Origin of the sequence: Winogradskyella sp. SYSU M77433 (assembly GCF_029911945.1) — a bacterium.
Classification (GTDB): domain Bacteria; phylum Bacteroidota; class Bacteroidia; order Flavobacteriales; family Flavobacteriaceae; genus Winogradskyella.
This window is the reverse complement of record NZ_JARYTG010000004.1, coordinates 296,119-353,789: the sequence shown is the minus strand read 5'-3', so window position 1 is coordinate 353,789 and position 57,671 is coordinate 296,119. Positions and strand designations below refer to the sequence as shown.

Below are 57,671 nucleotides of genomic sequence, written 5' to 3'. Positions count from 1 at the left end.
GCATTAACATTGATTCTCAAAGGTTATATTCATTTAGGAAAACTGAAGAAAGGAGATAAGGTAATAGTACCTGCCAATACGTTTATTGCCACAATATTATCTGTTTTGCACGCCGATTTAGAACCTGTATTTGTTGAGCCCAATTCTAGAACCTATAACTTGTCAGCAGAAGATGTGGAGCTCAATATAGAAGGTGTGAAAGCTATAATAATGGTTCACTTGTATGGTCAATTAGCAGATGTTGAAAAATTAAAGTTTTTGGCAGAAAAGCATAAGTTGTTACTTATTGAAGATGCTGCGCAAGCTCATGGAGCCGAGTGTGGATTAGGTAAAGCAGGTGCTTTATCAGATGCAGCAGCATTTAGTTTTTATCCAAGTAAAAATCTAGGGGCTTTGGGAGACGGAGGTTGTGTTACAACTAATGATTCAGGGTTGTCTAGTGCTATAATCTTATTGCGTAATTATGGTAGTACCGAAAAGTATAAAAATGAAATAATTGGGTATAATAGTCGTTTGGATGATATGCAAGCGGCTTTCCTGAAAATTAAACTTAGACACTTAGATGTTGATAACGAAAGACGTAGAGCAATAGCAAATACCTATCTTGAAAACGTTAAGAATAAAAAGATAACACTACCATATTATGATGGATCTAAAAACCATGTTTTTTATGCTTTTGTAGTTGAGGTTGATAATCGTGAAGATTTCATTCAATTTTTAGACCATAATAATATTCAGTGGTTAATTCATTATCCAGTGGCGCCTCACAAACAGAAAGCATTTTCTGTATTTTCTCATTTAAAATTGCCTTTAACTGAGAAGATTCAAAAAAGAGTTATAAGTTTGCCAATAAGTCCTGTAATGACAAATAATGAAATTCGGACAGTAGTGAATGTCCTAAATGCGTATTGATTGAAAAGGTTTTTTCATTATATAAATAACGAAGTATTAATAGAAGCTGCAGGTTTAAATAGAGCTAACATTAGCTTAAAAATTGTAGCAGGAATTCTTATTTCTAAATTCATAGCTATTTATATAGGTCCTCAGGGAATGGCTCTTATAGGGAACCTTCGAAATTTTCTAAGTGCTATTCAATCCATGGCGATTTCTGGATTGTATAAAGGTTTTGTAAAGGCAATAGGACAATTTAAGTATGAAGCTAAGGAATTGTCAAAAACCTTATCTACTGTTTTTTATGCAGGTTTTTTTTCTTCCATATTTTTAGCCTTTTTATGTTATTACAATGCTGAATTTATCAATGATTTAATTTTCTCTGATAACTACAACTATATCTATGTTATAGAAATTCTAGCATTAGTATTGCCGTTTTATGCATTGAATATGTTTTCGTTTGCAATAATGAACGGTTTCTCAAAGTATAAAATATTACTGGTAATCAATATTTTGGGTCAAGTCTTAGGGTTGTTAGTGACATTACTCTTGATAAAACAAGAAAATATTGACGGAGCCTTAATGGCTGTAGTTATTACGCCAGCTTTAAATTTACTTATAACAATAGTTGGTATTGCATTTAGAAAAAGTTTAGTTGGTTCAATCAATATTACAGATATTAGTTTAGGTGTTTTGAAGAAACTAAGCCCTGATATGATTATGGCTTTGGTCTCTGCTGTGGCAGTACCTATTGTTATGATTATTATTAGGAATTATTTAATTTCTGAAGTTGGTATAAAATCCGCTGGCTATTGGACTGCAATGACGCGTGTATCCGACTATTATTTAATGTTCATTAATTCTTTGATGACGCTTTATATATTGCCGAGATTTAAGGAAATATCTACCAAAACGGAATTCAGAAAAGAAGTTTTTAGTTTTTACAAAAGCATTTTGCCAATCTTACTTTTAATATTGTTGATCATTTATTTTAGCAGATCGCTTCTTATTACGGTCCTATTTACAGAGGATTTCAGACCTGTCGAAGATTTGTTTGGTTATCAAATTTTAGGTGACATATTTCGTGTTTTGTCTATGGTGATTGCTTATCAGTTTTTAGCTAAAAAGATGTTTGCGCATTTTATAGTTTTGGAAGTTTTTTTGTTTGTTACCATGTATTTTTCAAGTGTTTATTTAGTAGATGCATTTGGTCTTGAAGGTGCGGTTATGGGACATTGCTTGAGTTACATTATGTATTTTGGAATAATCCTGCTCATTTTTGGTAGTTCTTTGTTTGGAGTTTTAACCGAGGAAGGTGAAACCGATTATTAAATTATAAAAACGTGAAGCTTCCAAAGTTCATTAGCGGTAATACTGTGTTAAAAATAACTTCGCTTAACGCAGTGGTTATTTCCATAAGGCTAGTTGTATCCGTAATAATACAAAGAATACTAGCGATAATGTTAGGTGAGGCTGGTATTGCAAGTATTGGTCAAATCCGAAACTTAATGGTAATGCTTACGAGCACATCTACATTAGGTGTTTTTAATGGTTTGGTTAAATATGTTTCTGAGTTTAAGGAAAATAAAACGGAACTTTCAAAAGTCTTTTCTACAGCTAGTATATTTATTCTTTCAGGATCCTTTATCACAGGATTCGCACTATTTTTCTGGGCTGACTTCTTATCTAAAGAGTTATTTAGCTCTATAGATTATGTGTATGTCTTTTGGATTTTAGCTGTCATTGTACCTTTTGTCGCTGTAAATCGAACCATAAATGCTGTTGTAAATGGATTGTCAGATTATAAAAGATATGCTAAAATAGAGCTGATAGGTTACCTTTTAGCATCGTTAGCATTAATCATAGGACTTTATACTTCAGCACTAAAAGGGGTGTTAATTGCTATAGCTATTTCACCTGTAATTCAGCTTTTGGTATTATTATTTGTTTTCGGAAAAACACTTCAAAATCATATAAAGTTAAGTGACCTTAAATTTAATATACCTTACAAAAAAGAGTTTTTGTCATTTACATTGATGTCTTTTGTATCTACCTTTTTGTTAAACTTTATTGAATTAGATATAAGAACACTGATTACGGACGAACTAAATATAAATGAAGCGGGTTACTGGACAGCTTTGACCTTTATATCCAAAAATTACATGGTCTTTGCGACAGGATTATTTACGTTATATGTTATTCCGAAATTTGCAAACATTCACACGGGTCATGAGTTTAAGGCAGAAGTTTTAAATATTTATAAGACTATCCTTCCTATTTTTGGATTAGGCATGTTGTTGGTTTATTTACTCAAAGGACTAATTGTGCAACTTGTATACCCTAATTTTGAAGGTATGCTTCCGTTATTTAAATGGCAGTTGTTAGGTGATTTTGTAAGACTAGCTTCATTAGTACTAGCACATCAGTTCTTAGCGAAACGTTTAGTGAAAAGCTTTATTATTACAGAAGTGATATCGCTAGTTTTGTTTTTTGTACTATCAAAATTATTTCTTCAGAGTTATGGTACGGAAGGTGTTGTAATTGCACACTTTGTACGCTACATCGTGTATTTCATCATCGTTATTTTTTCTATAAAAGTTTATTACAATAAGAAGAAACTTAAGTAATCATAAATCTATGATGGTTTTGTTTGGTCCCAGATTTCCAAATATTTCTTAGCGCAGTCAATATGATTGTGGTACTTCTCAACAAAAATTCTGGCATTTACAGAGATATCAGATATTTTGTCAGGGTTTGAAATTAACCATTCAAGTTTTGTCACGATATTTTCTACTTCAGGTAAGGCATTAATAGCAATTGTATCTTCTTTTATGCTGTAGTATTCTAGCCATTCTTTTTCTGCACCAGTAAAAACTACTTTTCCTTTTGCCATAGCTTCTAGAGCGTTAAAGCCTTGATCATAAGCATAAACTTGGTCTAGAAGAATATGAGCTTTGTCAAAGCTATTTATGTATTGTTTGTACGGTAGATTTTCAGCAACAATAATCTCAACTTTATCAGAAAATTTTTCCTCAATAATTTTTAGGGCAGCTTCAAAAATATCATTACCTTTTTTATAGTAATTATATCGATTGATACCATGGAAAATCACAACTTTGTCTGTCACTACTGACTTTTCAAATTTTAATTCATCAAGATTAATGGCATGAGGAATCATACCTAAATACTTTGGATGATTTAGAAGCGGAAGATGATAGTCTAAGTCATTACCTATAACACCTTCAATTTTAGAAAAAAGATACTTATGTAGTTTAATGTGTTCAGGACTTAAATAACTCAAGGCAGGAGAAAAATCTTTTTTAGAACCTTTGTTCTCAAAATAAGGAGTTAAAATATCGTATCTGAATTTTTTATCATAAGCATATTTTACACTTGGATAGTCTAATCCACAGGATAAGAGATAAAAAGAGCAATCGTTCCAATCGCATAACCAATTGAATATTTGTGTGTGACTTTTGCGTTCAAAAGGAAACGGAGCTTCATTGATGAATTGAACGATATCAAACCCAGAGAGTTCCTTTTTCTTTTCTTTAAATTGTTTTTTTACTGAAAGAGCTAAAAGGTCAATTTTAAAAACTAAATAAAGAAAAACCCTTATTTTCTTCAATAAAAAAGAAGTATAATGGTCTTTGATTTCAATATCAACATCGACTTTTTTAAAACCATCCCTATTAGCTACAACAACGGCTTCATGCCCTAATTCTTCAAGCCCTTTTTTAATGTTGAAATGAGCTTTGTTGTATTCGCCAACTAGTAATATCTTCATTAATATTATTACATTTGGGATAAATATAAGCGTTAATGCCAAAACATAATAATTTAAAAATATGTATCGTTGCAACTTCTTTAAGCAATGGTGGTACAGAGCGCTTTGCTTCTACATTATCTTTTATACTAGATAGCCTGGGCTATGATGTGTTTCTTTTGTCTACTAAAGACAGTATAGATTATCATTATGCAGGTCAGCTTTATAATTTAGAGAAGGAAGCTGGTTCTGTAAATAATGTTCAAAAACTTATTTGTCTATATAAGTTTTTCAGAAACGAAAATTTTGATATAATTATAGATAACAGAGCGAGAAGAGATTTTATAAAAGAGTTTTTGATTTATCGATTCGCTTATAAAAAATCAAGGATTATTTCAATGATTCATAATTATAATATTTATAATTATTTTCCAGGTTCTAAAAGTAGAGCTAGGTTGATTTATAAGTCTAATAATGAATTTGTAGGAGTCAGTAGAAGTATAAAGGATAGAGTGATTTCTGAATATGGATTTGAAAATATTAAGTATATATATAATCCAGTAAATCTTCAAGAGTTACAGAAAAAGGCAAATGAATTCATTGTAGAGCTTCCTTATCAATATATTTTGTACTATGGAAGGTTTGAGGAAGTGGCAAAGAACTTAACACTAATGATTAAAAGTTATGCCAAATCGCAATTAAATAAACAGTCCGTTAAACTTTTACTGATGGGAAAAGGTGATGATTATGATTATCTTAGAAAATTGGTGGAAAGACTTCAATTACAAGATATGGTGGTTTTTATGGATTACAACCCAAATCCGTTTCCTTATGTGAAACAAGCACTCTTCACAACGTTAAGTAGTAAGTATGAAGGTTTTCCAATGAGTATTATAGAATCTCTTGCTGTTGGAACTCCTGTAGTTTCTGTTGATTGTGATTCAGGACCGAGTGAAGTCATAAAAGATCGAGAAAATGGTTTGTTGGTAAAAAACTATGACGAAGAAGCATTGTCCTTAGCGTTTGATATGTTTTTAGAAGATGAACCGTTATATTTGAATTGTAAAAAAAAAGCGCCCAAAAGTGTTGCTCATCTCGATGTTAACGTTATAACTAATGCGTGGAAATCTATTCTAGAAAATGAAGCATAATTCAATAGAAGACTGTCGGTTAATTACCATCCCAAAAGTTCATGATGAACGAGGAAGTCTTGCCGTAATAGAAAAAACAGTTGTGCCGTTTTCTATAAAAAGAGTCTATTATTTATATGATGTGCCTAGTGATAGTTATAGAGGTGGTCATGCACACAAAAAGCAAGAATCAATAATTATAGCGCTAAGTGGAAGTTTTACTATCCTTATTGATGATGGCTCTCAGAAGAAAAAGATTATACTTAATAAACCTAATCAAGGCTTGTTTTTACCAACAGGGATTTGGCGAGAAATTGAAAATTTTTCTTCAGGTTCTGTTTGTTTAGTTTTAGCTTCAACTGAGTTTGAGGAAGTAGACTATATTAGAGATTATGAGTCCTTTGAATTATTTAAAAGCAGTTAGATAAATATTCCTTTTGATTAGCCAAGCCTGAAACCTCTTTAAAAAAACTAATAGTGACCTTGGTGACTTTAAAAGAGCCTTTTGTTTGTAATTAAGATTTTTATAATCAATGTTCTGCTTTGCAGAATTATAGATGAAATTTTCGTTTAGAATTTTACACCTTATAGCTAAGGCATATCTGTTCACGTCTAAAAATAGTTTTAGGGACTTATTCTCATTTTCTTCGGCTGTAAAACGATTTAAAAATTGAAGCCTTATTTGATTTGTTTCATTCTTGGTTAAACTATCCAGAATATACGATTTGTAAGACATGGTAACTTTTGGGTTAAATGAAACTGAGTAATTCAACCCAAACTTAATCCATAAGTCTAAGTCTTCATTGGTATCTAGAGTTTCATCAAAACAACCCAAGATCTCAAACTTTTCTTTGGTAAAAGCTACGGCAGAAGTCCATGCTACACAATTGATAATACTAGATTTGAAAAAATCCTTCACTAGTACTATGTCTTCTTCGAATTCAAAATTAAATTGTGCTGGTTTTACCGTATTCTCATTAAGAAAAACTTCATAATTATTACAATAGAGTTCAGCATCTGGAAATTTTGAGGTTTGATTCCTAAGTTCGGAAAGATGATTTCTATACCAAATATCATCAGCATCAATCAAGGCTATAAAAGCTCCTTTAGCAAATTTTATTCCATGGTTTCTAGCGTTGGAAGCACCTTTGTTTTCTTGATTAAATAATTTTATTCTGTTGTCTGAAAATTGTTCTAAAACTTCAAGACTATTATCTGTAGAACCGTCATTTATTATTAAAACCTCAAAATCAGTAAAATCTTGATTTAAAACACTTAGTAAGGTGCTTTTTATATAATCAGCCTTGTTGTATAATGGTATTATGACTGAAAAATAAGGCATTACAATTTAGATTTTAAGGTACAAAAATAGCCTAATCGGTATAAATCGAAAAGTAAGAGGGAAGGCTGAGAAGAACTAAAGTTTTTCAGCATTTGATTTTTTGATAATTTAAAAACAATCGTCGGTATCCAATTTAAACGCCAAAAGGATAAAGATTGGTAATAATTATATATTTTAGAATCTCTTCTAGAAATTTTTTTGTCAATTACCAATTCGTTTAAGGTGTTTAAACTTATCTCAACTTTCTTTATAAACTCCAGAGCACTTTCATTATCTAAATGAATAACAGGGTTTTTAATCGAATTAACGGTAATGTTGTTGTTTTCTAATGATTTAAAAAAAAGAACATCCTCGTATCCATATTTGTTTATGGATTCATCAAATAAATTTTGAAGTATTATACTTTTCTTTATAAAAAAATTAGAAGAACACTCAGCTTTTTGTTCACGTTTCTTAGTAAACAGCCATCTCAACCGAAAAGGTTTTGGTGGTTTATTGACGGTTTGAGAAATACCACCGTAAATTACATTTAAATCAAAATGTTCTATATATCTATTGATAAAATTATCATTTTTTGGTAATGTATCACAATCTAAGAATATGAGATTTTCAAATTTAGCTTCTTTAGCCAAAAGATTCCTAATTTTACTACGACCAATATTTTCTTTGAGTTCCCTAAAAGAGCAATTTTCTAATGAGTTGATAGCTCTATTTTGAATTTTGAAATTGGATTTAGAAGCATCATCAAAAACTAAGATTTCAAATTCAACAAGACTTGCTGAACACTGTTTGTGTATTTCTTGTACTAAGGGAACAATATTGTAATTATAGCAAGGGATTAAAACAGATAGCATGATTACCCCTTTCGTTGTACCACTTCAAAAACCTTGTTCTCGTCACACTTTAAAGTTTTACTTGGATATTTAAGAAGTAAAGCATAATCGTGTGTTGCCATAAGAATAGTATTGCCATTTTTGTTAAGTTCTTGAAGCACTTCCATAACATCAACACTAGTTTGAGGATCCAAGTTTCCTGTTGGCTCATCAGCTAAAATCAGTTCAGGATCATTAAGCAAAGCTCTGGCAATAGCAATACGCTGTTGCTCACCTCCGGAAAGCTCATGTGGATATTTAAACCCTTTAGTTTTCATGCCTACTTTATTCAAAACCGTTTCAATTCTATCAGCAATACGGTCTTTTTCTTTCCAGCCTGTCGCTTTGAGCACAAATTCCAGATTTCCATTTATAGTACGATCTGGTAATAGTTTAAAATCTTGAAAAACGATACCCAACTTTCGTCTTAAAAAAGGAATATCTTTTTCTTTCATGGTTCTTAGATCAAAATCCACGATAGAACCTTCACCTTCTGTCAATTCCAAATCGCCATAAAGCGTTTTCATAAAACTACTTTTACCACTTCCGGTTTTACCAATAAGGTATACAAAATCACCTTTTTGCATTTCAAAATTCACCTTAGAAAGCACCATGCTATCTCCTTGGTAAATCGTTGCGTTTCTAAGATGTAAAATAGTTTCTGGCATAGTTGTTTGTCAAATAAATTGAATTAGTGTAAAAGTATTATTAATAATGTCAATTATCAAATCCGTAAGTAAATGTTTAACGCTATTGTTTTGAGATTAATATGTCGCTAGCGTCAATTTTTTAATAAGTCCGTTTATAATTATACCTAATTTCTAGCGTTATAGATTTTGTATTGAATTATATTTGAATATACAAAACATTAAAATCAAAAAACGAAGCTAATGCTATTATTAAAAAGACCATTTTTTATCCTTTTTCTTTTAGTTTCTTCTATAAGTATTGCTCAAAAATCTGCGATTTACACTAGTGATTTGCAAGATTACCAAAAAGCTTTAACCTTATATAATAATCAACAATATAAGGCAGCACAATCCTTGTTTGACGACATAAAAGATACTACTGAAGATGTAACTATAGAATCTGATTGTGCCTATTATATTGCCAATTGTGCAGTGCGACTCAATCAACGAAATGCAGACCAGTTAGTTACGGATTTTGTTGAAGATTATCCAACAAGTACAAAACGAAATACAGCATTTTTAGACGTGGCAGATTATTACTTTAACAACGGTAAGTTTGCTTATGCCAGAAAATGGTACGAAAAAGTTGATGAAGGAAGTATTTCACGTTCAGAAAAAGACCGTTTTAACTTCAATTACGGTTATAGTTTGTATTCTACAAAGGACGAAAAAGAAGCTTCTAAATACCTAAACCGTGTTATAAATTCAAAAGAATATGGTTCTCAAGCTAAGTATTACATCGGTTACATGGCGTATGAAGGTGATGATTATGATACGGCCAATGAGTATTTCGATCAGGTTAGTGATAACGAGAGGTACAAAGAGAAGTTGTCTTATTACCAAGCCGATTTAAACTTCAAATTAGGAAAGTTTGAAAAAGCTATTGAACTAGCCGAAGAGCAGTTGCCAAGAGCACGTGGAGTAGAGGAATCGGAATTAAATAAAATCATTGGTGAGAGTTACTTTAACCTTGAAAAATATGCTGAAGCGCTTCCATACCTAAAAGCCTATGAAGGAAAAAAAGGTAAGTGGAATAATACGGATTATTACCAATTGGGTTATGCTTATTACAAGCAAAATGATTTCGAAGCTGCAATTTCAGAATTCAATAAAATTATTGGAGGTAATAACTCAGTGGCACAAAACGCCTATTATCATTTGGGTGAAAGTTATATTAACTTAGATAAAAAACAAGAAGCACTTAATGCTTTTAGAAATGCATCCCAAATGGATTTTGATGCTAAAATTCAGGAAGATGCTTGGTTAAATTATGCAAAGATTAGTTACGAAATAGGAAATCCGTACCAGTCGGTGCCTCAAGTGTTATCAGGTTATTTAGATCAATATCCTGAAACAGCTTACCGAGAAGAGGTAGAAACATTATTGATAGATTCTTATATCACTTCAAAAAACTACAAAGAAGCTTTAGAGCTTTTAAAAGGGAAAAACAGTTTTGAAAACAAGGTAGCTTATCAAAAAGTAGCCTTCTTTAGAGGTGTGGAGTTGTATAACGAAACAAAGTATAATGAAGCTTCAGAATTATTCAATAATTCTTTAAAAGAGCCTAGAGATCCTGTTTTTGTTGCTAAAGCTACATTCTGGAAAGCTGAAACAGAATACAATCTTACAAACTATAATGATGCTTTAATCGGTTTTAAGCAGTTTGCAGGTATGACAGAAGCTTTGGATTTGCCAGAAAATGATAATCTAGACTATAATTTGGGTTACACCTATTTCAAGTTAAAGGATTATGCTAATGCGTCTACCTATTTCGAAAAATTCATCAATACAAATTCAGAAGATAAGTTACGTCAAAATGATGCTTATCTAAGATTGGCTGATGGTTATTTTGTATCGAGTAAATATCAAAATGCAATTAATGCATACAAAAAAGCCATTCAATTAAATAAAATTGAAACGGATTATGCTGCATTTCAAATCGCCATGAGCGAAGGTTATTTAGGAAATGGTTCTGCAAAAATTGCAGCACTAAATGATTTTATAGGAACCTATCTAAAATCTGCTTTACGAGACGATGCTATGTATGAATTAGCAAACTCTTACGTAAAATCTAATCAGTCAGACAAAGCTATGCAAATGTATGACAGGCTGAATTCTGAATATAAACAAAGTGCTTTCACATCTAAATCATTATTACGTCAAGGTTTGGTGTATTACAATGCCAATGATAACGAGCGTGCATTGACGAAATTTAAAAAAGTAGCTACGGATTTTCCAAATTCAGGTGAAGCTGTTCAAGCTGTGGCAACAGCTCGTTTAATTTATATCGATTTAGGTCGTGTAGACGATTATGCAGCTTGGGTAAGAACTTTAGATTACGTAGAGGTGAGCGATGTGGATTTAGATAATACCACCTATTTAGCCGCAGAAAAACCATATTTAGATAATGATACGGATAAAGCCATCCGTCAGTTTAATAAATATCTTACGCAGTTTCCTAATGGAATTCACGCTTTAAAATCCCATTTCTATTTAGCGCAATTATATTACAAGAAAAACTTATTTGAAAATGCACAACCACATTACAATTATGTTGTTGATGCCTCAAAAAGTGAATATACAGAACAAGCAACGGTTAAACTTTGTGAAATCTACTTAAGCAATAATAACTGGGACAAAGCAATTCCTGTGCTACAGCGATTAGAGGCTGAGGCAGACTATCCTCAAAACGTTATTTACGCACAATCTAACCTAATGAATGCGTATTTTCAAACGGATGATTTCTCAAAAGCGGAAACGTATGCTGAGAAAGTTTTAGCACATTCCAATTTAGATAATAAAGTGAAAAGTGATGCTAAAATTATTATTGCACGCTCGGCAATCAAAACAGGCAATGAAGCTAAAGCAAAAACTGCTTATGCTGATTTAGAAAAAATAGCAACTGGTAGCGTCGCTGCTGAAGCTTTATATTACAAAGGTTATTTTCAAAATAAAGAAGGTAATTACGAAGCTTCAAATACCACAATTCAGAAATTAGCCAAGGATTATAGTAGTTACAAATACTATAGTGCAAAAGGTTTGGTAGTGATGGCTAAGAATTTCTATGCTTTGGGAGATGCGTTTCAAGCCACTTATATTTTGGATAGTGTAATTTCTAATTTCCCAGATTTTGAAGATGTTGTTGCAGAAGCAAAACAAGAATTAAATAAAATAAAAGCTGAAGAAGCGAAAACAAATTCATCAATTGAAACAGATGATAATTAAATCTGGACACTGAGGCTTTCGAAGTGCAAACAGGAATCTCAAATTCGAAATACCAAAACCAATATTCTAATAATGAAAAGTTTTAAGAATTATATACCATTTTTTATCATATTAATATCTGTAGGTGCTTTTATTTCATGTAGAGATGACGATAACAATAATCAAGAAGAGGAGGATGTATTTGCTGCATGTTGTTCTGGATTAACGGCATTTGGTGAAGATGTAGATAATTTAGATCAATCACAAGGAGAAATAGTAGTTGAAAATTTATTTACACCAAATGGTGATGGAACCAATGATTTGTTTGGGATTGAAAATATTGGATTATATGATAATCATACTGTAACCATTTATAATATGAATGATGATGTAATTTTTGAAAGTACAAATTATGGAAGTAATTTGAATGAGTATTTTCCTTAAGTGCCTTATGGCAATTCTGGAGTTGAAGGTATTCCTGATGGAACCTATAAATATATGATAGTTGTAGAAAATGAACAGACATTTAAAAAATCAGGATTCTTTTGCTTATACACAAATAACCCGCCTTTGGAGCAGCAAAACTTTGCTGACTGCAACCCTTTAGAGCCAGGAGAATTTGATCCATTAATTACAGGTAATTAATTCAAAAAGATTCAATCAAAACATTAAACATGAAACTAAAGTTTTTAATTTTTATAATCACTATATCAAGCAGTTTATCAATAGTTGCCCAAGAACGCACCAAAGACACTATTGATGACCAAGTGGTAAATGTCATTAAACCTTATACTCCAACAATTTCGGATGCCTTTAAAATTAAGGATGCACCAAAGTTGAACGATTCTAGTACGGTAAAGAAAAAGGAAGTGAAATACAATATCTTTTCAATTCCAGTGGCATCAACATTTACACCAGCAAAAGGCAAAGCAGCAACTGTGGAAAAGGCGCGCAAAGTAAAATTATACGATAATTATGCGTCTCTTGGTGCAGGAACTTATACAACGCTTATTGGTGAAGTGTATCTTAACCATGAGTTAAGTAGTGGTGAAAGTGTTGGTGGTTATTTTAGTCATCATTCATCAGGTGGAGGTATTGATGGAGTGCAACTAGACGATGATTTTCTTAAAACAAATCTTAATGCATACTATTCACAAAAGCTAAGAGATTTCTCTTGGAAAGTTAATGGTGGTTTCGAGATTCAAAGTTATAACTGGTATGGCGTTCCAGAGAATTTTTATACAAATGAGCAAATCGGTATGATAGATCCAGGACATACCTTTACAAGTTTTAATTTAGGTGGAAAATTGAATTTTGATGATGCTATTATCGATAACGGTAGTTTAAGATTTAGACGTTTTGGTGACAACCAAGGTTCGGGTGAAAATCGTTTTGTAGCCAATGCAGGTTTTGATATTCCTATTCAAGGAGAAATCATCTCTGCTGACATTTTTGTAGATTATGTAGGTGGTAGTTTTGATAATGATTTTGCTAATTCAGGAGAAGAATTAAAGTATGGTAATGTCATTTTTGGATTAGCACCTTCTTACCAATTAATTCAAGATGATTTAACAGTTGATTTAGGTGTGAAATTTGTCTACTCAAATGATTTGGAGTACAGTGATAGTAAGTTCTTTATTTATCCAAATATTGAAGCGTCTTACCGTGTAGTAGATGAAATTTTAATTGGTTATGCAGGAGTAAAAGGTGGTTTACAACAAAATTCATATTATGATTTTGCAAATGAAAATCCGTTTGTGTCTCCAAATCTATTAATTACTCCAACAGATCAAGCTTACAACGGATTTATAGGTTTAAAAGGGAAGTTGTCTAATAGCATTAGCTACAATGTTAGAGGAAACTATTACGCAGACAATAACAAAGCGTTGTTTAAAGCTAATAATACCTACGAATTGCCGGAAGAGGATTATCTATATGGAAACTCGTTTGGAGTGGTTTATGATGATTTAACCACATTTTCGATAGCAGGAGAATTGAATGTCGATGTGAATAGAAATTTCACTTTAGGTGTTAAAGGCGAGTATTTTAGTTACAATACAGATAACCAAGAAGAGGCTTGGAATTTACCAGATATTACAGGTTCAGTATTTTTAGATTATCAGATTTCTGAACAATGGTTTGCTGGAGCAAGTGCTTTCTTTGTGGGTGAACGAAAAGATCAAAGTTTACAGGTTGGTCCGTCAATTTTCCCAGATCTTACACCAGCAACTTTAGATAGCTATTTTGATGTTAATGCACATGTAGGTTATAAAATAAATGATCAACTTTCGGTATTTGCAAAGGGTAATAACTTGTTTAACCAAGATTACCAACGCTATTTAAATTTCCCTGTGCAAGGCATACAGATTTTAGCAGGTGCAACATATCAGTTTGATTTTTAATATCCTATGGTTAGTTTTTATCAAAAAGTATTATATTTCGCAAAATTCATACAAACTTTAAAATGATTTTGAAAAAAAAATTCATTAAAAATTACGTAATCAATCTATGCTTATTTTTTGTTCTTTTTTCTTGCCAAGAGGAATCGATAGATAAGTATAAAGACGTTGTACAGGGAAGGGTATTGCAACGTATTTCATTAACTGATCTTAATTCTAAAATAGGTAGAAGTAAGGACTACTCTAAATTAAGTAAATTATTTGATGTTAATAGAACGTTAAATGATTTACAAAAAAATGATACTTCAAGTGTACCATATTTGGTAACAGACGAGATTATAATGATAGCAACTAATGATATGCTATATTTTACTTTTGTAATTGAAAATGTTACAGAATCAAATGGATATTACAATTTGGTGGTAGCTGTAAATACATCAAATACTATAGAATCTACTAGGGTATTAGAATATATTCCTTCTGATTATTGGTTGCAAAATACCTCACAGCCTTTTGAAGGAGAGGTTGTTATTGGTAATAATGATATCTTTTCATCGAGTGATATTGCTACACTTTTTATGGCAAAAACTACAGGGTATTGTGTGTCTGATGTAGTTGCAGATTGGGAATGTACAAGTGAGGTAGAAGTACCTAACCCACCAGGTGTTGAGTGCGAAACTTGGGACTATTTTGTTACTGTATATTGGGAACCTTGTTCAACATACATAGATCAAGGAAATTCAGGTGGTGGAGGATCTAATGGTGGAAGTTTCTTTATTGGAGGTAGTAATGGGGGTACAGGTAATTCCTCAAGTAATGGAAATACAAATACTGATAATGATATTGTAACATCACCATTTATACAGACACAACTCGATAAGTTAACATCTCAAACCAAAGACACAAAAGTAAAAGCTAGGATTGTGCAGATGCAAGGAGATTTAGATACTGCTAATAAAGAGCAAGGTAGTGAGTTTAGAAGAATTGAAGGTGGTATAGTGGCCATAGGCGAAAGTAGGTACACAGAACATCCAGTGCCAGAAGCCGATCTAGCTTTTGGAGAAACTGTTTTTCCTGATGCGGTTGCTAATACTGAAGTAAGGGTGCATTTGCACCATAATAATTCCCGAACCAATGATAATGGGGAAGAAGAATTTTTAGCACCCGTATTTAGTTTGGATGATGTAACCTCTATGGCAAACTTTTATAAAGATAAGCAGAATGCAGATTCTGGTTTACTCAATGCCGATGCTGAAGATTTTAATATCTCCTCTATACTGGTTTCAGAGAGAGGGTTATACGCTATGCGTGTTGTGGATGTAGACAAAGCAGAGGCTTTTTATCAAAAGATTGTTTTTGGACCATTGGTTGATGGTAAAACATATAGAGAACGGTTACAGGATAGATACAAAAAAGAAGTAATAGGTAGGGTCAAAAAATATTGTGAGCAAAATAGCTGCGACGACGCTTTAAGAGAATTGGCTTTTGAGGTCTATTTTGCTAGATTTTTTGCAAGTTTAGATACGGGCTTTGCGCTCTTCCATTCTTTAGAGACGGACGGAAATGGCAATTTTATATGGGATTTTTTAACTAATTAAAATTTTTAAAGAAATATGAAAACGATTATAAATATACAGATGCTTTTTTTTAGCCTTTTTTTAACGGCACAAGAGACTGTTATACCTTTGGAAAATGATTGGCACATGGACAACCCTGTAGATAACGTGTATTATAAAGACGTTAATAATATATTGGACAAGTATATAGGGGACTGGGTCATTGACGATGGCACCCATTATCTAAAGTTACAGATAGAAAAACAGGAGCATATATTAATAGGAGGAGGTTCTTTTAAATACACCAATTATGAGGACAGGTTGATTGTAAAATTTGTGTACAAGCTAAATGGGGTAGAACAGTATAATACTTTAAGCGGTACACGCTTGTTTATATCAGGGTCATCAATAAATTCTAATAATATTGTAAATTTACAATATAGGGAGCCTTCCCTTATAAATTGCTTTAGGACTATAGATGGTAGTTTGTCCTTAGAGTTTATACCAGATGGTACGTTAACACCTATAGGTGAGGCTCCAAGTGGTATGTTACATTGGAATAGAACTAAAGATGTATTTGGCCACAGGCCTATAGATGGGAGTTGTGAGGATACTTCGGATTTTATTATTCCTTATGATTTAACATTGGAAAGAGAATAGAGTGTAAAGTTGATATTACACAGAACTAGTCTAAGAGTTGTTAAATTTTTAAAGAAACATGAAAACGATTATAAGTATACAGATGCTTTTTCTAAGCCTTTTTTTAACGGCACAAGAGACTGTTATTCCTTTGGAGAATTTTTGGCATATGGATAATCCTATAGATAACGTGTATTATAAAGACGTTAATAATATATTGGACAAGTATATAGGGGACTGGGTCATTGACGATGGCACCCATTATTTAAAGCTACAAATAGAAAAACAAGAACATATATTAATAGGGGGAGGTTCTTTTAAATACACCAATTATGAGGACAGGTTGATTGTAAAATTTGTGTACAAGCTAAATGGGGTAGAACAGTATAATACGTTAAATGGTGAACGTTTGTTTATTGTAGGGTCATTAATTAGTTCCGCTAATTCGAATATAGTTAAGTTTCACTATACGGAGCCTTCTCTTATAGATTGCTTCAGGACCATAGATGGCCGCTTGTCCTTAGAATTTATAACAGATGGTACATTAACACCGATAGGTGAGGCTCCAAGCGGGACGCTGAATTGGAAGAGGAAAAAAAATGCATTTGGCCACAGGCCTATAGATGGGAGTTGTGAGGATACTTCGGATTTTATTATTCCTCATGATTTAACATTGGAGCGGGAATAGAATTTGACACATGCGTATGTTTTACAAGCGTTCCCATTCGGAGCGCTTTTCTTATTTTTACAAAGCTTTTAAAAAATCAACTATGAGAAAATCACTTTTCCTATTAATCTTAATGACCGTCTTTTCTTGTCAAGATGAAAAAGAAATGGCAGATTTAATTGTTACCAATGCTAATATTTATACGGTAGATGCTAACTTTTCTAAAGCAGAAGCTTTTGCGGTTAAGGACGGTAAAATTATAGCTATTGGAAGTAGTTCTGATATTGAAGATAAATACCAAGGTAAAGAACAAATAAATGCCGAAGGAAAAACAATTTTACCAGGACTTATAGATGCGCACTGTCATTTTTTAGGTTTAGGATATAATCAACAAACTGTAGATTTATTCGGAACCACAAGTTTTGATGACATGATAAAACGTGTTTTGGATTTTCAGAATGAATACAATAAAGATTACATTTTAGGACGTGGTTGGGATCAGAATGATTGGGAGGATAAATTTTTTCCCAATAAAAATCTTTTAGATAAACTTTATCCTAATACACCAATTGCATTAACGCGTATAGATGGTCATGCTATTTTATGCAATCAAGCAGCGTTAGATTTAGGAAATGTAACGGTTAATACAAAGGTTGACGGAGGAGAAGTGGTTGTTGAAAATGGTCAACTCACAGGAGTTTTAATTGATAATGCTGAAAATTTAGTAATGGATCACTGGCCAAAACCAAGCAGAGCAGAAACTGTAGAAGCACTTTTAGCTGCTCAAAAAATCTGTTTTGATTATGGATTAACTACAGTTGACGATGCTGGTTTAAGTAAAGAATCCATCGAAATTGTAGATAGTTTGCAAAAAGCAGGAAAGTTGAAAATGCGCATGTATGCTATGGTATCCTATTCTGATAATAATTTGGATTACTATTTGAATAAAGGGATTATAAAAACCGATCGGTTAAATGTAAGGTCATTTAAGTTTTATGGTGATGGTGCTTTGGGTTCTAGAGGAGCAATGCTAAAAGAACCTTACAGTGATAAACCAGGACATTATGGATTGTTAGTAACCGATTTAGAAACACTTGAAAAATCAGCTGAACGCATTGCAAAATCAGATTACCAAATGAATACACACGCTATTGGTGATTCTACAAATCATGCTGTTTTAAACATTTATAATAACGTTTTAAAAGGTAAAAAAGATAGACGTTGGCGAGTAGAACATGCTCAAATTGTATCCCAAGAAGACTTTGATTTGTACGAAAACATTTTGCCGTCCATACAGCCAACACATGCTACAAGCGATATGTATTGGGCAGAAGATAGAGTTGGAGAAGAGCGCATCAAAGGTGCTTATGCTTACAAACAACTTTTAGAAGCTTATGGAAAAGTAGCTTTGGGTACAGATTTTCCAGTGGAGCGTGTTAGTCCATTTTTAACGTTCTATGCAGCGGTTGCGAGGCAAGATGTAGAGCAATATCCTGAAGGTGGTTTTCAAATGGAAAATGCTTTAACAAGAGAAGAAGCATTAAAAGGCATGACTATTTGGGCGGCATATTCAAACTTTGAAGAGCATGAAAAAGGAAGTATAGAGGTCGGGAAGTTTGCTGATTTTGTTATCTTGAACCAAGATATTATGACAATTGATAATAAAGACACACCTAATACAAAAGTTTTAAAAACAATTGTGGGTGGAGAAGTACAATAAGGGTTTTGTTCAAATATTATTGGGTGAGCTTAGCTAAATAGTCAAAATGTTCCCCATCCATAATCTTTTCACATTGTAAGCCTACAGATTGGCAGGCAGTTTTTAGTGTGTCAAAATCAAGGTAGAGCCATTTCATAGGTGCTTCTTGTTCTCCTTTATAGCTAAGAAAATAATCGAGTTCCCCTGGATAATGACTATTTATATCAATCCATAAGCCGCCATCGTCATCTTCATACATGTATGAAATATCCGAAGAATCTATCAGGATTTGACCATTAGTGTTAAGTAATGATTTAAGATGTTTCAAATATTTAGAAACTTGGATGATCTCTTGAAAAATCCCAGTACCGTTCATCAATAATAAAATAGTATCAAAAGTTTCGGTTTCGTCTAATAACGCTTTTAATTCAGCTTTTGAAACACCACGTTTTGTGCAGACTTCAATAGCACCTTTTGAACTGTCTATTGCTTTTATATTAAAGCCCTTGTCTTGCAACCATAAACTGTGAGATCCTGCACCGCAACCTACATCCAGAATTTTTCCTTTCGCAAGTTGTAAGGCTTTCTGTTCCAATTTTGGCATTTCGGCATAACTTCTAAATAAGTATGGAATAGGTAATTCATCTTCATCAGAGATGTTGGTCCAGGTAATAATGTCTTCAGAATAGTTGTTATCCTGATAATCTAAAAGGGCTTTTCCAAAAATATCCTTATTCATAGTTTTTCTCATACTGAACTTGATTCAGCATCTCATTCTGTTTATCTTTACATTATGCAAGACCAAATCAATAATCTTCCAGAGCTCGCCAAAGATAAGCATAAGGAAAATAAAACCTTTTTTACCAAGTTAAGAAAGAAGCCACCAAAACAATTGGATTATATCATGCAAGAATTGCATGAAGAAGAATTTGAACGTACAGATTGTTTGGAATGTGCTAATTGTTGCAAAACTACAGGACCTTTGTTTACAGATAAGGATATTCAACGTATTGCTAAATTCTTTAAGATGAAAGAACAGCAATTTATTGAGCAATATTTGCGCATAGATGAAGAGAATGATTATGTATTGCAGTCTGTGCCTTGTACATTTTTAGGTGCTGATAATTATTGCTCTATTTACGACGTTAGACCAAAGGCTTGCAGGGAATTTCCTCATACGGACAGAAAGAAGTTTCAGCAGATTTCAAATTTAACCCTAAAAAATGTGGCTATTTGTCCAGCAGCTTTTAATATCGTTGAAGAAATGAAAAAACGCATTCAATTGTAATATTCGGAATAATTTTTGATACTCAATACTGAAAATCAATAAACAACATTATTTATGAAGCAACTTTTTACCTCAATCGTTTTCCTATTGTTTTTTGGAAATATAACCCTTGCTCAACAATGGATGACTAATCTAGAGATTGCTCAAGACTTAGCTTTGATACAGAATAAAATGGTGTTGATGGTTTGGGAAGAAACAACACATTATCAGTACCCTGTTTTGGTTAAGGATGATTCGGGTAGAACTTTGTTGATTGAAAATTTATTCGAAGACGAAACGGTGAGTCCACTCATTTGGGAAAATTTTGTGCCTGTTATAGTAAACGAAAACAGATATGCGGATTTATATGAAAAAATAAAAGGGAAAAGAAAGCAAAGTTATATTGATAAGTTCAATGATGACTCCATTAAAATTATGGATGTTAATGGTAATATTCTCAATGTAGATGGTTACACCGAAAGTTATACAAATATTACAGAAATAATAAGTGAATATGCAGTAAATACAGAGTTTATAGCTTCTGAATTGGCAGATTATAGAAAAGAAAAAACGTTTTATTCGGCATTTTATTTAGCATCAAAATATTTGGACTTTTCATTGTATGCAAAGCCATCGTTACGACCAAAACTTATCGATTTATCCAATATCTATTTGGAAGATGCTAAACGCCTAGTGGAAAACAATAGCGAAGATAAAACTGTTTTGATGCAACGTGCAGAGTTATTAGAAACAGTACAATACCTCATAGACAAAAGACCCAAAAAAGTACTGCGAATGCTAAAACGAATGGATGCAGATACTATTGATAACGTTAATCAGAATTATGTAGCTTATTTGTATTACACAGCGTATATGTCTTCGGGTGATATTGAAGAAGCTGCGGTGTGGAAATCTAAAATTTCTTCAGTAAATTTGAAGAAAGCACAGATGATTATTAATCTAAACACTTAAGTTTTGGAACGTATAATTAATTATTTTGAAACCATTCCAACATTGCATAGAAGTTTACTTTTAGTAGGAGGTATTACTTTATTTTGGTTGTTAGAAGGTGGTTTACCCTTATTCAAATTCAAATACAAAAAATGGCAACATGCCATCCCTAATTTCTTTTTTACGTTAACGACAATAGTTGTCAATTTTGGATTGGCCTTTTTGCTTTTAGGTACTGCGGATTGGGTAAAAGCCAATGATTTCGGAATTATAAATTGGTTGCCAGAAATGCCTTTGTGGCTATATGCTATACTCGGAGTTTTGTTACTCGATTTTTTTGGAGCCTATTTAGCACATTACGTAGAGCATAAAGTAAAACCACTTTGGATGGTGCATTTGGTGCATCACACCGATCATAATGTAGATACAACTACAGGCAATAGACATCATCCTTTAGAAAGTGTGGTGCGTTTTACTTTTACCTTATTAGGTGTTTTTGTGGTTGGGACTCCAATTGCTTTGGTGTTTTTGTATCAATCACTTTCGGTAGTGTTTACGCAGCTTACGCATGCTAATATTAAATTGCCAAAACGTGTAGATAAAATTTTGAGCTATGTCATAGTATCTCCAGATATGCATAAGATTCATCATCATTATAGGTTGCCTTACACAGATTCTAACTATGGAAACATATTTAGTATTTGGGATCGTATTTTAGGAACTTATATGTATATGGAACGTGAAAACTTAGTGTATGGTGTAGATGTTTTTCCGGATGAAGAAAAAAATGGAAAAATTATGGAGTTATTAAAGCAACCTTTTCAGAAGTATGACAAACCAACGCTTACTGCTGATGTTGAAGAATAGTTTTGTAATCATATTGTTTGCTATTTTGCTTATGAGCTGTAGTTCTAAAAAACAAATCGACATACAAGGTCACAGAGGCTGTAGAGGTCTGCTTCCCGAGAATTCATTACCAGCTTTTGAAAAAGCAATTGACTTAGGAGTGCATACGCTTGAGTTGGATATAGCCATAACCAAAGACAACGAAGTTGTGGTGTCTCACGAACCTTTTATAAGTCGTTATATATGTTTTAATCCTAAGGGTGAAGAAATTCCAGATTCCATGGATATGAAACATAATCTATATAAAATGACGCACCAAGACATCAAGCAGTTTGATTGTGGTTCTAAGTTTCATCCAGATTATCCAAACCAAGAAAAATTAAAGACCTATAAACCACTATTAGCAGAAGTTTTTGAACTTGTAAAATCAAAAAGTTCTGATGTTAAGTTTAATATTGAAATAAAATCTAAGCCAAAGTATTACAGTATCTACACGCCAGAACCCGAAACTTATGTAAAATTGGTTTTAGATGCAATTGAAAAGCATAACATGTTCAATCGTGTTAATCTACAATCTTTTGATTTAGCTATTCTTGAAGAGGTAAAAAAGCAATCTCCAAAAATGAAAGTAGCTTTATTGGTTGATGATAACGAGACTATCAGTACAAAACTGAATAAGCTGTCCTACAAACCAGAAATCATAAGTCCTTACTTCAAGTTATTAACAGAAAAGGAAGTTGTTGATTATCAGGATCAAAACTTTCAAATTATTCCTTGGACGGTAAATGATACTGTCGATATGCAGCAAATGATAGACTGGCAGGTCGATGGCATTATAACCGATTATCCAGATCAGCTTATTAAATTACTTCAACAATAAGGTTGTTAACAAAGTTATTAACAAAAAGTGTTCTTCTTCGGATTTTTATGTAGTTCGTGGATGTTTTGTTGTAATTTAAGACAAACTAACTATGTTTAAAACGGATTGATTAATTTACTGTTGCACTAAGACATTAAAATAAATGTTTCATCTAATCGTGTGCCGTGTTTAAAAATTTAGTCCGTATCTGTCTCGTTGTTATCCTCATCTTTTTATTGAGTTTTACTTTAAATGCGCAAGAGCATTATGCCAAGCTTGAAAAAAATAGAAATGTTCAAGCACAAGGATTGGTTCATGAACTCAATAGTACCAAGGATACCTTAATTCTCAGAGGTGATAGAAAAATCAATTATCTCTATTCCATAAATAAAGAATACGGACGTGAACTGGATTTCACTATTAATGATACTATTTACAAACTTCCGCTAAATAAACTGACTAAAGGAAAACACGTTATGGTTGCTGTGCAATCACCGATGCGTATTGTTTTTGTGGTTAAGATTTTAAAGGAAATTCCTAAAGAGCAACCAGAAACACTTATTGCTGAAAAGATTGTGGCTGTTGAGCCTGCAAAAACTTTAGTTTCAGGAAGTAATTAATTGTATATCAAATACTTCTTACGAATCGTTTTGTAAGCTTCTATATCTTTTTTCCAAGTAGCTCTTATTTCAGTTTCGCTAAGTCCAGCTTCAATTTGCTGTTGCAATTTTGCTGTTCCTGCGTGTGTTGTGAAATTGTTAGTATTGAAAACTTTCGATTTGTTTGTAGCATGCTTGTAAGCATCTATCACATATTGTAAAGTGAATTGACGTTCAGCTTTAATATTTGATAAATCCATTCCGTAACAAACCTTACCTTCATGCTTAGGATATTTGGAACCAAAATTTGGTTCTGGAGTATAGTTGAATGTATAATAAGACTTATCTAAAAATGGTGCACCATAACGCTGAAACTGAAACTCGGTACCACGACCAGCATTAATATTAGTACCTTCAAACAAACCTAAACTAGGATATAAAGTGATGGATTGGTCATTCGGTAAATTAGGAGAAGGACGAATCGGTAAGCTATATGAGCTGTTATGATTATAATTCAAATTTTCAATGACAGTAATATCACATGAAATACCGTTCTTTAACCAACCTTCGCCATTAATCATTTTTGCATATTCGCCAATGGTCATACCATGGACTAGTGGAACGTTGTGCATTCCTAAAAAACTACTGTGCTGTGCTTCCAAAACAGGACCATCAACATAATTGCCGTTCGGATTAGGGCGATCCAAAATGAGTAAAGTCACATTGTTTTCAGCACAAGCTTCCATTACATAATGCAATGTAGAAATGTATGTGTAAAACCGAACACCCACGTCTTGAATATCAAATACCACAATATCCAAATCTTTCAATTGTTCTTTCGAAGGTTTTTTGTGTTTGCCATGTAAAGAGAAAATAGGCAGACCAGTTTTTTTGTCCTTACCATCCGACACCAATTCGCCAGCATCTGCAGTACCTCTAAAACCATGTTCTGGTGAAAACACCTTTTTGATGTTGACGTTTAAAGCTAATAAAGAATCTACAATATGAGTATAAGATCTTGTGTCTTGTTTCTTGTCTCCTGCGTCTAAAAAAACAACACTCGTCTGGTTCGCCACAATACCAACACGTTTTCCTTTTAATAATGGTAAATAAGCATCAGTTCTATTAGCTCCAACAATAATGGTTTTATCATCTTGATCTTTGGTGTTTATTAAAGCCAAAGTATCTTTTGAAACTGTATTATTTTCGGATACATCTTTTTTTGTTTTAGAAGCACAAGAAAGCGCTACCACGACAAATAATAAAACTGTATTTTTGAAAACCATAAAACGCATATATCGGTTTGAATTTTGAGTTGTTTATAGCTAAACGTATAATTAGCAATAAAACGTATAAAAGTAGTGTTTCGGCACCAATTATTAAAATTGGTATTGCAGCTATTGCTATTGGTATCGTGGTAATGCTTATTGCTATTGCTACAGGATTTGGACTTCAAGAAAAGATTAGAGACAAAGTAGCCGCCTTTAATGGTCATATAGAAATCACTAATTACGATACTAATGCTTCGGACGAATCCCAAGTACCAATTTCTACAGATCAAGAATTTTATCCTGAATTTAAAAGTATAGAAGGTATTACACACATTCAAGCGACGGCTACAAAGTTTGGAGTTATTAGAACTGAAGAAGATTTTGAAGGAGTTGTTGTTAAAGGTGTTGGTGCAGATTATAATTGGAAATATTTTGAAGAGTTTTTGGTCGATGGCAGATTACCAGATTTTTCTGGAAAGCGTAACGAGGAAATTCTAATTTCAAATTATTTGGCCAAACGATTAGGTTTTAAGGTTGGAGATAAATTTCAAACTTTGTTCACTAATAATTTAGCGGAACTTCGACCAAGAATTATGGCTTTCACTATTGTTGGGATTTATAATTCAGGCTTTCAGGAATTGGATGAAAAATTCTGTATTGCAGATTTACGGCATATTCAACGTCTCAATAAATGGGAACCTGATCAAGTCGGAAGTTTCGAAGTCTTTATTGATGACTTTTCTGAAATTGATGAAAAAGCAGACGAAGTCTTTCGAGAAATTCCTTCGATGCTAAATGCAAGGCCAATTACCCAGAAATACTATATCGTTTTTGAATGGATAAAAATCTTTGATTCCAACACCAATATAATCATAGCGATTATGATTATTGTGGCTGGCATTAATATGATTACAACACTATTGGTATTAATCTTGGAGCGTACCCAAATGATTGGTGTTCTCAAGGCTTTAGGAAGTAATAATTGGTCCATTCGTAAAGTGTTTCTCTACAATGCCTCGTACCTTATTGGTTTGGGATTGCTTTGGGGAAATCTTATTGGTTTAGGTTTGTTGTTGGCACAGAAGTATTTTAAGCTCTTTCCGCTCAATCCAGATACCTATTATGTTAGTGAAGCACCAGTGTATTTAAATTGGGATTATGTGGTGTTGCTCAACGTTGGTACATTTATAGCCTGTCTTTTAATGTTGTTGGTTCCTTCAATTATTATTTCTAAGATTTCTCCGGTTAAGGCCATTCGATTTGATTAGAAAAGCCCCTTGATGTTTTTTAGGTCACTGCCTTTTGTTGGTTTACTTCCCCAAAAGGGGAAAATCTGAATTTGTTGAAGGATCAAATGTTTTAATTTTTTTCTCTAAGTTTTTGAAGTTAGTTTGTTGTATTGAATAACGTCTTCGACAGGCTCAGACTGACACATTTGAAATTTTCTGAATGACTAAAAATAGAGCACTACTGTCACACTGAGCCTGTTGAAGTTCAGGTTTTATATTTCGGTAGCTTAAGACTAAAGTAAGCCAAGAACCAAACACCAAATACTAAACACTATTTACTTTGTACTTACCACTTAATACGTAAATTTGCAGCGTAAAAAAAGAAACGATGGAATACGCAGAAAATATATTAGGCACAATAGGAAACACACCATTGGTGAAAATGAACAAACTTGTGGAAGAGTTACCATGTTTAGTGCTGGCAAAATACGAAACGTTTAACCCTGGGAATTCCGTAAAAGATCGTATGGCAGTTCAGATGATTGAAGACGCTGAGGCCGAAGGAAAATTAAAACCGGGAGGTACCATCATAGAAGGTACATCTGGAAATACAGGAATGGGCTTGGCACTTGCGGCTATTGTAAAAGGCTACAAGTGTGTTTTTGTAATGGCAGACAAGCAATCTAAAGAAAAAGTAGATATTCTTAAAGCTGTTGGAGCAGAGGTTGTGGTTTGTCCTACAGATGTAGAACCAGACGATCCACGTAGTTACTATTCGGTATCTAAGCGTTTGGGTGAAGAAACTCCAAATTCTTGGTACGTTAACCAATACGATAATCCAAGCAATACCAAAGGCCATTACAAAACTACAGGTCCTGAAATATGGAACCAAACCGATGGTAAAGTGACCCATTTTGTAGTTGGAGTTGGTACAGGAGGAACCATTTCTGGAGTAGGGAAGTATCTTAAAGAACAAAACCCTAATGTAAAAGTTTGGGGAGTGGATACTTACGGTTCGGTATTTAAGAAATACCATGAAACGGGTGAGTTTGATGAAAACGAAATCTACCCATACGTTACCGAAGGTATAGGTGAAGATATTTTACCAGAAAACGTCAACTTTGATATTATTGATGGTTTTACAAAAGTTACCGATAAAGATGCTGCGGTTTACACACAGCGTTTGGCCAAAGAAGAAGGTATGTTTTTAGGGAATTCTGCTGGTGCAGCCATAAAAGGTGTATTGCAGTTAAAAGAACATTTTAAACCAGAAGATGTGGTTGTGGTGTTATTTCACGATCATGGTAGTCGTTATGTGGGTAAAATGTTTAACGACGATTGGATGCGTGAAAAAGGGTATATAGACTAATACTTTTTACAATTAGCTTTAGAAGTGATATTGATATAAAATAAAAATCCTGAGTTTGGCTCAGGATTTTTTTATTTGAAATTTTTTAAAAGAATATATCCTCCTTTGCATTTTTTTGAGACATACTTAATTTGCGAGAACTTGCTTGGGAATAAGAGTCTTTTTTTTATTAAATCAAAGTCTTTTCTTATTGCTCTTTGATATCTTCTAGAGTCTTTTCCTTCAATCAAATAATATTCGAATTTTTGTTTGTTGAATAACATTAAGAGGCAATCAATATCAGTTACGGATTTTCTTTTTTCAGGATTCCCTGTTTTGTCAGCATTATTTGCGTCATATGCTATATCATCGATTTGAACTGGGAAAAGACAATAGTATATATTTAATCCTTGAGTTGGTATTTTAGATTCTGATTTTACAATTTCTTTCATTACTTTAAGATTGTTTAATATATCAGAATGATTTTCTTTAATTAAAGTTTTTTTAGACCACCAATCTAAAACATCATAAAAAGCCTTTTTACTTTTTAGGTGTCCAGTTTCGTGTCTGGCTGATTCACTTAATGCTGATATTGTTTTTTGATAATCATATGAAATATACACATCCTGCCTATATTCATGAGTAAATAATAATTTAAGAGAATAAAGAAAGAATTTGCGAACAACATGTCTATTTAATTCTGAATAAAAGAATTCTTCTAGCATGTTAAGTTCACCAATGAATTTATAGGCGCTTAAAAATTCATGAAATACATTTTTATAATTATTGAATAAATGGATAAGATCTTTTGATGCTAGTTTACTTTTATTTATGAAAAGATTTAAGAAAAAGAGTTTTTTCCGGTTGTCATGCATAAACCTTAAAAAAGCAATATTTTTTGAAGTATCTTTTTGTAAATTTAGGTTTAACAAATTTTCCTTTTTGTAAAGATCAAATGAAGCTTTCTCAAAGTCATAAGTAGCTAGTGCTCTTCCCAAAAAATGTATTTCATCTAGAGAAATATAAAATTGAAATCTCAAAAAACTGTCGATATTATTAAAAATTTGAGGTTCAAAGTCATGTTTAGAATCAATAATGGAGCATAAAAGGTTTTTAAGATTTAAACTTTTTTTTCCTTGAATTTGATAATATTTAGTAAATCTTTCAAGGCTAAGATTCTCATTTTTAGCAAGTGAAAAACTTCCATTTTCAGATATGTACAGTTTTTTTGTAAGTGCTGTTTCAGTTGAATCAAAAAAGGAATCAAAATCTTTGGTTTTAGATAGGAAAAGAGAATCGTAGTTATAAATATTCATTAGTATCTTGTGAATACTTATCTGAAAAGGAAAATCGCTGTTGAAAGAATCCATATAAAGAAACGAGAGACTTCTTATTTTTAATAAGATTTGCTTTAGTTTTCTAAACTTGGGTGAATCTTCAACCATAGTGTTATGCAGAAAAGTATATGTAATTCTATTTATTAAATCTTCATTGTAATTCTTTTTTATATAATTTAATGCAATGAGGTATTTTACTTTGTAGAAATCATAATTTAAAATTATTTTTTTGGTGAATTCATCCCACCTCTTGTCTTTTGAGATTTCACTCAAGAATTCATTTTGTCTTGATTTGCTTTTAAGGAGAAAAATCAGGAAACTTTTTTCTGTCGCTAAAGTACCATGTAAGTGTCCTATATTAGATAGAAGAATGCCACATTGCATGAATTCTAGCTTAGATATTTGGTCTAATTCTTTTATAGAATAGTTAAGTCCGGTATTAAAAATAGAATGTTTTAATTTTTGAAGAACTAAAAGTTGAAGACAAACATAATCCCATCTCTTATGGTTATTACCTGGGTGCGCCTTTGAAATGAACCCAAGATGATCCATTTTTTTTAAATTGTTGATTATTCCGTTTTCTTCTAAATTATCATAAAACTTTTTTGCTTCTCCAAAAAGACAAATATCTACACGTCCAATATTTGAAATTTCATGAGTGATTATTTTAATCTCAGTATTTTTTGTCATCAAAAATTTAAAATGTTTTTTATCTACTCACTCTTAATCTTTTCCAAATAGCTTAAACTAAAATTAATCTTTAGTTCTGTCCACATGGGCAAATGGTCACTAAGCTGAAATGTGCGCCATTCTTTTTTGTAGTAGTCTTTTTGTTGGTCTTCGTCAGCTATAATACTTTCAAACTTAGTAATACTTTTTTCAATCTTTTTACGGGATTCCGCATCGGTTTCAGCGGCAAGTTTGGCTTGTTGTTGGGTAAGTTTATCGTTGAGGTTTTTTAAAACCACAGCTTGGTAATCTTTAAACTGTCTTGTAGTAAATACTTTGCTGTAGCAATCGTAAGCTCCGGCACTGTTGTCTTGGTCACCATAAATGACTTCGCCTTTCTTTTCCATAAAGGCAATTTGGTCGTAATGCTTGGTTTTATACATATTAGACGGATGATCTTCAATGCCTTTTGGTATAACAAAACCATGCTTTTTTAGGGCTTGCATAGTTTCGTGCTCAGGACTAAAAATATTAAAATCGCCTAATAGAATAAGGTTTTCGTCATAGCGTTTCGCACGCTTTTTTATGTTCTTGGCAATGGTGTCTATTTCTTCAATACGCTGGTCTAGCTTTGCACCAGAATCGGCACCAAAATAAATATGAACCGTACAAAGCTTAAAATTAAACCAACCCGATTGAAAACCTACCAAAAATGGTGTACGCGCAAATTGCTTTTTACCATTAATAAGATTACTTGGCGTGAGAACAATTTCACCAGCTACTTTCTGAAACGATACACGGTTAGTGTCGTAGAGGTAAGCCATGCGCTCACCATTACCAGAATGACCTTCGGTAACGTCGGTCATAATATAATCCCACTGGTCTCCCATAACGTACATTAAGCGATTGAAAGCATAAAGATCTTCGTTGACTTCTTGTATAGCCACCAAATCGAAACTCGAGATGATTTCAGACATATAGAAAAATGCTTCTTTGGTCCGTGGACCATAACCATATTGGTTAGAATCAAAATCTCTAATATTCCATGTGGCAATAAGGACATTTTCGTTAAAAATCTTTTCAGGGACTTTTTCGTCCAAGTCTGCTTTAAGGCTTGTCAATCGCTTAATGACGCGTTGGCGATCTTCCAATTCTGGAAAATCGTTTTTTAGAGCAAAATAACGCATAAAATTAGGGTTATAAATCGCGTTTACAATTTAACACTTTTCACAGTGGTATACTATAAGTAACTTTACGTATTTTTAAGATTTATAGCATATTAGCATAAAAATTCTGTGTGGAATACCTATTTTAGTTTTATGCAAGAAGATTTTCTTCACTACATCTGGAAACATAAAGCGTTTGACACCTCGGAATTAAAAACATCGAAAAACGAGGTGGTTGAGATTCTGCAATTAGGACAACACAATCGTAATGCTGGTCCAGATTTTTTTAATGCACAACTTATAATTGATGGGCAACTTTGGGCTGGTAATGTGGAAATTCATATCAAAGCATCCGATTGGTATGTGCATCATCATGAAACAGACAAAGCTTACGATAATGTGATTTTGCATGTGGTTTGGGAAGACGATTCTGAAATTTTCAGAAAAGATAATACGGCAATTCCAACCTTAGAATTACGACGTTTTATTGATTTAGATTTGCTGAATAATTATCAAAAGCTGATAAAATCTAATACGTGGATAAATTGTGAAAGTAGTTTTTCTGAAGTTGATGATTTTTTGCTCAGTAATTGGTTAGAACGTTTGTATATTGAACGTTTAGAACGAAAATCTGATGATATATTCGATTTGCTAAAAACTTCAAATAATGATTGGGAAGCCGTTTTGTTTAAAATGCTGACCAAGAATTTTGGACTCAAAGTGAATGGTGAATCATTTTTTAGTTTATCTAATTCGTTTGATTTTACAATAGTTAGAAAACTTCAAAGTGAGGTGTCGGATTTGGAAGCGCTATTTTATGGTCAAGCCGATTTGTTATCTGAAGATGATGTGCAAGACATTTACTATCAAGATCTTCAAAAACGTTATCAGTTTTTAAAGCAAAAATTTAAGCTAAATAATCAAGGAGTATTACCGCTTCACTTTTTTAGGTTAAGACCACCGAATTTCCCAACGATTAGATTGTCGCAACTAGCAAATTTATACCATTCGCATAGCAGTTTGTTTTCGGAAGTTATATCAGTAAAGTCCATTGAAGATTTATATACCTTATTCAAAATAGAAACTTCAGACTTTTGGAAAACACATTATACGTTTACAAAATCATCAAAACAAACTAAAAAAGTATTGACTAAATCTTTCATTGATTTACTAATTATTAATACAGTTATTCCTATAAAATTCAGCTATGCAAAGTCACAAGGAAAATCTATTGACGATGATTTGTTTCAGCTTATCAAACAAATCAAAATTGAGAAAAATAGTATTGTATCAAAATTCTTAGATTTAAAACCTTTGGAAAAGCACGCTCTAAATTCCCAAGCTTTACTGCAATTAAAGCTCAATTATTGTGATAAAAATAAATGTTTGCAATGTGCTGTAGGCAATAGCTTGATTGTTAAAAAATAAGTAACTTGCGCCTATGAATTGGTTCTATAAACTCTTACTTTATTTTCAAAAACGCGGTTACTACGTATGTCAGCGTATTGCCGACCGTTTGGGTATTAGAGCCAAGGTGGTACGAACATCTTTTATGTACCTTACCTTTGTTACTGTTGGTTTTGGATTTGCGTTATATTTGTTTTTAGCGTTTTGGATGCGCATAAAGGATATTATTTATACCAAGCGTTCTTCGGTTTTCGATTTGTAATATGAACAACCCATTAATAAAACTCTTTAGATCTAAAATATATACAGCACTGACCATGTTGGTTATTTTGCTGTTCATTGGTATTTTGGGTTATAAATTTATTTCAGGATACACTTGGATAGACGCTGTTTATATGACAGTGATTACTATAACCACTGTAGGTTTTGCTGAAGTGAATCCGTTGGATATAGAATCTAAGATATTTACCATTTTCCTAATTTTAGCTAGTGTGGTTATTGTGGGTTATGCTATATCCATTATAACCGAATATATATTGAGCAGAAATAATTTTGAAGATATAAAACAACGTAAGATGCAAAAGAAGATTGATGCCATGTCTAACCACATTATTATTTGTGGTTATGGACGTAATGGAAAGCAGGCTGCTAAAAAATTGCTGGCGTATAAAAAGCCTTTTGTGATTATTGAGCGCGATAAGGAGATTATTGATAAATTTCAAGACGATAATATTTCGTTTATTTTCGGTAATGCCAATGAAGATGAAATTTTATACGCAGCAGGTATTGAGCGTGCATCTACGTTGATATGTGCGTTACCAAGTGATGCAGATAATTTATTTATTGTGCTTTCGGCAAGGCAAATAAATAAGCAAATGTCTATAATCAGTAGGGCATCTCAGGAAACATCTTATGAAAAATTGAAATTGGCTGGAGCCAATAATGTTATTCTTCCAGATAGAATAGGAGGAGATCACATGGCCTCTTTGGTAGTAGTACCAGATTTGGTAGAGTTTATTGATAACTTGGGTATTGTAGGAGAACGCAACATTAATATTGAAGAAATTAAGGTAGAGCAGCTGTACAATGCATCACAAGAAAAAACAATTAAGGATTTAGACTTACGACACAAAACAGGTTGTACTGTGATTGGCTTTAAGGATGATAAAGGAGAATATATTGTAAACCCTGAAGCAGAGACCAAGCTAATTCCAGGATCTAAAATTATTGTTTTAGGTCGTCCAGAGCAGATACAAAAGCTAAATTCTGAGTACAATATAGCACAAGACTAAAGCCCTTTTTAACGTCTCAGGCTTTAAAAACTCATTTTTTTTTAGCATCTTGTCGCCTTTTAACACAAAAACTAACTAATAACTACATTTATGAAGAAATATCTTCTAACAATTTTTGCAATCGTATTACCGCTTTTAAACTTTGCACAAGAGAATGCTGAAAAAGGTATTGATGAACGTGTAAATGACGCTTTTATGCCATTTGCTGTTTGGTGGGAAAATTTAATATTGACTTCTGTACCAATAGGAGATTTAAATGTTCCTATTGTTGTAATTCTATTGGTTTTAGGAGCTACTTTTTTTACGATTTATTTTAAATTTCCTAGTATAACGCGTTTCCCTACTGCGATTAATACGGTTAGAGGTAAGTATGTAGATATTGAAAAGCATGGTGTAGACAAGCTTTATGAAAATGATGAGCCATTAGCTGAAGAAGATATACAAGATACAATAAGAGATGAAAGTGCTGCTGGTGAAGTATCACACTTTCAGGCTTTAGCAACTGCAGTTTCTGGAACTGTAGGTTTAGGAAATATTGCAGGTGTTGCTGTTGCTATTGCAACTGGTGGACCAGGTGCAACATTTTGGATGATTGTATGTGGTCTACTAGGTATGGCTACAAAATTTGTAGAATGTACACTTGGTGTAAAATATAGAGATGTAGGGGAAGATGGGACAATCTTTGGTGGTCCTATGTATTACCTTTCTAAAGGTCTTAAAGCAACTGGAAAAGCAGGTTTAGGGAAAATTTTAGCAGGTTTATTTGCTGTATTATGTGTTGGAGCTTCTTTTGGTGGTGGTAACGCATTTCAATCTAACCAAGCTACAGTACAATTATCTTCTTTAATAGGCTTAGAAGGAGGAAGTTCAGGATTTATAATCGGAATTGTATTAGCTATACTTGTTGGAATTGTTATTATTGGAGGAATCAAGAGAATTGCTAAAATTACAGAAAAGGTAGTGCCATTTATGGCAGGTATATATGTGTTAGCAGCTTTAATTATAATCTTTGCTAACTTCAATTATATTGATGATGCTTTTGGTTTAATATTTAAAGGAGCCTTTACACCAATGGCAGGACTCGGAGGTTTTATGGGAGTGTTAATTGTAGGTTTTCAAAGAGCTGCATTTTCTAATGAAGCAGGAGCTGGTTCTGCTGCGATTGCTCACTCTGCTGTAAAAACAAAATATCCGGCATCAGAGGGTGTTGTAGCTTTACTAGAACCATTTATTGATACGGTTGTTATTTGTACAATGACAGCTTTAGTAATTATATTCTTCAACATCGATGGAGCTAACATGCAAAGTGTTTTTCAATATGGAGCAGTAGAAGGTAGTAATGTAATGATTTCAGAAACAGGCCAAATGATAGGTGGTGTAGATTTAACTTCTGAAGCTTTTGATTCAGTCATTCCTGGTTTTTCATATATACTAACTATAGCTATAGTATTGTTTGCATTTTCTACAATGATATCTTGGTCTTATTATGGGCTTCAATCATGGAAATATTTATTCGGAAGAGGAAAAACTGCCGATTTAGTATACAAAGTATTATTCTTATTATTTGTTGTTATTGGTGCCGCAGCAACATTAGATGCGGTTATTAAATTTTCTGATGCTATGATTTTAGCATTAGTATTCCCAAATATGATAGGTCTATTATTATTGTTCCCTAAAGTAAGGGAAGAAATGAAAAGATATATTGGTGCTATAACTAAGAAAGCAGAAGCTATAGAAGAAGGTCACGAAGACCTGTCTAAGCATATGTAAAAAGCTTATGAAATATTTAAAATCCCATTTCCAGTTTTCAAATCAACAACGGAATGGGATTTTTTTATTGGTAGCAATTATAGTTATTGCTCAATGTGTTTACTTTTTTGTGGATTTTTCTAGTGAGGATGATACTGTAGTTGATGAACAAGAGCTAGAACTATTCAGAAAAGAAATCGACTCGCTAAGAACGGTTGAATTAGAAAACGGTAAACCAAAAATCTATCCTTTCAATCCTAATTACATAACAGATTATAAAGGTTATACTCTAGGCATGACTAATGAAGAAATTGATAGACTTCATGCCTTTAGGGAAGAAAATCAATGGGTGAATTCCGCGAAACAGTTTCAGGAAGTTACTGGTGTTTCAGATTCATTGCTAGATCAAATATCTCCATATTTTAAGTTTCCAGAATGGGTAACAAATCCAAAACTTAAAAAACAATATACCAATACATATTCCGATTCAAAAACACCAAAAACCTTCGCTCAAAAAATAGATTTAAATCAAGCTACAGCGATTCAGCTTCAAAAGGTTTATGGAGTAGGCGAAAAGCTTTCAGAACGCATCATAAGATATAGGGAAAAGTTTAATGGAGGTTTTATCGCAGATGTTCAACTTTCTGAAGTTTGGGGTTTAACTCCAGAAGTTATAGAGCGTATTACAAATGACTTCACAGTAAAAACTCCAAGGCCAATAACTACGTATAATTTAAACAGTGCAACTAGAGACGAATTAGTTAAGATACAATACATAGATTACGAAATAGCAAATAATATAATTGAAGAAAGAACGCTCAGGGAAGGCTTTAAAACTTTAGATGAATTAACAAAAGTTGAGGATTTTCCGGTAAGTAAGATCGAGATAATTAAATTATATTTGCACCTATAATAAACAACAATACATGTCCAATTTATATTTTACAGAAGAACATAATTTATTCAGAGAAAGTCTTAGAGAATTTTTACAAAAAGAAGTCGTTCCGCATATCGAAAAGTGGGAAGAAACAGGTCATATAGAGCGTTTCATTTGGAAGAAGTTTGGTGATATGGGCTATTTCGGTTTGGCTTATCCTGAAAAATATGGTGGTTTAGATTTAGATTTATTTTACACTGTAATACTTCTTGAAGAATTACAACGAATTAATTCTGGTGGCTTTGCTGCGGCAATGTGGGCACATGCTTATTTGGCAATGACACACCTTAATAAAGAAGGAGATGAAGCAATAAAAGAAAAATACCTAGCCGATAGTATTTCTGGAGACCAAATAGGGTGTTTGTGTATTACTGAGCCTTTTGGTGGAAGTGATGTTGCAGGTATGCGAACTACTGCAGTTAAAAAAGGAGACTCATATATTATTAACGGCTCTAAAACCTTCATAACTAATGGTGTTTACAGTGACTATCTTGTAGTTGCAGCTAAAACAAACCCAGAATTAGGAAATAAAGGAATAAGCATTTTTGTAGTTGATAGAGATACTCCGGGTGTTTCTGCAACTAAACTCGATAAATTAGGTTGGCGAGCTTCAGATACAGGAGAGATCGCTTTTGATAATGTAGAAATACCAGCATCAAATTTAATGGGAAAAGAAAATCAAGGTTTTCCATACATTATGCAGCATTTCGCATTAGAGCGTTTAATTATGGCAATTAATGCTCATGCACGAGCAGAATTTGCTTTAGAATATGCTAAGCAATATATGTCTGAAAGAACAGCTTTTGGAAGAACAATTGATAAATTTCAGGCATTAAGACATACGTTTGCAGATTATACTACACAAATGGAAATTTGTAAGCAATTCAATTATTATGTCGCTAAACGTTTAGATATGGGTGACTATGTTGTTAAAGAAGCTACAATGTCTAAACTTCAGTCCACTAAAATGGCAGATGATGTTATCTATCAGTGTTTACAATTTTTAGGCGGTTATGGTTATATGGAAGAATATCCTATGGCAAGATTGGCTAGAGACAGTCGTTTAGGACCTATTGGTGGTGGCACCTCTGAAATCTTAAAGGAGATTATCGCCAAAATGGTAATTGATAATAAAGACTATAAACCAGCTACCTAAACATTAAGATTAGCGTTTTGGCGAAAATAGTTTTGATTATCGCCAAAATGGTAATTGATAATAAAGACTATAAACCAGCTACCTAAACATTAAGATTAGCGTTTTGGCGAAAATAGTTTTAATTATCGCCAAAATGGTAATTGACAACAAAGACTATAAACCTGCGACTTAGATTCGTGTAAGAAATTATATAATAAATAGATTTAAATCCTGCCAGTCGGCGGGATTTTCTATTTAATTTTTAAAAAAATTAGAACAAATCACTATATTTAAAGTTCAACCAAAAATTAAAAATGAGCCTCAAAGCCTTTTCAGAATATCTGCTTTTAGAAAAGAAATATTCCAAACACACTGTTTTGGCATATATGAGAGACATTGAAATGTTTCAGCTTTTTCTTGATGAGCAGCATGATTCAGAAGAGGTTTCTAAAGTTGGTTATTCCGAAATAAGACAATGGATCGTGGAATTGGTTAATAGTGGTATTTCCAACCGAACCATTAATAGAAAAATTTCTTCACTAAATACGTTTTATAAATTTTTATTAAAAACTCAAAATCTACAAGTCAATCCTTTAAAGCAACATAAAGCTCTAAAAGTTGGTAAAAAAGTACAATTACCTTTTTCTGAACAAGAATTGAAAACAGTTTTGGAAAGCACTATTGAAGTTAATGATTTTGAGAGTGCGAGAGATCATTTAATTGTAGAGTTGTTTTATGCCACAGGAATAAGACGTATAGAATTGGTGAACATCAAATTATCTGATATTGATTTAGGGAATAGACAACTCAAAGTTCTTGGTAAAAGAAACAAGGAGCGGTACATACCATTAATAGATACTTTAATAAACGCAATTAAGGACTATTCGGTATACAGAAATCAATTACCAAATATTGAAAATTTTGATTATTTATTTTTAACAAAAAAGGGAGTTAAGATTTACGAAATGCTTGTTTACAGAATAATAAATAAGTATTTTAGTGAAGCATCTTCTAAAGCAAAATGTAGTCCGCATGTATTAAGACATTCATTTGCAACACACTTATTAAATAAAGGTGCAGATTTAAATGCGGTAAAAGAACTTCTTGGACATACCAGTTTAGCAGCTACTCAGGTCTACACTCATAACAGTATAGCAGAATTAAAAAAAGTATATGCTAAATCACATCCAAGAAATTTACGTTAAGTCATAAAACTTAACACATATATTTAGTGCTAAAGAATTGTTTTTAGCATGCATGTTTAACTTAAAATGTAGAATATGAAAGTAAACACTCAATCTGTAAATTTCACAGCAGACGCAAAGCTGATTAATTTTATCCAAAAGCGAATGGATAAATTAGATTTGTTTTATGATAAGATCATACAGTCTGATGTATATCTTAAAGTTGAAAATACTAGTGATAAAGAAAACAAAATTTTTGAAGCTAAGCTACGCGTACCAGGTGATAGCTTTGTCGTAAAGAAACAGTGCAAAACCTTTGAAGAGGGCGCAGACATTGCGATTGCCTCTTTAGAGAGACAAATAAAAAAACGCAAGCAAAAATTAAGAGCATATAATTAGATAATTTTTTTTCAAAAATGTTTTGAATAAAAAAATATTATCTTACATTTGCAGTCCGTTAGAAATAGCGGGCTTTTTTATGGTTGGTTTTTGACTCTAAAAAAGTAACAAAAAGCCGATGTAGCTCAGCTGGCTAGAGCAGCTGATTTGTAATCAGCAGGTCGTGGGTTCGAGTCCCTCCATCGGCTCTTTTAGAGGTTGTTTTTTAAAGAGTAAAATAACCGATAAATGTTGAAATTTTGAATTGTTTTGGGGAGATACTCAAGCGGCCAACGAGGGCAGACTGTAAATCTGCTGACTAAGTCTTCGCAGGTTCGAATCCTGCTCTCCCCACTAAATTTCTGGTAAGTCAGAAAACTTTGAAATATTGAAAACTTTTAATTAAGGAAACTTAATTATAAATGCGGGAGTAGCTCAGTTGGTAGAGCGTCAGCCTTCCAAGCTGAATGTCGCCGGTTCGAACCCGGTCTCCCGCTCTAAAATTTACGAGTAATGATGCGCGATTTGCGAATCGTGAATCTTAAATCGGCAATCGTAAATGATCGGCCGGTGTAGCTCAGGGGTAGAGCGTTTCCTTGGTAAGGAAGAGGTCACGAGTTCAAATCTCGTCATTGGCTCTTTTTCTAATTTCATTTAGAACAACATTTGAACACTAATATTAAAAATAAGATTAAATAAATTAAACATGGCAAAGGCAACTTTCGATCGTTCAAAACCACACTTAAATATTGGTACTATTGGACACGTAGATCACGGTAAAACAACTTTAACTGCTGCTATTACTAAAGTATTAGCTGATGCAGGTTTATCTGAAGCAAGATCATTCGATCAAATTGATAATGCACCAGAAGAAAAAGAAAGAGGTATCACTATTAATACTTCTCACGTAGAATATGCTACTGCTAATCGTCACTACGCTCACGTTGACTGTCCAGGTCACGCGGATTACGTAAAGAACATGGTTACAGGTGCTGCTCAAATGGATGGTGCTATCTTGGTTGTTGCTGCAACAGATGGTCCTATGCCACAAACTCGTGAGCATATCTTACTTGGTCGTCAGGTAGGTATTCCTCGTATCGTTGTATTCATGAATAAAGTGGATATGGTTGATGATGAAGAGTTATTAGAATTAGTTGAAATGGAAATCAGAGATTTATTATCATTCTATGAGTATGATGGTGATAATGGTCCTGTAGTTGCAGGTTCTGCTTTAGGTGCACTTAACGGTGAGCAAAAGTGGGTTGATACTGTAATGGAATTAATGAATCAAGTTGATGCTTGGATCGAAGAGCCAGAAAGAGATATGGATAAGCCTTTCTTAATGCCTATCGAAGATGTATTCTCTATTACTGGTCGTGGTACAGTAGCAACTGGTCGTATCGAAACTGGTGTAGCTAACACTGGTGATCCTGTTGAAATCATTGGTATGGGTGCTGAAAAGTTAACTTCTACTATCACAGGTATCGAAATGTTCCGTCAAATCTTAGATAGAGGTGAAGCTGGTGATAACGCTGGTATCTTATTAAGAGGTATTGAGAAAACTCAAATCTCTAGAGGTATGGTAATTGTTAAGCCAGGTTCAGTAACACCACACGCTAAATTCAAAGCTGAGGTTTATATCCTTAAGAAAGAAGAAGGTGGTCGTCACACGCCATTCCATAATAACTACCGTCCACAGTTCTACGTACGTACAACTGACGTAACTGGAAATATCCAATTACCTGATGGTGTAGAAATGGTAATGCCTGGTGATAACTTAACAATCACTGTTGAGTTGATTAACACAATTGCAATGAACGTAGGTTTACGTTTCGCTATCCGTGAAGGTGGTAGAACAGTTGGTGCTGGTCAGGTAACTGAAATTTTAGACTAAACTAAAATATAATAAATAGGTAATTGAGGTGTTCCGTTTTTTCGGAACGCCTTGATTATTATTTACGGGTGTAGCTCAGTTGGTAGAGCACTGGTCTCCAAAACCAGGTGTCGGGAGTTCGAGTCTCTCCTCCCGTGCAAATTTAATCAGATGATTATTTCATCTTAAAAAAGTATTCAAATGGCAGGAATAGCAACTTATATAAAAGAATCTTTTGAAGAATTGAAAAACAATGTATCATGGACACCATGGCCAGAAGCACAGAGATTAATGGTAATCGTAGCTGTGTTTTCAATTCTATTTTCTTTAGCTATTTGGGGTGTGGATACAGTGTTTAGTAGAGCTGTGAAAGCTTATTTTGAAATGATTAGCTAATAATAACATAAGGAGAAAGATGTCTGATAAAAAATGGTATGTTGTTAGGGCTGTAAGTGGTCAAGAAAATAAAATAAAAACCTACATAGAAAATGAAATTTCTAGATTGGGTTTAGATGATTATGTTGATCAGGTTTTAGTACCTACAGAAAAGGTAATACAAATACGTAACGGGAAAAAAATCAATAAAGAAAAGGTTTATTTTCCTGGTTATATAATGATTCAAGCCAATTTAAGTGGTGAGATTCCTCACATTATTAAGTCAATTACAAACGTTATTGGTTTTTTAGGTGAGACAAAAGGCGGTGATCCTGTACCGTTAAGACAGTCTGAAGTAAACAGAATGTTAGGTAAAGTAGATGAATTGTCAATTGAAGCAGATGCTAATGTTGCAATACCATTTACAAAAGGAGAAACTGTTAAAGTTATCGATGGTCCATTCAACGGATTTGATGGAACAATCGAGAAAATCAATGAAGAAAAGCGTAAGCTTGAAGTAATGGTGAAGATTTTTGGAAGAAAGACACCATTAGAGTTAAGCTATATGCAAGTAGAAAAAGTATAATAATTGTTACAATAAAGATAGCGAGTCATCTAGCTTCCAAATTTAGATATTCGCATTAAACATTTAGAAATGGCAAAAGAAATAGACAAAGTAGTTAAGCTACAAGTTCGGGGAGGTGCTGCGAATCCATCGCCACCGGTAGGACCCGCTTTAGGTGCCGCTGGAGTTAACATCATGGAGTTCTGTAAGCAATTTAATGCTAGAACTCAAGATAAACCAGGTAAAGTTTTACCTGTGGTAATCTCTGTTTACAAAGACAAATCTTTTGATTTTGTAATCAAGACTCCACCAGCAGCAGTACAATTATTAGAAGCGGCCAAAGTAAAAAAAGGATCAGGAGAACCTAACCGACGTAAAGTAGCAAAAGTAACTTGGGATCAAGTTAAAGCAATTGCAGAAGATAAAATGCAAGATTTAAATGCATTTGAAATCGAGTCAGCTATGAAAATGGTAGCTGGTACTGCAAGATCAATGGGTATCACTGTTAAAGGAGGTGAAGCTCCAAACTAAATTTTTAGAAATGGCAAGATTAACAAAGAAGCAAAAAGAAGCTAGAGCAAAGGTTGATAATAACAAACTTTACTCTATAGAAGAAGCTTCAGCTTTACTAAAAGAAATTACATACACTAAGTTTGATGCTTCAGTAGATATAGCAGTAAGATTAGGTGTAGATCCACGTAAAGCCAACCAAATGGTTCGTGGTGTTGTTTCTTTACCTCACGGTACAGGTAAAGACATGAAGGTTCTTGCATTAGTAACACCAGATAAAGAAGCAGAAGCTAAAGAAGCTGGTGCTGATTATGTTGGGTTAGATGATTACTTACAAAAAATAAAAGATGGTTGGACAGATGTAGACGTTATCGTTACTATGCCAAGCGTTATGGGTAAGTTAGGACCATTAGGTAGAGTATTAGGACCAAGAGGTCTTATGCCAAACCCTAAAACAGGTACAGTTACTATGGATATAGGTAAAGCTGTAAGTGAAGTAAAAGCTGGTAAAATAGATTTTAAAGTTGATAAAACAGGTATTGTACATGCACCAATAGGTAAAGCATCGTTCAGTACTGATAAATTAGTTGGTAACGCTAACGAATTACTATCTACTTTAATTAAGCTAAAGCCAACTGCTGCTAAAGGTACTTACGTGAAAAGTATTTACATGTCTAGTACAATGAGCCCAAGTATAGCAATAGACACAAAAATAGTATAGTAGTTAAACTTAGAATATTATGACAAGAGAAGAAAAATCGCAAGTAATTGAAGAGTTGACTGCTCAGTTAGCAGATAGTACTAACATCTATTTAACAGATATATCTGGTTTGGATGCAGCAACAACTTCTAATTTAAGAAGAGCGTGTTTTAAATCTAATATAAAATTAGCTGTAGTTAAGAATACACTTTTAGAGAAAGCTATGGAAGCATCGGAAAAAGATTTCGGTGAGTTACCATCAACTTTAAAAGGAAATACATCAGTAATGTATTCTGAAACAGGTAATGCTCCTGCAAAGGTAATTAAGGAATTTCGTAAGAAATCTGAAAAGCCTTTATTAAAAGGTGCTTTTATTGAAGAAGCAATCTATGTTGGAGATGAATTGTTAGATACACTAGTTGAAATTAAGTCAAGAGAAGAACTTCTTGGAGAGATTGTTACATTGTTACAATCGCCAGCTAAGAATGTTATTTCTGCACTTAAGTCTGGTGGAGGAACAATCGCTGGTATAGTAAAAACATTATCTGAAAGAGAAGGATAATATTTCAAACAAACACAAAAGAAAATAACACACACATATTAAAACAATAGAAAAATGGCAGATTTAAAAGATTTCGCAGAACAATTAGTTAATTTAACAGTAAAAGAAGTTAATGAATTAGCTACTATATTAAAAGATGAGTACGGTATTGAGCCAGCTGCTGCTGCTGTTGCAGTTGCTGCAGGTGGAGCTGCTGCAGGTGGTGACGCTGAAGAAGAAAAATCAGAATTTGATGTAGTATTAAAAGCAGCAGGTGCTTCTAAATTAGCAGTTGTGAAATTAGTTAAGGAATTAACTGGTTTAGGATTAAAAGATGCAAAAGAATTAGTTGACGGTGCACCAAACAACGTAAAAGAAGGTGTTGCTAAAGACGAAGCTGAAGCATTAAAAGCGCAGTTAGAAGAAGCTGGTGCTGAGGTTGAGCTTAAGTAAGCTCAGCTTAACCTACAATATATGGTTTAGGTCTGTTTCGCAATAAATTTGCGGAATAGGACCTAAACCCTTTTGTGTATATAAGTGTTATATACATTTTTAGTATTTTTTTAATAAAAAATCTCGTTCATCAATGTTAGCAAAAAAGGCTGAAAGAATTAATTTCTCTTCTATTGTAAATAGAACAGATTACCCAGACTTTTTGGATATTCAAATAAAATCTTTCCAAGATTTTTTCCAATTAGAAACAAAGTCAGAAGAAAGAGGAAATGAAGGCTTATACAATACCTTCATGGAAAATTTCCCAATTACCGACACACGTAATCAATTCGTATTAGAATTTTTAGATTACTTCATTGATCCACCTAGATATACAATTGAAGAATGTATCGAAAGAGGATTAACCTACAGTGTACCTTTAAAAGCAAGATTGAAATTGTATTGTACGGATCCTGAGCATGAGGATTTCGAAACAATCGTTCAAGATGTTTACTTAGGTACAATTCCATACATGACACCTAGTGGTACTTTTTGTATCAATGGTGCAGAGCGTGTGGTAGTTTCACAGTTACACAGATCGCCTGGTGTATTCTTTAGCCAGTCTTTCCATGCTAATGGAACAAAATTATATTCTGCAAGAGTAATTCCTTTTAAAGGGTCTTGGATAGAATTTGCTACAGATATTAATAGTGTGATGTACGCTTACATTGATAGAAAGAAAAAGTTACCTGTAACAACACTTTTCCGTGCTATCGGTTTTGAGCGTGATAAAGATATTTTAGAGATTTTTGATCTTGCTGAAGAAGTAAAAGTTTCTAAATCTGGATTAAAGAAAGTTTTAGGTCGTAAACTTGCTGCTCGTGTACTTAACACATGGCATGAAGATTTCGTTGATGAAGATACTGGTGAAGTAGTATCTATTGAGCGTAACGAAATTGTATTAGATCGTGACACAATTATAGATAAAGACAATATTGAAGAAATCCTTGAAGCTGAAGTGAAAACTATTCTTTTACACAAAGAAAGTGCACAGCAAGGAGATTACGCAATTATTCATAATACATTACAAAAAGATCCAACAAACTCTGAAAAAGAAGCTGTTGAACACATCTACCGTCAATTACGTAATGCTGAGCCGCCAGATGAGGAGACAGCACGTGGTATAATTGACAAGTTATTCTTCTCTGACCAACGTTACTCATTAGGTGAAGTAGGTCGTTACAGAATGAACAAAAAATTAGGTTTAGATATCGGTATGGATAAGCAAGTGCTTACCAAAGAAGATATCATTACCATTATAAAATATTTAATTGAGCTTATTAACTCTAAAGCAGAGATTGATGATATCGATCACTTATCTAACCGTCGTGTACGTACAGTAGGTGAGCAGTTATCTTCTCAGTTTGGTGTTGGTTTAGCTCGTATGGCGCGTACTATTCGTGAGCGTATGAACGTTCGTGATAATGAGGTGTTTACTCCAATAGATTTGATTAATGCTAAGACTTTGTCTTCAGTTATTAACTCTTTCTTTGGTACAAACCAGTTATCTCAGTTTATGGATCAAACCAATCCATTAGCAGAGATTACACATAAGCGTCGTTTATCAGCATTAGGACCAGGTGGTCTTTCTAGAGAAAGAGCAGGTTTCGAGGTTCGTGACGTTCACTATACACACTATGGTCGTTTGTGTCCTATTGAAACTCCTGAAGGTCCAAACATTGGTCTAATTTCTTCTTTAGGTGTATATGCTAAGGTGAATTCAATGGGATTCATTGAAACTCCATATAGAAAAGTAGAAAATGGTGTTGTAGATATCAAAAATGCTCCAACTTACTTAAGTGCAGAGGAGGAGGAAGATATGTTAATCGCTCAAGCAACTGTTAAGGTTGATGATGATGGAAAGATATTACATGATAAAGTTATCTCTCGTCAAGAAGGTGACTTTCCTGTAATTGAGCCAACAAGTGTTAACTATACCGATGTTGCACCAAACCAGATTGCATCGATATCTGCGTCATTAATTCCATTCTTGGAACATGATGATGCTAACCGTGCTTTGATGGGATCTAACATGATGCGTCAGGCAGTTCCTTTATTACGTCCTGAAGCTCCTATTGTTGGAACAGGATTAGAGCGTCAAGTAGCATCAGATTCAAGAGTATTAATTAATGCTGAAGGTGCAGGTGTTGTAGAATATGTAGATGCTGAAAAAATTACTATTAAGTACGAGCGTACTGAGGAAGAAGCTATGGTAAGCTTTGATAGTGATGTTAAAGAATATCCTTTAGTGAAGTTCAGAAAAACTAACCAAGGTACTTCAATCAACTTAAAGCCTATTGTTGAAAAAGGTGATAAGGTTGTTAAAGGTCAAGTGCTTTGTGAAGGTTATGCAACTCAAAACGGAGAATTAGCTTTAGGTAGAAATATGAAAGTAGCCTTCATGCCTTGGAAAGGGTATAACTTTGAGGATGCGATTGTAATTTCTGAAAAAGTGGTTCGTGATGATATTTTTACATCTATCCATATTGATGAATATTCTCTAGAAGTTAGAGATACAAAATTAGGTAACGAAGAGTTAACTAATGATATACCAAACGTTTCTGAAGAAGCAACTAAAGATCTTGATGAAAATGGTATGATCCGTATTGGTGCGGAAATCAAACCTGGCGACATCTTAATCGGTAAGATTACACCAAAAGGTGAATCTGATCCAACTCCAGAAGAAAAACTTCTTCGTGCAATCTTTGGTGATAAAGCAGGAGATGTTAAGGATGCATCATTAAAAGCTTCGCCATCATTAAATGGTGTAGTTATCGATAAAAAATTATTTGCTAGAGCGGTTAAGGATAAGCGTAAGAGAGCTCAAGACAAAGAAGATATCGAAAAACTAGAAGCTTCTTATGATAGACGTTTTGACGATTTACAAGCAATTTTAGTTGATAAACTTTTTGCTATCGTAAACGGTAAAACAGCTCAAGGTATCTATAATGATTTAGGTGAAGAGATTATACCAAAAGGTAAGAAGTACACTTTAAAAATGTTAAATGCTGTTGATGATTATACACATTTAACTTCAGGAAAGTGGACAACTGATGATCATACAAACGAGCTTGTAGCAGATTTAATCCATAACTATAAGATTAAGGAAAATGACTTACAAGGTTCATTAAGACGTGAGAAGTTTACAATTTCAGTAGGTGATGAGTTACCTGCAGGTATCATCAAACTTGCTAAAGTTTACATTGCTAAGAAACGTAAACTAAAAGTAGGTGATAAGATGGCAGGTCGTCACGGTAACAAAGGTATTGTGGCACGTATCGTTCGTCAAGAAGATATGCCGTTCTTAGAAGATGGAACTCCAGTTGATATTGTATTAAATCCACTTGGTGTACCTTCTCGTATGAACATTGGTCAGATTTATGAAACTGTATTAGGTTGGGCAGGTCAGAAGTTAAACAGAACTTATGCAACTCCAATTTTTGATGGTGCAACATTAGATCAGATTAATGGCTTTACAGATGAAGCTGGTGTGCCGAGATTTGGTCATACTTATTTATATGATGGTGGTACAGGAGATCGTTTTGACCAACCTGCAACAGTAGGTGTAATCTATATGATTAAGCTAGGTCACATGATTGACGATAAGATGCACGCACGTTCTATAGGTCCTTACTCATTAATTACGCAACAGCCGTTAGGTGGTAAAGCACAATTTGGTGGTCAGCGTTTTGGTGAGATGGAGGTATGGGCTCTTGAAGCTTATGGTGCATCAAGTACTTTACGTGAAATCTTAACTGTAAAATCAGATGACGTAATTGGTAGAGCTAAAACTTACGAAGCTATCGTTAAGGGTGAGCCAATGCCAGAACCTGGACTTCCAGAATCATTCAACGTACTTATGCACGAATTGAAAGGTTTAGGATTGGATATTAGATTAGAAGAATAAAAAAATAGTAGGCAGTCGTCAGTATACAGTTAAAGATGTATACTGAAGACTGAAGACTGAATACTATAAAATAACATGGCAAGAAAACAAGATAAGAATACAGTACAGAAATTTAATAAAATTTCTATTGGTTTAGCATCTCCAGAATCTGTTTTGGCAGCTTCTCGTGGTGAAGTATTAAAGCCAGAGACTATCAATTATCGAACTCACAAACCTGAACGTGATGGTTTGTTCTGTGAGCGTATTTTTGGTCCTGTAAAGGATTTTGAATGTGCTTGTGGTAAATATAAAAGAATACGTTACAAGGGTATTGTTTGTGACCGTTGTGGTGTAGAAGTAACAGAAAAGAAAGTACGTAGAGACAGAGTAGGACATATTAACTTAGTTGTGCCTGTAGCTCATATCTGGTATTTCCGTTCTTTACCAAATAAAATAGGTTACCTTCTTGGATTACCATCTAAGAAATTAGATATGATAATCTATTACGAGCGTTATGTAGTTATCCAATCAGGTAATGCTATAAATGCTGAAGGTGAACCAGTACAAAAAATGGATTTCCTTACTGAAGAAGAATATCTAAACATATTAGAAACACTTCCTCAAGAAAATCAATATTTAGAAGATACAGACCCTAACAAATTCATCGCTAAGATGGGTGCGGAGTGTCTTATCGACTTATTAGCTAGAATTGATTTAGATGAATTATCATACGAATTAAGACATAAAGCTAATAACGAAACTTCTAAACAACGTAAAACTGAAGCTTTAAAGCGTTTACAAGTTGTTGAAGCTTTTAGAGATTCAAACGAAAATAGAGAGAACAGACCAGAGTGGATGATCATGAAGGCCGTTCCTGTAATTCCACCAGAATTAAGACCATTAGTGCCATTAGATGGTGGACGTTTTGCAACTTCAGATTTAAATGATCTTTACCGTCGTGTAATTATCCGTAACAATCGTCTTAAGAGATTGGTTGAGATAAAAGCACCAGAAGTGATTTTACGTAATGAAAAGCGTATGTTACAAGAATCAGTAGATTCATTATTTGATAACACTCGTAAGTCATCTGCTGTAAAAACAGATTCTAACAGACCATTAAAATCTTTATCAGATTCATTAAAAGGTAAGCAAGGACGTTTCCGTCAAAACTTACTTGGTAAACGTGTCGATTACTCTGCACGTTCTGTAATTGTTGTAGGACCAGAATTAAAATTATTCGAGTGTGGATTGCCAAAAAATATGGCAGCAGAGCTTTACAAGCCTTTTATCATTAGAAAATTAATTGAAAGAGGTATTGTAAAAACTGTAAAATCTGCAAAGAAAATTATAGATAGAAAAGAGCCTGTTGTTTGGGATATCTTAGAGAATGTTCTTAAAGGACATCCAGTATTACTAAACCGTGCTCCTACGCTTCACAGACTTGGTATACAAGCATTCCAGCCAAAACTTATTGAAGGTAAAGCGATTCAGTTACACCCATTAGTGTGTACGGCATTTAACGCGGATTTCGATGGTGACCAAATGGCGGTGCATTTACCATTAGGACCAGAAGCAATCTTAGAAGCGCAACTTTTAATGTTAGCTTCTCACAACATATTAAACCCTGCAAACGGTTCTCCTGTAACAGTACCTTCTCAGGATATGGTACTTGGTCTTTATTATATGACTAAGTTACGTAAGACTGATGATACTTATACTGTTAAAGGTGAAGGGTTAACATTCTACTCTCCAGAAGAAGTAACTATTGCTTACAATGAGAAGAAAGTTGATCTTAACGCAGGTATTAAAGTAAGAACTAAGGACTTTAATGAAGAAGGAGAGTTAACTACTCAAATCATTGAGACGACTGTTGGTCGTGTGCTTTTCAACGAAAAAGTGCCAGAAGCTGCAGGTTATATTAATGAGGTATTAACTAAGAAATCTTTAAGAGATATTATTGGTAATATCTTAAAAGTAACTTCTGTACCAGAAACGGCTGAGTTCTTAGATGAAATCAAGACTTTAGGATATAAGTTTGCATTCCAAGGTGGATTATCTTTCAGTTTAGGTGATATTATTATACCTAAAGAAAAGCACGCTATGATTGATGCAGCCAACAAGCAAGTTGATGGTATTATGGGTAACTATAACATGGGACTTATTACCAACAACGAACGTTATAACCAAGTTATTGATATCTGGACTTCTACTAACGCTGAGTTGACAGAATTGTCTATGAAACGTATCCGTGAAGATCAACAAGGATTTAACTCAGTATTTATGATGTTAGATTCTGGTGCTCGTGGATCTAAAGAACAGATTCGTCAGTTAACTGGTATGCGTGGTTTGATGGCTAAGCCTAAAAAATCTAATGCTGGTGGTGGTGAGATTATTGAAAACCCGATTCTTTCTAACTTTAAAGAAGGTCTTTCAATTTTAGAATACTTTATCTCTACTCACGGTGCTCGTAAAGGTCTTGCTGATACGGCTCTTAAAACTGCCGATGCAGGTTACTTAACACGTCGTTTGGTAGATGTTTCACAAGACGTTATCGTTTACGAAGAAGATTGTGGTACATTAAGAGGTATCGAAGTTTCTGCATTGAAGAAGAATGAAGAAGTTGTAGAAAAATTAGAAGCTAGAATTGTAGGTAGAACATCTCTAAATGATGTTTACGATCCTTTAACTGAAGAGTTATTAGTAGAAGCTGGTGGTCACATCAATGATACTATCGCTAAGAAAATTGGAGATTCAGCAGTAGAATCTATCGAAGTACGTTCTCCATTAACATGTGAGGCTAAACAAGGTATCTGTGTGAAGTGTTACGGACGTAACCTTGCAACAGGTAAGATGGTTCAACGAGGTGAAGCAGTTGGTGTTGTGGCAGCACAATCAATTGGTGAGCCAGGAACACAGCTTACACTACGTACATTCCACGTAGGTGGTATTGCAGGTAACATCTCAGAAGAGAATAAGCTAATCGTTAAGTTCGATGGTATTGCTGAGATTGATGATCTTAAAACAGTAAAAACTAAAGATAATGAAGGCAATGAGGTAGATGTAGTTATCTCAAGAACTTCTGAATTAAAATTAGTTGATGCTAAAACAGGAATTGTCTTAAGTACTAGCAATATTCCTTACGGTTCTCACGTATTTGTGAAGCCAGGAGATAAAGTTAAGAAAGGTGACGTTATCTGTCAATGGGATCCATATAACGGTGTTATTATTTCAGAATTTGCAGGTAAAGTGAAGTATGAAAACATCGAGCAAGGTGTAACTTACCAAGTTGAAATAGATGAACAAACAGGTTTCCAAGAAAAAGTAATTTCTGAATCTAGAAACAAGAAGTTGATTCCAACATTATTGATTGAAGATTCTAAAGGTGAAACTATTCGTTCATACAACTTACCAGTAGGTGCACACATTATGATTGATGATGGTGATAAAATTGAAGTTGGTAAGATTTTAGTTAAAATACCTCGTAAATCTGCTAAAGCTGGTGATATTACTGGTGGTCTTCCTCGTGTAACAGAGTTATTCGAAGCACGTAACCCATCTAACCCAGCAGTAGTAAGTGAAATTGATGGTGTAGTATCTTTTGGTAAGATTAAGCGTGGTAACCGTGAAATCATTATTGAGTCTAAGCTTGGTGAGGTTAAGAAATACTTAGTGAAATTATCTAATCAAATTCTTGTTCAAGAAAATGATTATGTAAAAGCTGGTATGCCTTTATCAGACGGATCTATAACACCAAACGATATCTTAAATATCAAAGGCCCTTCTGCAGTACAACAATACTTAGTAAACGAAGTACAAGAAGTATACCGTTTACAAGGTGTGAAAATTAACGATAAACACTTCGAAGTTGTTGTAAGACAGATGATGCGTAAAGTTAGAATTATGGATTCTGGTGATACTATTTTCTTAGAAAACCAATTAGTTCATAAGTCAGACTTTATCGAAGAGAATGATAAGATTTTCGGAATGAAAGTAGTAGAAGATGCTGGTGATTCTGAAAACTTAAAATCTGGTCAGATTGTAACGGTAAGACAGTTAAGAGATGAAAACTCTAGCTTAAGAAGAGAAGATAAAAATCTTGTTACAGCAAGAGACGCTAGTCCTGCAACTGCAACACCAATACTACAAGGTATTACTAGAGCGTCATTACAGACTAAATCGTTTATTTCTGCGGCATCGTTCCAAGAAACAACTAAAGTTCTTAACGAAGCAGCTGTAAATGGTAAAATAGATAACCTAGAAGGACTAAAAGAAAATGTTATTGTAGGACATAGAATACCGGCTGGTACTGGTGTTAGAGAATACGATAATATTATTGTAGGTTCTAAAGAGGAATTTAATGAAATGATGAAAGCTAAAGAAGAAATGAACTTCAACTAGAATTTATCATTCCTATTCCTGCGGAGGCAGGAATCTAAATAAACTAAAAGCCTTCATCCTGTAAAGTTTGAAGGCTTTTTTAATTTAAAATAAAATAGTATAGATATGTCAGACGAAAATAATAATCCAAAAAAAGGACAAATAAATATAGAGCTCGATGAGAAAGTAGCAGAAGGTACTTATTCTAACTTAGCTATAATTAATCACTCTGTTTCAGAGTTTGTTGTAGATTTTGTTAGTATAATGCCAGGAACTCCAAAAAGCAAAGTGAAATCTCGTATCATTTTAACACCACAACATGCAAAGCGTTTACTTAAGGCTTTAGGAGATAATGTTTCAAGATTTGAGAAAGCTCATGGTGAAATTAAAGATTACGAGCAACCACCAATTCCTCTAAATTTCGGACCAACAGGTCAGGCCTAAAATTTTATATTTTTAATTATAGAAAATAATAATTGGTGGTTATCGAAATTTTTTGAAGAGCAACCACCAATTCCTTTAAATTTTGGGCCAACAGGTCAGGCTTAAAGTTGTATAGTTGAATTGAATCAATAGTAAAGAATCAATTGTTTTTTATTATTAATAATGGATTCGTTTAAGGCGTTATTAGTTTTTTGTAAACACATTTCATATATCTTTAAACTAAAGGCTTTAAATAGTCTATAACAATATAAACTAAAAAAATCCCTTAGATTTTTATTAAAGCTAAGGGATTTTCTATTTATACTAAGATAAATAATGATTAAGCCACTTCTTTTTTCTTTAAGTGGTATTTCAGAGCACCAGAAGGACATTTTTTAATTTGATTAATGATGTCTTCGGTTTCTGCTCCGTTAAGATCAATCCAAGGAATTACAGAATTTCTGAATACACTTGAAAGTTGTTTTGCACATAATTCTGCATTAGTGCAACAACGCGGTTGATAGGTTACAGTAATGTCTTCATTACTATAAACGTTTTCATTGGTTTCCATAATAAGTAGATTAGTTTGGGGTTAATCTTATTTTGAAATAATGATTACTGGTGCTATTTTAATCAAAAAAACAGATTAAAAACAAATATAATCGACAAAATGCATTGTATTTTAATAGTTTGTGAGAATTTTTATTCAAATTCTGAGGTCATATGGAACTTAATGCTTGGGTATTTTTGCTGTGTCATCTGTAGTGAGAACATAGAGTCAGCCAAGAAAACCAATTGATTTTGTTTATCTCTTGCAAGATAACGTTGCTTTACCCTTAAGAAATCTTTAAATTCTTCGCTTTTATCATCTTCAGTTTGTACCCAACATGCTTTATGTACATTAAGGTTTTCATACGTACATTTAGCACCATATTCATGTTCTAAACGATATTGAATTACTTCATATTGAAGCGCTCCAACAGTACCGATAACTTTTCTTCCATTATAGTCTAAAGTAAAAAGCTGAGCAACACCTTCATCCATTAACTGGTCAATACCTTTGTAAAGTTGCTTAGCTTTCATAGGATCCGCGTTGTTAATGTATCTAAAATGCTCAGGTGAGAAACTAGGAATACCTTTATAATTAAGGATTTCACCTTCAGTTAGTGTATCACCAATTTTAAAGCTACCAGTATCTTGTAAACCTACTATATCTCCAGGGTATGATACATCTACAATCTCTTTCTTTTCGGCAAAGAAAGCATTTGGACTAGAGAATTTTAGCTTTTTATTATGTCTTACATGAAGATATGGAACATTACGTTTAAATTCACCAGAAACTATTTTCACAAATGCCAAACGGTTTCTATGATTAGGATCCATGTTGGCGTGAATTTTAAAAACAAAACCACTAAACTTATCTTCTTCAGGTTTTACCAAACGCTCTTCACTTTGTTTAGGTCTTGGTTTTGGTGCAATTTCAACGAAACAGTCTAATAGTTCTCTAACACCAAAATTATTTAATGCAGAACCAAAGAAAACAGGTTGCAAATCCCCTTTAAGGTAAGCGTCTTTATCAAATTCAGGATAAATGCCATTAACCAATTCTATCTCGTCTCTTAATGTATTAGCCGCTTTTTCGCCAACTAATTTATCTAATTCAGAAGAAGATAGATCTGATATTTCTATAGTCTCTTCTATATTTTTTCTACTGTTACCACTAAATAAATTGACATTCTTTTCCCATAGATTATAAATGCCTTTAAAATCATAGCCCATACCAATTGGGAAACTCATAGGCGTAACGGTTAGTCCTAATTTTTGCTCAACTTCATCTAAAAGGTCAAAGGCATCTTTACCTTCACGGTCTAATTTGTTGATGAATACAATCATAGGAATATTACGCATTCTACAAACTTCAACAAGTTTTTCAGTTTGTTCCTCAACACCTTTGGCCACATCAATAACAACAATCACACTATCTACAGCTGTTAGAGTTCTAAATGTGTCTTCTGCAAAATCCTTGTGTCCTGGTGTATCTAGAATATTAATCTTAATACCTTCATATTCAAAAGCTAATACAGAAGTTGCAACAGAAATACCACGTTGACGCTCAATTTCCATAAAGTCACTGGTGGCTCCTTTTTTTATCTTATTGCTTTTTACGGCACCAGCCTCTTGAATGGCACCACCAAACAGAAGTAGTTTTTCTGTTAGTGTAGTCTTACCAGCATCGGGATGCGAAATAATACCAAATGTTCGTCGTCTTGCTATCTCTTTTAAAAAACTCATATCTATCGTTAAAAATGATGGCAAAGATACTACTATTATAAACAATTAAAATATGCGGCTATAAATGAATATCCAAAGTTGAAAATAGATATAGAATCCCACACTGATTCTCGCGGAAATGGTAATTATAATTTAAACTTATCGAGTAGAAGAGCACAATCAACTTTACAATGGTTTATTAGTAAAGGCATACAGAAGAAGCGCTTGTCTGCTAAAGGTTATGGAGAGTCGCAATTAATCAATAAATGTTCTAATGGAAAGGATTGTGAGGAAGACGAACATCAATTAAACAGAAGGTCAATGTTTCTTATAATGGACTAATTAATTCCTACTCTGAAATAAGCCTTAACTTTTATAGTTGAGGCTTTTTTTTGTGCTCTAAAACTTCATTTTTAAAGTAGTGATGTCATTCAATCCAAAATACTTGCCATTGGTCTAAATTTATACAATAGATCCAAATACTAAATTAGCTTTGTAGGAAAGGGATTAAATGTTCAAAATAAATCATTTATAATGATTTATTTTGAAGACTTTCCTTGGTAAAATTGAAAATGAAATTAATTCCAAATTCAGTCAGTCTTCAAAGTTTGAAATGAACAAGAATTAATTTTTGAAGTTGGTTAATAGCTGATCTCTTCACCAAATTTTACAAAATATTTTATAGTGCGTTTGTCCTAATTGATTGTCCTTAGGTGGTAATAATCAATTAATAAATGTTTGAAATGTAAGTGATTGCTTAATAAAAAATTTGCAAATTACATTTTATCGAATATATTTGCACTTTATCGATAAAAATAATTATCGTTAACAATATTGAATGTATATCAACCTTTCTAAAATATGAAAATCTTTACGCGATTACAATTGCTTAAAAAAACCATTGATAATGTATCTACAAAGATAGATTTGATATTAAGCAGGAAATACTCTAATCTTGCTTTATTTGTTTTCAGTTTGCTTTTTGGCTCATTTGGTTATTCTCAAGGACAAGTGACCGCCATATATGGAGATGAAAACAGTTTCTATGAGTCTTCAACTTCTGCTCAGGTTACAGCCACAGGATCTAATAATTTAATAGGTTTTACGGTAGACGGTGTTACTTATTCTACAGGTATAGATGATTCTATATTGTCAAGTAATGGTGTAGCTTATACTCCAGCAGATTTTCAGGCATTTCCTGTTCCTGGTCTTATTTCATATTCTAATCCAGAATTAATTGGTGTTGGTTATACTTGGGGAGGTAATAACCAAACCAATATTGCAACAGATCATATTAATTCATTTCATCCTATTGTTCCAAGTACTTTTATAAGAGATGGTGCAAATGGTCTTGAGCTATCTACTAATTTTTTTAATATTGATTCTCAGGATTTTAATTATGATAATTTATCGATAAATTCAACTAGTAGTATTAATGATAATATCCCAGACATCATAGCTACCCAAACAGGACAGCCTTCAGGAAGTGATACATTCAAGTTTGTGGATATAGGTGGTAATACTGTAGGAAATAGTATAATTGTAAACTTTTCAACAGTAGGTATTGTCGGTGGCGTTGATTGGACAATATATACTGTTAACCCTACTACAGGTGTAGTTACAGGTACATTTGCGATAAATAGCTATAGAGATTTAAGACTTTTAACTTTTGAACTTAGTGATTTTGGCATCACAACAGCTAATGCTGCTCAAATTACAGAATTTGTGCATACAACTTCTGGTAATACAGATATTGCATTTACAGCTTTTAATACAAATAGCTTAATTTTTACACCAGTTGATTTAGGTATTACATCAGATGTTAATTCCTCAACAGACTTATGTTCTGCAAGTTCAATTGATTTTGTTACTACAGTTACTAATAATAGCGCTATAGATAGTAATGGTTTTGAAGTTGAAAAGATGTTGCCTGCAGGTGTAAGTTACTCTAGTAGTAATGCTGTGTTTTCATCAGGAACGGGAACGGCTACGTATGATAGTACGTCAAACAAATGGATAGTTACAAGATTGGATGCAGGTGAAAGCATTACGCTTACGGTTTCTGTCTCGGTTACATCAATAAGTCTTCCTTTAACGTATACAGCCAATATAATTAATATGGCCCAATCAGATACGGATACGAGTAATAACTCATCTTCATTGACTGTAAATGATTCTGATTGTGATGGTGTTAATGATGTGTCAGATATAGATAGTGATAATGATGGTATTTTAGATATTTATGAGGATCTGAATTTAGACTTAGATAATGACCCATCTACAAATCCAACAGATACAGACCAAGATGGCATTCCTGATTATTTAGATCTAGACTCAGATAACGATGGTATTTATGATGTAGATGAGTCTGGTAATGGTGCGTTAGATACAAATGGAGATGGAGTCATTGATTCTAATGATACTGGTTTTAGTGATGCTAATGGTAATGGTGCAGATGATACAGCAGAAGTTACGGTACCAATAGATACATTGAATGATGGAAGTTATGACTTTCAGAACACAGACAGTGATGGAGATGGTTGTCCAGATGCAAACGAGGCATATAATGATCCGAATGCAGCAGGAGCAGATGGAGGGCAATTTGGGGATTCAGATCCAGCAACTGTCAACCCAACTAATGGTTTGGTTACAGAAACAGGTGTAGACTATTCTCTTGGGACTAATGCTAGCGTTACAGATCCTTTAGGTTTAACAATCTGTGATTGTTCAATTGATAATATTTCATCTAGCAATGTATCAACATGTAATGACAACGGTACACCATCTGATATAACCGACGATACTTTTACAGCGGACATAACTATAACATTTAATACTGTTCCAGGAACGGGCACGTTGGAATTATCAGGTGACGGTAGTGGGTCTGTTTCAGTGTCTGGACTTAGCTCGCCATATACTTTTACAGGTGTTACATTACCAGCTAATGGGAATGAGATATCTTTAACGGCTGAGTTTTCAGCTGAGAGTAGTTGTACATTGACCAATTCAAATGTACTTACGGCACCATATGAATGTAGCGACGATGCATGTATGGACGTTATACCGACAGGCAGTCCTATATATGCTTTACCAGCTTCAGATGTTACATTCGACATAACAGGTACAGATAGCTCAACAGGGGCTATATTGAATTCTATATCGGTAGTAGGTGAGCCAAAT

Annotated in this window: 48 protein-coding genes, 5 tRNA genes and 2 pseudogenes (1 of these 55 running past the window's edge); 45 read left to right on the top strand and 10 right to left on the bottom strand. The window is 33.4% G+C overall.

Annotated features, from left to right (window positions below; genetic code table 11):
• The 3 genes in view from QGM60_RS10440 to QGM60_RS10430 are tightly spaced (at most 11 nt apart) and all read left to right on the top strand, a layout consistent with a single transcriptional unit that may run on beyond the window.
• Positions 1-912: the 3' portion of a DegT/DnrJ/EryC1/StrS family aminotransferase gene (locus QGM60_RS10440; RefSeq protein ID WP_281140184.1), read on the top strand. It extends 183 nt beyond the left edge of the window; the window shows 912 of its 1,095 coding nt (coding positions 184-1,095); its start codon lies off the left edge, out of view; it ends in the stop codon at positions 910-912.
• Complete coding sequence (locus QGM60_RS10435; protein WP_281140183.1) at positions 913-2,223, top strand: O-antigen translocase; 1,311 nt, start codon at positions 913-915, stop codon at positions 2,221-2,223. It begins immediately after the preceding gene.
• Positions 2,224-2,234: 11 nt separating this feature from the next.
• On the top strand, positions 2,235-3,518 hold the full coding sequence (locus QGM60_RS10430; protein WP_281140182.1) for an O-antigen translocase: 1,284 nt from the start codon (positions 2,235-2,237) through the stop codon (positions 3,516-3,518).
• 8 nt (positions 3,519-3,526) lie between these two features.
• Here QGM60_RS10430 and QGM60_RS10425 read toward each other — a convergent pair whose 3' ends face one another.
• Positions 3,527-4,678, bottom strand: coding sequence for a glycosyltransferase (locus QGM60_RS10425; protein WP_281140181.1), 1,152 nt, complete (start codon positions 4,676-4,678; stop codon positions 3,527-3,529).
• Positions 4,679-4,713: 35 nt separating this feature from the next.
• Here QGM60_RS10425 and QGM60_RS10420 point away from each other — a divergent pair, with 35 nt between their 5' ends.
• Both QGM60_RS10420 and QGM60_RS10415 read left to right on the top strand, forming a co-directional pair.
• Positions 4,714-5,808 carry a glycosyltransferase gene (locus QGM60_RS10420; protein ID WP_281140180.1) on the top strand — a complete coding sequence of 365 codons (1,095 nt, stop codon included), beginning with the start codon at positions 4,714-4,716 and terminating at the stop codon, positions 5,806-5,808.
• Positions 5,798-6,211 (top strand): FdtA/QdtA family cupin domain-containing protein, encoded by a 414-nt coding sequence (locus QGM60_RS10415; RefSeq protein WP_281140179.1) that lies wholly within the window; start codon positions 5,798-5,800, stop codon positions 6,209-6,211. Before QGM60_RS10420 ends, QGM60_RS10415 begins: the two co-directional genes overlap by 11 nt.
• On the opposite strand, the gene QGM60_RS10410 is transcribed toward QGM60_RS10415, so the two are convergent.
• The 3 genes from QGM60_RS10410 to QGM60_RS10400 are packed head-to-tail and all read right to left on the bottom strand — an operon-like array spanning position 6,194 to position 8,669.
• Complete coding sequence (locus QGM60_RS10410) at positions 6,194-7,129, bottom strand: glycosyltransferase family A protein (RefSeq protein WP_281140178.1); 936 nt, start codon at positions 7,127-7,129, stop codon at positions 6,194-6,196. The two genes, QGM60_RS10415 and QGM60_RS10410, sit on opposite strands and share 18 nt — an antisense overlap.
• Positions 7,129-7,983, bottom strand: coding sequence for a glycosyltransferase (locus QGM60_RS10405; RefSeq protein ID WP_281140177.1), 855 nt, complete (start codon positions 7,981-7,983; stop codon positions 7,129-7,131). The genes QGM60_RS10410 and QGM60_RS10405 overlap by 1 nt, the downstream gene beginning before the upstream one ends.
• 2 nt (positions 7,984-7,985) lie before the next feature.
• Entirely contained in the window at positions 7,986-8,669 is a 684-nt protein-coding gene (locus QGM60_RS10400) for an ATP-binding cassette domain-containing protein (protein WP_281140176.1), read from the bottom strand.
• 222 nt (positions 8,670-8,891) lie between these two features.
• Between QGM60_RS10400 and QGM60_RS10395 the strand changes: the two genes are divergently transcribed.
• The 8 genes from QGM60_RS10395 to QGM60_RS10360 all read left to right on the top strand — a co-directional run bounded on the left by QGM60_RS10395 (position 8,892) and on the right by QGM60_RS10360 (position 18,875).
• Positions 8,892-11,915 carry a tetratricopeptide repeat protein gene (locus QGM60_RS10395; RefSeq protein WP_281140175.1) on the top strand — a complete coding sequence of 1,008 codons (3,024 nt, stop codon included), beginning with the start codon at positions 8,892-8,894 and terminating at the stop codon, positions 11,913-11,915.
• A gap of 72 nt (positions 11,916-11,987) precedes the next feature.
• Positions 11,988-12,338 carry a gliding motility-associated C-terminal domain-containing protein gene (locus tag QGM60_RS10390; protein ID WP_281140174.1) on the top strand — a complete coding sequence of 117 codons (351 nt, stop codon included), beginning with the start codon at positions 11,988-11,990 and terminating at the stop codon, positions 12,336-12,338.
• The gene (locus QGM60_RS10385; protein ID WP_281140173.1) at positions 12,339-12,539 is read left to right on the top strand and encodes a hypothetical protein; all 201 of its coding nucleotides are present in this window, start codon (positions 12,339-12,341) and stop codon (positions 12,537-12,539) included.
• A 29-nt stretch (positions 12,540-12,568) separates the two neighbouring features.
• A complete protein-coding gene (locus QGM60_RS10380; RefSeq protein ID WP_281140172.1) occupies positions 12,569-14,296 on the top strand; it encodes a TonB-dependent receptor in 1,728 nt (575 codons plus the stop codon).
• A gap of 68 nt (positions 14,297-14,364) precedes the next feature.
• Positions 14,365-15,891 carry a hypothetical protein gene (locus QGM60_RS10375; protein ID WP_281140171.1) on the top strand — a complete coding sequence of 509 codons (1,527 nt, stop codon included), beginning with the start codon at positions 14,365-14,367 and terminating at the stop codon, positions 15,889-15,891.
• 15 nt (positions 15,892-15,906) lie between these two features.
• Complete coding sequence (locus QGM60_RS10370) at positions 15,907-16,509, top strand: DUF6705 family protein (protein ID WP_281140170.1); 603 nt, start codon at positions 15,907-15,909, stop codon at positions 16,507-16,509.
• Positions 16,510-16,567: 58 nt separating this feature from the next.
• A complete protein-coding gene (locus tag QGM60_RS10365; RefSeq protein WP_281140169.1) occupies positions 16,568-17,176 on the top strand; it encodes a DUF6705 family protein in 609 nt (202 codons plus the stop codon).
• 82 nt (positions 17,177-17,258) lie between these two features.
• Entirely contained in the window at positions 17,259-18,875 is a 1,617-nt protein-coding gene (locus QGM60_RS10360) for an amidohydrolase (RefSeq protein ID WP_281140168.1), read from the top strand.
• Positions 18,876-18,891: 16 nt separating this feature from the next.
• Here the strand turns inward: QGM60_RS10360 and QGM60_RS10355 are convergent, their stop codons facing one another.
• The gene (locus tag QGM60_RS10355) at positions 18,892-19,593 is read right to left on the bottom strand and encodes a methyltransferase domain-containing protein (RefSeq protein ID WP_281140167.1); all 702 of its coding nucleotides are present in this window, start codon (positions 19,591-19,593) and stop codon (positions 18,892-18,894) included.
• Between the two features lie 54 nt (positions 19,594-19,647).
• Here QGM60_RS10355 and QGM60_RS10350 point away from each other — a divergent pair, with 54 nt between their 5' ends.
• From QGM60_RS10350 to QGM60_RS10330, 5 genes are all read left to right on the top strand, one after another.
• On the top strand, positions 19,648-20,142 hold the full coding sequence (locus QGM60_RS10350; protein WP_281140166.1) for a YkgJ family cysteine cluster protein: 495 nt from the start codon (positions 19,648-19,650) through the stop codon (positions 20,140-20,142).
• A 54-nt stretch (positions 20,143-20,196) separates the two neighbouring features.
• Entirely contained in the window at positions 20,197-21,093 is an 897-nt protein-coding gene (locus QGM60_RS10345) for a hypothetical protein (protein WP_281140165.1), read from the top strand.
• A gap of 3 nt (positions 21,094-21,096) precedes the next feature.
• Positions 21,097-21,939, top strand: a complete 843-nt coding sequence (locus QGM60_RS10340; RefSeq protein ID WP_281140164.1) for a sterol desaturase family protein — start codon at positions 21,097-21,099, stop codon at positions 21,937-21,939.
• Entirely contained in the window at positions 21,902-22,798 is an 897-nt protein-coding gene (locus QGM60_RS10335) for a glycerophosphodiester phosphodiesterase (protein WP_281140163.1), read from the top strand. The genes QGM60_RS10340 and QGM60_RS10335 overlap by 38 nt, the downstream gene beginning before the upstream one ends.
• A gap of 215 nt (positions 22,799-23,013) precedes the next feature.
• Positions 23,014-23,397, top strand: coding sequence for a hypothetical protein (locus tag QGM60_RS10330; RefSeq protein WP_281140162.1), 384 nt, complete (start codon positions 23,014-23,016; stop codon positions 23,395-23,397).
• Here QGM60_RS10330 and QGM60_RS10325 read toward each other — a convergent pair.
• On the bottom strand, positions 23,394-24,671 hold the full coding sequence (locus QGM60_RS10325; RefSeq protein WP_281140161.1) for a DUF1343 domain-containing protein: 1,278 nt from the start codon (positions 24,669-24,671) through the stop codon (positions 23,394-23,396). The genes QGM60_RS10330 and QGM60_RS10325 overlap by 4 nt on opposite strands.
• 8 nt (positions 24,672-24,679) lie before the next feature.
• Here QGM60_RS10325 and QGM60_RS10320 point away from each other — a divergent pair, with 8 nt between their 5' ends.
• Together QGM60_RS10320 and QGM60_RS10315 are read left to right on the top strand one after the other, a co-directional pair.
• The gene (locus tag QGM60_RS10320; protein WP_281140160.1) at positions 24,680-25,915 is read left to right on the top strand and encodes an FtsX-like permease family protein; all 1,236 of its coding nucleotides are present in this window, start codon (positions 24,680-24,682) and stop codon (positions 25,913-25,915) included.
• Between the two features lie 349 nt (positions 25,916-26,264).
• On the top strand, positions 26,265-27,245 hold the full coding sequence (locus QGM60_RS10315; protein ID WP_281140159.1) for a cysteine synthase family protein: 981 nt from the start codon (positions 26,265-26,267) through the stop codon (positions 27,243-27,245).
• A 71-nt stretch (positions 27,246-27,316) separates the two neighbouring features.
• Here the strand turns inward: QGM60_RS10315 and QGM60_RS10310 are convergent, their stop codons facing one another.
• The gene (locus QGM60_RS10310) at positions 27,317-29,251 is read right to left on the bottom strand and encodes a hypothetical protein (protein ID WP_281140158.1); all 1,935 of its coding nucleotides are present in this window, start codon (positions 29,249-29,251) and stop codon (positions 27,317-27,319) included.
• Positions 29,252-29,274: 23 nt separating this feature from the next.
• Positions 29,275-30,417, bottom strand: a complete 1,143-nt coding sequence (locus QGM60_RS10305; RefSeq protein ID WP_281140157.1) for an endonuclease/exonuclease/phosphatase family protein — start codon at positions 30,415-30,417, stop codon at positions 29,275-29,277.
• Between the two features lie 132 nt (positions 30,418-30,549).
• On the opposite strand from QGM60_RS10305, the gene QGM60_RS10300 reads away from it, so the two are divergent.
• From QGM60_RS10300 to QGM60_RS10190, 23 genes are all read left to right on the top strand, one after another.
• Positions 30,550-31,824 carry a DUF2851 family protein gene (locus tag QGM60_RS10300; RefSeq protein ID WP_281140156.1) on the top strand — a complete coding sequence of 425 codons (1,275 nt, stop codon included), beginning with the start codon at positions 30,550-30,552 and terminating at the stop codon, positions 31,822-31,824.
• A 13-nt stretch (positions 31,825-31,837) separates the two neighbouring features.
• Positions 31,838-32,065 carry a PspC domain-containing protein gene (locus QGM60_RS10295; protein WP_281140155.1) on the top strand — a complete coding sequence of 76 codons (228 nt, stop codon included), beginning with the start codon at positions 31,838-31,840 and terminating at the stop codon, positions 32,063-32,065.
• A gap of 1 nt (position 32,066) precedes the next feature.
• Positions 32,067-33,095: a potassium channel protein gene (locus QGM60_RS10290; protein WP_281140154.1), complete on the top strand. Its 1,029-nt coding sequence runs from the start codon at positions 32,067-32,069 to the stop codon at positions 33,093-33,095.
• Positions 33,096-33,185: 90 nt separating this feature from the next.
• Complete coding sequence (locus tag QGM60_RS10285; RefSeq protein WP_281140153.1) at positions 33,186-34,865, top strand: alanine/glycine:cation symporter family protein; 1,680 nt, start codon at positions 33,186-33,188, stop codon at positions 34,863-34,865.
• Positions 34,866-34,872: 7 nt separating this feature from the next.
• Positions 34,873-35,757 (top strand): helix-hairpin-helix domain-containing protein, encoded by an 885-nt coding sequence (locus QGM60_RS10280; RefSeq protein ID WP_281140152.1) that lies wholly within the window; start codon positions 34,873-34,875, stop codon positions 35,755-35,757.
• A gap of 13 nt (positions 35,758-35,770) precedes the next feature.
• Entirely contained in the window at positions 35,771-36,937 is a 1,167-nt protein-coding gene (locus tag QGM60_RS10275) for an acyl-CoA dehydrogenase family protein (protein WP_281140151.1), read from the top strand.
• A gap of 293 nt (positions 36,938-37,230) precedes the next feature.
• Complete coding sequence (locus QGM60_RS10270) at positions 37,231-38,121, top strand: tyrosine-type recombinase/integrase (RefSeq protein ID WP_281140150.1); 891 nt, start codon at positions 37,231-37,233, stop codon at positions 38,119-38,121.
• Between the two features lie 75 nt (positions 38,122-38,196).
• Positions 38,197-38,499 (top strand): HPF/RaiA family ribosome-associated protein, encoded by a 303-nt coding sequence (locus QGM60_RS10265; RefSeq protein ID WP_281140149.1) that lies wholly within the window; start codon positions 38,197-38,199, stop codon positions 38,497-38,499.
• A gap of 114 nt (positions 38,500-38,613) precedes the next feature.
• A tRNA-Thr gene (locus QGM60_RS10260) sits at positions 38,614-38,687 on the top strand.
• A gap of 63 nt (positions 38,688-38,750) precedes the next feature.
• Positions 38,751-38,832, top strand: a tRNA-Tyr gene (locus tag QGM60_RS10255).
• 70 nt (positions 38,833-38,902) lie between these two features.
• A tRNA-Gly gene (locus QGM60_RS10250) sits at positions 38,903-38,975 on the top strand.
• Positions 38,976-39,044: 69 nt separating this feature from the next.
• Positions 39,045-39,116 (top strand) — tRNA-Thr (locus QGM60_RS10245).
• Positions 39,117-39,184: 68 nt separating this feature from the next.
• Positions 39,185-40,372, top strand: a complete 1,188-nt coding sequence (gene tuf / locus QGM60_RS10240; protein WP_281140148.1) for an elongation factor Tu — start codon at positions 39,185-39,187, stop codon at positions 40,370-40,372.
• 64 nt (positions 40,373-40,436) lie between these two features.
• Positions 40,437-40,509 (top strand) — tRNA-Trp (locus QGM60_RS10235).
• Between the two features lie 43 nt (positions 40,510-40,552).
• On the top strand, positions 40,553-40,747 hold the full coding sequence (secE, locus tag QGM60_RS10230; protein WP_281140147.1) for a preprotein translocase subunit SecE: 195 nt from the start codon (positions 40,553-40,555) through the stop codon (positions 40,745-40,747).
• Positions 40,748-40,766: 19 nt separating this feature from the next.
• Positions 40,767-41,312 carry a transcription termination/antitermination protein NusG gene (gene nusG, locus QGM60_RS10225; protein WP_281140146.1) on the top strand — a complete coding sequence of 182 codons (546 nt, stop codon included), beginning with the start codon at positions 40,767-40,769 and terminating at the stop codon, positions 41,310-41,312.
• Positions 41,313-41,381: 69 nt separating this feature from the next.
• Positions 41,382-41,822 (top strand): 50S ribosomal protein L11, encoded by a 441-nt coding sequence (rplK, locus tag QGM60_RS10220; RefSeq protein ID WP_281140145.1) that lies wholly within the window; start codon positions 41,382-41,384, stop codon positions 41,820-41,822.
• Positions 41,823-41,832: 10 nt separating this feature from the next.
• Positions 41,833-42,522 carry a 50S ribosomal protein L1 gene (gene rplA, locus QGM60_RS10215; RefSeq protein ID WP_281140144.1) on the top strand — a complete coding sequence of 230 codons (690 nt, stop codon included), beginning with the start codon at positions 41,833-41,835 and terminating at the stop codon, positions 42,520-42,522.
• 19 nt (positions 42,523-42,541) lie between these two features.
• Positions 42,542-43,063 (top strand): 50S ribosomal protein L10, encoded by a 522-nt coding sequence (gene rplJ / locus QGM60_RS10210; RefSeq protein ID WP_281140143.1) that lies wholly within the window; start codon positions 42,542-42,544, stop codon positions 43,061-43,063.
• 54 nt (positions 43,064-43,117) lie between these two features.
• Entirely contained in the window at positions 43,118-43,495 is a 378-nt protein-coding gene (gene rplL / locus QGM60_RS10205; protein WP_281140142.1) for a 50S ribosomal protein L7/L12, read from the top strand.
• Between the two features lie 133 nt (positions 43,496-43,628).
• Positions 43,629-47,441, top strand: a complete 3,813-nt coding sequence (gene rpoB, locus QGM60_RS10200) for a DNA-directed RNA polymerase subunit beta (RefSeq protein ID WP_281140141.1) — start codon at positions 43,629-43,631, stop codon at positions 47,439-47,441.
• A gap of 75 nt (positions 47,442-47,516) precedes the next feature.
• Positions 47,517-51,818, top strand: a complete 4,302-nt coding sequence (gene rpoC, locus QGM60_RS10195; protein ID WP_281140140.1) for a DNA-directed RNA polymerase subunit beta' — start codon at positions 47,517-47,519, stop codon at positions 51,816-51,818.
• A gap of 105 nt (positions 51,819-51,923) precedes the next feature.
• A complete protein-coding gene (locus tag QGM60_RS10190) occupies positions 51,924-52,241 on the top strand; it encodes a DUF3467 domain-containing protein (RefSeq protein WP_281140139.1) in 318 nt (105 codons plus the stop codon).
• A gap of 319 nt (positions 52,242-52,560) precedes the next feature.
• Here the strand turns inward: QGM60_RS10190 and QGM60_RS10185 are convergent, their stop codons facing one another.
• Together QGM60_RS10185 and QGM60_RS10180 are read right to left on the bottom strand one after the other, a co-directional pair.
• Positions 52,561-52,791, bottom strand: coding sequence for a (4Fe-4S)-binding protein (locus QGM60_RS10185; RefSeq protein ID WP_281140138.1), 231 nt, complete (start codon positions 52,789-52,791; stop codon positions 52,561-52,563).
• Between the two features lie 131 nt (positions 52,792-52,922).
• Positions 52,923-54,512 (bottom strand): peptide chain release factor 3, encoded by a 1,590-nt coding sequence (locus QGM60_RS10180; RefSeq protein WP_281140137.1) that lies wholly within the window; start codon positions 54,510-54,512, stop codon positions 52,923-52,925.
• 66 nt (positions 54,513-54,578) lie between these two features.
• On the opposite strand from QGM60_RS10180, the pseudogene QGM60_RS10175 reads away from it, so the two are divergent.
• Positions 54,579-54,833: pseudogene (locus QGM60_RS10175) on the top strand (OmpA family protein); the annotation flags it as partial.
• 519 nt (positions 54,834-55,352) lie between these two features.
• A pseudogene (locus QGM60_RS10170) lies at positions 55,353-57,671 on the top strand (hypothetical protein); the annotation flags it as partial.

Coding starts and splice junctions, on each gene's coding strand:
- QGM60_RS10300 (WP_281140156.1), top strand. CDS start 30,550: ATGCAAGAAGATTTTCTTCACTACATCTGGAAACATAAAGCGTTTGAC.
- QGM60_RS10350 (WP_281140166.1), top strand. CDS start 19,648: ATGCAAGACCAAATCAATAATCTTCCAGAGCTCGCCAAAGATAAGCAT.
- QGM60_RS10310 (WP_281140158.1), bottom strand. CDS start 29,251: ATGACAAAAAATACTGAGATTAAAATAATCACTCATGAAATTTCAAAT.
- rplA (WP_281140144.1), top strand. CDS start 41,833: ATGGCAAGATTAACAAAGAAGCAAAAAGAAGCTAGAGCAAAGGTTGAT.
- QGM60_RS10380 (WP_281140172.1), top strand. CDS start 12,569: ATGAAACTAAAGTTTTTAATTTTTATAATCACTATATCAAGCAGTTTA.
- QGM60_RS10315 (WP_281140159.1), top strand. CDS start 26,265: ATGGAATACGCAGAAAATATATTAGGCACAATAGGAAACACACCATTG.
- QGM60_RS10270 (WP_281140150.1), top strand. CDS start 37,231: ATGAGCCTCAAAGCCTTTTCAGAATATCTGCTTTTAGAAAAGAAATAT.
- tuf (WP_281140148.1), top strand. CDS start 39,185: ATGGCAAAGGCAACTTTCGATCGTTCAAAACCACACTTAAATATTGGT.
- QGM60_RS10345 (WP_281140165.1), top strand. CDS start 20,197: ATGAAGCAACTTTTTACCTCAATCGTTTTCCTATTGTTTTTTGGAAAT.
- QGM60_RS10295 (WP_281140155.1), top strand. CDS start 31,838: ATGAATTGGTTCTATAAACTCTTACTTTATTTTCAAAAACGCGGTTAC.
- nusG (WP_281140146.1), top strand. CDS start 40,767: ATGTCTGATAAAAAATGGTATGTTGTTAGGGCTGTAAGTGGTCAAGAA.
- rplL (WP_281140142.1), top strand. CDS start 43,118: ATGGCAGATTTAAAAGATTTCGCAGAACAATTAGTTAATTTAACAGTA.
- QGM60_RS10185 (WP_281140138.1), bottom strand. CDS start 52,791: ATGGAAACCAATGAAAACGTTTATAGTAATGAAGACATTACTGTAACC.
- QGM60_RS10335 (WP_281140163.1), top strand. CDS start 21,902: ATGACAAACCAACGCTTACTGCTGATGTTGAAGAATAGTTTTGTAATC.
- QGM60_RS10355 (WP_281140167.1), bottom strand. CDS start 19,593: ATGAATAAGGATATTTTTGGAAAAGCCCTTTTAGATTATCAGGATAAC.
- QGM60_RS10390 (WP_281140174.1), top strand. CDS start 11,988: ATGAAAAGTTTTAAGAATTATATACCATTTTTTATCATATTAATATCT.
- QGM60_RS10360 (WP_281140168.1), top strand. CDS start 17,259: ATGAGAAAATCACTTTTCCTATTAATCTTAATGACCGTCTTTTCTTGT.
- QGM60_RS10280 (WP_281140152.1), top strand. CDS start 34,873: ATGAAATATTTAAAATCCCATTTCCAGTTTTCAAATCAACAACGGAAT.
- rplJ (WP_281140143.1), top strand. CDS start 42,542: ATGACAAGAGAAGAAAAATCGCAAGTAATTGAAGAGTTGACTGCTCAG.
- QGM60_RS10305 (WP_281140157.1), bottom strand. CDS start 30,417: ATGCGTTATTTTGCTCTAAAAAACGATTTTCCAGAATTGGAAGATCGC.
- rpoC (WP_281140140.1), top strand. CDS start 47,517: ATGGCAAGAAAACAAGATAAGAATACAGTACAGAAATTTAATAAAATT.
- QGM60_RS10325 (WP_281140161.1), bottom strand. CDS start 24,671: ATGCGTTTTATGGTTTTCAAAAATACAGTTTTATTATTTGTCGTGGTA.
- QGM60_RS10275 (WP_281140151.1), top strand. CDS start 35,771: ATGTCCAATTTATATTTTACAGAAGAACATAATTTATTCAGAGAAAGT.
- QGM60_RS10395 (WP_281140175.1), top strand. CDS start 8,892: ATGCTATTATTAAAAAGACCATTTTTTATCCTTTTTCTTTTAGTTTCT.
- QGM60_RS10190 (WP_281140139.1), top strand. CDS start 51,924: ATGTCAGACGAAAATAATAATCCAAAAAAAGGACAAATAAATATAGAG.
- QGM60_RS10370 (WP_281140170.1), top strand. CDS start 15,907: ATGAAAACGATTATAAATATACAGATGCTTTTTTTTAGCCTTTTTTTA.
- QGM60_RS10420 (WP_281140180.1), top strand. CDS start 4,714: ATGCCAAAACATAATAATTTAAAAATATGTATCGTTGCAACTTCTTTA.
- QGM60_RS10415 (WP_281140179.1), top strand. CDS start 5,798: ATGAAGCATAATTCAATAGAAGACTGTCGGTTAATTACCATCCCAAAA.
- QGM60_RS10365 (WP_281140169.1), top strand. CDS start 16,568: ATGAAAACGATTATAAGTATACAGATGCTTTTTCTAAGCCTTTTTTTA.
- QGM60_RS10290 (WP_281140154.1), top strand. CDS start 32,067: ATGAACAACCCATTAATAAAACTCTTTAGATCTAAAATATATACAGCA.
- QGM60_RS10405 (WP_281140177.1), bottom strand. CDS start 7,983: ATGCTATCTGTTTTAATCCCTTGCTATAATTACAATATTGTTCCCTTA.
- QGM60_RS10410 (WP_281140178.1), bottom strand. CDS start 7,129: ATGCCTTATTTTTCAGTCATAATACCATTATACAACAAGGCTGATTAT.
- rplK (WP_281140145.1), top strand. CDS start 41,382: ATGGCAAAAGAAATAGACAAAGTAGTTAAGCTACAAGTTCGGGGAGGT.
- QGM60_RS10180 (WP_281140137.1), bottom strand. CDS start 54,512: ATGAGTTTTTTAAAAGAGATAGCAAGACGACGAACATTTGGTATTATT.
- QGM60_RS10285 (WP_281140153.1), top strand. CDS start 33,186: ATGAAGAAATATCTTCTAACAATTTTTGCAATCGTATTACCGCTTTTA.
- QGM60_RS10425 (WP_281140181.1), bottom strand. CDS start 4,678: ATGAAGATATTACTAGTTGGCGAATACAACAAAGCTCATTTCAACATT.
- QGM60_RS10400 (WP_281140176.1), bottom strand. CDS start 8,669: ATGCCAGAAACTATTTTACATCTTAGAAACGCAACGATTTACCAAGGA.
- QGM60_RS10265 (WP_281140149.1), top strand. CDS start 38,197: ATGAAAGTAAACACTCAATCTGTAAATTTCACAGCAGACGCAAAGCTG.
- secE (WP_281140147.1), top strand. CDS start 40,553: ATGGCAGGAATAGCAACTTATATAAAAGAATCTTTTGAAGAATTGAAA.
- rpoB (WP_281140141.1), top strand. CDS start 43,629: ATGTTAGCAAAAAAGGCTGAAAGAATTAATTTCTCTTCTATTGTAAAT.